Annotated in this window: 42 protein-coding genes (1 of these 42 running past the window's edge); 31 read left to right on the forward strand and 11 right to left on the reverse strand. The window is 50.3% G+C overall.

Translation table 11 applies throughout. From position 1 onward, the window contains the following. From F1593_RS12120 to F1593_RS12135, 4 genes are all read left to right on the forward strand, one after another. Positions 1–565: RHS repeat-associated core domain-containing protein (locus tag F1593_RS12120; RefSeq protein WP_149401827.1), on the forward strand; the 565-nt coding region annotated here is incomplete at its 5' end. A gap of 519 nt (positions 566–1,084) precedes the next feature. After that, positions 1,085–1,717 carry an RHS repeat-associated core domain-containing protein gene (locus tag F1593_RS12125; RefSeq protein WP_149401828.1) on the forward strand — a complete coding sequence of 211 codons (633 nt, stop codon included), beginning with the start codon at positions 1,085–1,087 and terminating at the stop codon, positions 1,715–1,717. 691 nt (positions 1,718–2,408) lie between these two features. Further along, a complete protein-coding gene (locus F1593_RS12130) occupies positions 2,409–3,071 on the forward strand; it encodes an RHS repeat-associated core domain-containing protein (RefSeq protein ID WP_149401829.1) in 663 nt (220 codons plus the stop codon). Positions 3,072–3,506: 435 nt separating this feature from the next. Then, the gene (locus F1593_RS12135) at positions 3,507–4,379 is read left to right on the forward strand and encodes an RHS repeat-associated core domain-containing protein (RefSeq protein WP_149401830.1); all 873 of its coding nucleotides are present in this window, start codon (positions 3,507–3,509) and stop codon (positions 4,377–4,379) included. Between the two features lie 198 nt (positions 4,380–4,577). Here the strand turns inward: F1593_RS12135 and mutL are convergent, their stop codons facing one another. Beyond that, positions 4,578–6,365, reverse strand: a complete 1,788-nt coding sequence (gene mutL, locus F1593_RS12140; protein ID WP_149401831.1) for a DNA mismatch repair endonuclease MutL — start codon at positions 6,363–6,365, stop codon at positions 4,578–4,580. After that, positions 6,365–9,079 carry a DNA mismatch repair protein MutS gene (mutS, locus tag F1593_RS12145; RefSeq protein ID WP_172632073.1) on the reverse strand — a complete coding sequence of 905 codons (2,715 nt, stop codon included), beginning with the start codon at positions 9,077–9,079 and terminating at the stop codon, positions 6,365–6,367. Before mutS ends, mutL begins: the two co-directional genes overlap by 1 nt. 363 nt (positions 9,080–9,442) lie before the next feature. Here mutS and F1593_RS12150 point away from each other — a divergent pair, with 363 nt between their 5' ends. From F1593_RS12150 to F1593_RS12160, 3 genes are all read left to right on the forward strand, one after another. Continuing rightward, on the forward strand, positions 9,443–11,092 hold the full coding sequence (locus F1593_RS12150) for a mucoidy inhibitor MuiA family protein (RefSeq protein ID WP_149401833.1): 1,650 nt from the start codon (positions 9,443–9,445) through the stop codon (positions 11,090–11,092). Between the two features lie 118 nt (positions 11,093–11,210). Then, positions 11,211–11,648 carry a YbjQ family protein gene (locus tag F1593_RS12155; RefSeq protein ID WP_149401834.1) on the forward strand — a complete coding sequence of 146 codons (438 nt, stop codon included), beginning with the start codon at positions 11,211–11,213 and terminating at the stop codon, positions 11,646–11,648. An 87-nt stretch (positions 11,649–11,735) separates the two neighbouring features. After that, positions 11,736–12,920, forward strand: a complete 1,185-nt coding sequence (locus F1593_RS12160) for an aminotransferase class V-fold PLP-dependent enzyme (RefSeq protein ID WP_149401835.1) — start codon at positions 11,736–11,738, stop codon at positions 12,918–12,920. Positions 12,921–13,149: 229 nt separating this feature from the next. Here the strand turns inward: F1593_RS12160 and F1593_RS12165 are convergent, their stop codons facing one another. Continuing rightward, positions 13,150–14,310 carry a carboxylate-amine ligase gene (locus tag F1593_RS12165; protein ID WP_149401836.1) on the reverse strand — a complete coding sequence of 387 codons (1,161 nt, stop codon included), beginning with the start codon at positions 14,308–14,310 and terminating at the stop codon, positions 13,150–13,152. Between the two features lie 242 nt (positions 14,311–14,552). Here F1593_RS12165 and F1593_RS12170 point away from each other — a divergent pair, with 242 nt between their 5' ends. The 9 genes from F1593_RS12170 to F1593_RS12210 all read left to right on the forward strand — a co-directional run bounded on the left by F1593_RS12170 (position 14,553) and on the right by F1593_RS12210 (position 28,062). Continuing rightward, positions 14,553–15,083, forward strand: a complete 531-nt coding sequence (locus tag F1593_RS12170; RefSeq protein WP_149401837.1) for a type 1 glutamine amidotransferase domain-containing protein — start codon at positions 14,553–14,555, stop codon at positions 15,081–15,083. 126 nt (positions 15,084–15,209) lie between these two features. Continuing rightward, positions 15,210–18,797, forward strand: coding sequence for a methionine synthase (gene metH, locus F1593_RS12175; protein ID WP_149401838.1), 3,588 nt, complete (start codon positions 15,210–15,212; stop codon positions 18,795–18,797). A 567-nt stretch (positions 18,798–19,364) separates the two neighbouring features. After that, on the forward strand, positions 19,365–20,789 hold the full coding sequence (gene cysS, locus F1593_RS12180; RefSeq protein WP_149401839.1) for a cysteine--tRNA ligase: 1,425 nt from the start codon (positions 19,365–19,367) through the stop codon (positions 20,787–20,789). Between the two features lie 171 nt (positions 20,790–20,960). Then, a complete protein-coding gene (locus tag F1593_RS12185; protein ID WP_149401840.1) occupies positions 20,961–23,447 on the forward strand; it encodes a penicillin acylase family protein in 2,487 nt (828 codons plus the stop codon). A gap of 332 nt (positions 23,448–23,779) precedes the next feature. Further along, complete coding sequence (locus F1593_RS12190; RefSeq protein ID WP_149401841.1) at positions 23,780–24,268, forward strand: transcriptional regulator; 489 nt, start codon at positions 23,780–23,782, stop codon at positions 24,266–24,268. Positions 24,269–24,460: 192 nt separating this feature from the next. Then, the gene (locus F1593_RS12195) at positions 24,461–24,796 is read left to right on the forward strand and encodes a hypothetical protein (protein ID WP_149401842.1); all 336 of its coding nucleotides are present in this window, start codon (positions 24,461–24,463) and stop codon (positions 24,794–24,796) included. After that, positions 24,786–25,553 carry an NfeD C-terminal domain-containing protein gene (locus F1593_RS12200; protein WP_149401843.1) on the forward strand — a complete coding sequence of 256 codons (768 nt, stop codon included), beginning with the start codon at positions 24,786–24,788 and terminating at the stop codon, positions 25,551–25,553. The genes F1593_RS12195 and F1593_RS12200 overlap by 11 nt, the downstream gene beginning before the upstream one ends. Next, the gene (locus F1593_RS12205) at positions 25,553–27,103 is read left to right on the forward strand and encodes an SPFH domain-containing protein (RefSeq protein ID WP_172632074.1); all 1,551 of its coding nucleotides are present in this window, start codon (positions 25,553–25,555) and stop codon (positions 27,101–27,103) included. The genes F1593_RS12200 and F1593_RS12205 overlap by 1 nt, the downstream gene beginning before the upstream one ends. Positions 27,104–27,189: 86 nt before the next feature. After that, positions 27,190–28,062: a PspA/IM30 family protein gene (locus tag F1593_RS12210; protein ID WP_149401845.1), complete on the forward strand. Its 873-nt coding sequence runs from the start codon at positions 27,190–27,192 to the stop codon at positions 28,060–28,062. 57 nt (positions 28,063–28,119) lie between these two features. Here F1593_RS12210 and F1593_RS29615 read toward each other — a convergent pair whose 3' ends face one another. Beyond that, on the reverse strand, positions 28,120–28,242 hold the full coding sequence (locus tag F1593_RS29615) for a hypothetical protein (RefSeq protein ID WP_268907045.1): 123 nt from the start codon (positions 28,240–28,242) through the stop codon (positions 28,120–28,122). Positions 28,243–28,295: 53 nt separating this feature from the next. Further along, positions 28,296–30,239, reverse strand: coding sequence for a response regulator (locus F1593_RS12215; protein ID WP_149401846.1), 1,944 nt, complete (start codon positions 30,237–30,239; stop codon positions 28,296–28,298). 419 nt (positions 30,240–30,658) lie between these two features. Between F1593_RS12215 and rpiA the strand changes: the two genes are divergently transcribed. The 13 genes from rpiA (at position 30,659) to F1593_RS12280 (ending at position 48,961) form a co-directional block, all read left to right on the forward strand. Next, positions 30,659–31,357, forward strand: coding sequence for a ribose-5-phosphate isomerase RpiA (gene rpiA, locus F1593_RS12220; protein WP_149401847.1), 699 nt, complete (start codon positions 30,659–30,661; stop codon positions 31,355–31,357). A 33-nt stretch (positions 31,358–31,390) separates the two neighbouring features. Beyond that, on the forward strand, positions 31,391–32,284 hold the full coding sequence (gene panC / locus F1593_RS12225) for a pantoate--beta-alanine ligase (RefSeq protein ID WP_149401848.1): 894 nt from the start codon (positions 31,391–31,393) through the stop codon (positions 32,282–32,284). A 124-nt stretch (positions 32,285–32,408) separates the two neighbouring features. Beyond that, complete coding sequence (panB, locus tag F1593_RS12230; protein ID WP_149401849.1) at positions 32,409–33,278, forward strand: 3-methyl-2-oxobutanoate hydroxymethyltransferase; 870 nt, start codon at positions 32,409–32,411, stop codon at positions 33,276–33,278. 56 nt (positions 33,279–33,334) lie between these two features. Continuing rightward, positions 33,335–34,309, forward strand: a complete 975-nt coding sequence (gene ilvC / locus F1593_RS12235) for a ketol-acid reductoisomerase (protein ID WP_149401850.1) — start codon at positions 33,335–33,337, stop codon at positions 34,307–34,309. Positions 34,310–34,846: 537 nt separating this feature from the next. Beyond that, positions 34,847–37,567 (forward strand): DUF8815 domain-containing protein, encoded by a 2,721-nt coding sequence (locus F1593_RS12240; protein WP_149401851.1) that lies wholly within the window; start codon positions 34,847–34,849, stop codon positions 37,565–37,567. Between the two features lie 11 nt (positions 37,568–37,578). After that, positions 37,579–38,571 (forward strand): ABC transporter ATP-binding protein, encoded by a 993-nt coding sequence (locus F1593_RS12245; RefSeq protein WP_216368854.1) that lies wholly within the window; start codon positions 37,579–37,581, stop codon positions 38,569–38,571. Next, positions 38,571–39,488 (forward strand): ABC transporter permease, encoded by a 918-nt coding sequence (locus F1593_RS12250; protein ID WP_149401852.1) that lies wholly within the window; start codon positions 38,571–38,573, stop codon positions 39,486–39,488. The genes F1593_RS12245 and F1593_RS12250 overlap by 1 nt, the downstream gene beginning before the upstream one ends. 91 nt (positions 39,489–39,579) lie before the next feature. Next, positions 39,580–41,448 (forward strand): DUF8809 domain-containing protein, encoded by a 1,869-nt coding sequence (locus F1593_RS12255; protein WP_216368855.1) that lies wholly within the window; start codon positions 39,580–39,582, stop codon positions 41,446–41,448. Positions 41,449–41,451: 3 nt separating this feature from the next. Continuing rightward, positions 41,452–42,660, forward strand: a complete 1,209-nt coding sequence (locus F1593_RS12260; RefSeq protein ID WP_149401853.1) for an AAA family ATPase — start codon at positions 41,452–41,454, stop codon at positions 42,658–42,660. Between the two features lie 17 nt (positions 42,661–42,677). Further along, entirely contained in the window at positions 42,678–43,574 is an 897-nt protein-coding gene (locus tag F1593_RS12265; RefSeq protein WP_149401854.1) for a DUF58 domain-containing protein, read from the forward strand. A gap of 29 nt (positions 43,575–43,603) precedes the next feature. After that, positions 43,604–45,670 (forward strand): vWA domain-containing protein, encoded by a 2,067-nt coding sequence (locus F1593_RS12270; protein WP_149401855.1) that lies wholly within the window; start codon positions 43,604–43,606, stop codon positions 45,668–45,670. Beyond that, on the forward strand, positions 45,657–48,602 hold the full coding sequence (locus tag F1593_RS12275; protein ID WP_149401856.1) for a VWA domain-containing protein: 2,946 nt from the start codon (positions 45,657–45,659) through the stop codon (positions 48,600–48,602). The genes F1593_RS12270 and F1593_RS12275 overlap by 14 nt, the downstream gene beginning before the upstream one ends. A 95-nt stretch (positions 48,603–48,697) precedes the next feature. Then, the gene (locus F1593_RS12280; RefSeq protein WP_149401857.1) at positions 48,698–48,961 is read left to right on the forward strand and encodes an HPr family phosphocarrier protein; all 264 of its coding nucleotides are present in this window, start codon (positions 48,698–48,700) and stop codon (positions 48,959–48,961) included. Between the two features lie 311 nt (positions 48,962–49,272). Here F1593_RS12280 and F1593_RS12285 read toward each other — a convergent pair whose 3' ends face one another. From F1593_RS12285 to F1593_RS12300, 4 genes are all read right to left on the reverse strand, one after another. After that, positions 49,273–50,055: a hypothetical protein gene (locus tag F1593_RS12285; protein ID WP_149401858.1), complete on the reverse strand. Its 783-nt coding sequence runs from the start codon at positions 50,053–50,055 to the stop codon at positions 49,273–49,275. A 646-nt stretch (positions 50,056–50,701) separates the two neighbouring features. Continuing rightward, the gene (gene ptsP / locus F1593_RS12290) at positions 50,702–52,462 is read right to left on the reverse strand and encodes a phosphoenolpyruvate--protein phosphotransferase (RefSeq protein ID WP_149401859.1); all 1,761 of its coding nucleotides are present in this window, start codon (positions 52,460–52,462) and stop codon (positions 50,702–50,704) included. 244 nt (positions 52,463–52,706) lie between these two features. Next, positions 52,707–53,744: a zinc-dependent alcohol dehydrogenase gene (locus tag F1593_RS12295; RefSeq protein ID WP_172632075.1), complete on the reverse strand. Its 1,038-nt coding sequence runs from the start codon at positions 53,742–53,744 to the stop codon at positions 52,707–52,709. Positions 53,745–53,854: 110 nt separating this feature from the next. Beyond that, entirely contained in the window at positions 53,855–54,667 is an 813-nt protein-coding gene (locus tag F1593_RS12300) for an RIO1 family regulatory kinase/ATPase domain-containing protein (RefSeq protein ID WP_149401861.1), read from the reverse strand. A 615-nt stretch (positions 54,668–55,282) separates the two neighbouring features. Here F1593_RS12300 and F1593_RS12305 point away from each other — a divergent pair. Beyond that, on the forward strand, positions 55,283–55,573 hold the full coding sequence (locus F1593_RS12305) for a DUF5808 domain-containing protein (protein ID WP_149401862.1): 291 nt from the start codon (positions 55,283–55,285) through the stop codon (positions 55,571–55,573). Positions 55,574–55,672: 99 nt separating this feature from the next. Here the strand turns inward: F1593_RS12305 and menA are convergent, their stop codons facing one another. Beyond that, positions 55,673–56,596 (reverse strand): 1,4-dihydroxy-2-naphthoate octaprenyltransferase, encoded by a 924-nt coding sequence (gene menA, locus F1593_RS12310; protein WP_149401863.1) that lies wholly within the window; start codon positions 56,594–56,596, stop codon positions 55,673–55,675. A gap of 498 nt (positions 56,597–57,094) precedes the next feature. Between menA and F1593_RS12315 the strand changes: the two genes are divergently transcribed. Further along, the gene (locus F1593_RS12315) at positions 57,095–57,322 is read left to right on the forward strand and encodes a hypothetical protein (protein ID WP_149401864.1); all 228 of its coding nucleotides are present in this window, start codon (positions 57,095–57,097) and stop codon (positions 57,320–57,322) included. Between the two features lie 105 nt (positions 57,323–57,427). On the opposite strand, the gene F1593_RS12320 is transcribed toward F1593_RS12315, so the two are convergent. Further along, positions 57,428–57,671: the end of a cytochrome d ubiquinol oxidase subunit II gene (locus tag F1593_RS12320; RefSeq protein ID WP_149401865.1), read on the reverse strand. 809 nt of this gene lie beyond the right edge of the window; only the last 244 of its 1,053 coding nucleotides appear in the window; its start codon lies beyond the right edge, outside the window; its stop codon occupies positions 57,428–57,430.

Below are 57,671 nucleotides of genomic sequence, written 5' to 3' on the forward strand. Positions count from 1 at the left end.
GCGAGGCTCCATTGTGGGCATGACCGATAGTGCTGGCAACCAGGTAGAGCACTATGACTATGATCCCTTTGGTGGCATCTCCTCGCAGAGTGGCACCGTCAGCAATCCCTGGCAATATGCTGGCGGCTACTATGACAGCACTACTGGACTCACCAAGTTCGGTATCCGTTACTACGATCCACAGTTCGGCCGTTGGACCCAGGCAACACCCATCGGCGGCAGCCTGCAGGAGGCGTTGAAGGCCAACCCGTATGTCTATGCGGATAATAGTCCGGTCAATGAGACTGATACGAGCGGAGCAGGCTTTTTTAATTGCCTTGGGGCGATTATAACTAACAGTATACAGTTTATCGGCACAGAAACATTTATTGTAGCTGGATACGTTTGGCTCATGGGAACCGATGTAGTTGTTGGAGCATTTCTTGGCGGTCCTGTAGGTGCAGCCATAGGTATTCTAGTCGCAATGCTTGGTTTAGGGGCATTCTGGGTTGGTACGGCTGCAAACTTTGTTTATAACTGGAATTCAGTTGCCTCTGGTTGTGGTTGGCAACAAATAAATTATTAGTACATATTCCTTAAATCGGGAAATGATTTCTTAGCTGATATTCAGTTGTGTAGTACTTACATATCACGAGCTTTATTAAAGGATTGAGATATGTAAGTACTAAGATGAAGTAAAATCGAGAAATGACTTTTAGATAAAAAATAGCTAAAGGAGAAATAAACGTGAGCTCACTTATTCCATTTTTTGTTACAGCATTTTGTTTGTATACTATTGTGGGTGTAGTTACTATAATCGGGATTCGTCGTTTTCATATTGTATTTCATTTTAACGAATACATAATAATACCATTTATTATGATAAGTGCATTTGTACTTACGGTGGTAATAGGGATTGTTAGCATTTATCATCTGCCATTTTTCTATTTAATGTTTTTGTTTTTATTTCTAATAGTCGTGAGCGTCCCTATATATTTTCTTTCTCATCGATAAAGAAAATATATAGGGACGCTCAGTTAATTGAGAACTGAGCACCGAAAAGGTTTCAGGAACCACCTATGAGTATGTCCGCTGTAGCTGTGGCATGCTCAATAGTGAACGCACCCCGGATGGCAAAGTCTCCTACTATCTCTTTGATGGGCGAGGCTCCATTGTGGGCATGACCGATAGTGCCGGTAACCAGGTCAAGCACATTGACTATGATCCCTTTGGTGGCATCTCCTCGCAGAGTGGCACCGTTGCCAATCCCTGGCAATATGCTGGCGGCTACTATGACAGCACCACCGGCCTCACCAAGTTTGGCATTCGTTACTATGATCCACAGTTCGGCCGCTGGACCCAGGCGACACCTATCGGCGGCAGCTTACAGGAAACGCTCAAGGCCAACCCGTATGTCTATGCCGATAATGATCCAGTCAATGAGATTGATTCCACAGGAAAATTTCCTAGTTTTTGTACTTGGACTGTTATTGGGTCAGCAATAGCAATTGTAGGTGGTATTATTAGTGCAATTGCAAGTTGGTTATCAGTAGCATCTGCCAGTGCTGCTGTGTCTGCAGCAGAAAATCCTTTAGTGGACTTTGATGCAGCAGCAAGTGCAGTATCAGCCCTTGGAACTGCCACCTTAAACGCTATTGGAGTAACGCTTGGGGTTGTAGGAGCTATTATTGTCATCCTTGCTGCAGCTGCATGGGCTTGTGGCGACCTACATTCTTAGAATATAGATGAGCATTGGGGTTATAAAACTATGTGTTTATAACTTCGATGCTCATGTTTTGGATTTAAGGCTTTAATGTTATATCTGCCTTAGCGGTTAAGCTATGGACCGAACGACACACAACAGTGGATAAGCACCTGACATTCCAGTTGCCTGTATAGCATTGTTCTACACTCAAACTGACGTATGTCTACTGAAAAATCGTTTCAATGCGTCTGCGCTCTGATGAGAAGCAAATTTTTTACGAATCATAGAAAATTATGCCATACTCGAAGAGTGCTATTTACTCATTAGGAAGAATAAATGTTTATGTTTCAAATGCTAGTAAGCCCTCCTTTTTCCTATGTTTTAGCATTGTTCATAGGCTTCATAATAGGAGCAGGTATACAGCTAACTTATGGTGCATCAATACTTTTTTCACTTTCAAAGAATAAAATTATTAAAAAGCGGCTATTTCTCTTTACTGGCATAATTTCCTTTTTATTAGGTATTTTATTTATTATAGCTGGAGCTATTTTCTTTATACGGTTATTAATAGATATTTACTTAACTAAATTCCAGTCCTTTTCCCTTGATATCAATTTATTGTTAGTTGTAATTTCATTGTTTTTAATGATGTTGCCTTTTTTCATAAAGAGATATAAAAAGCAGGTGGGACCCAAAATAATTGATAGGGAGTAAGCGTAAAAGAATGAATTGGCAATTGGGTAGGGAACATCCTCAGACACAACAAACCCTTAAGAACTATCTCTTTCTCTTAGCAAAGATGCATGTAGGTGCCCTCCTTTTACTTGCACAAAAGGAAAAGTTGCCCGCACCTGCATTTTTTGTTATTCTCTTGCTAATGTCTGAAGTGGCGTTTGCCGGTGAAGATCATGGCTATGACGTAGCGGTTGGCCATGCGAATGGCTTCTTCGTCGCGTTGGGAGTCGCCGGGTTGGATGATGGCGGTGATGCCAGCTTTGGCGGTAGCTTACAGGAAACGCTCAAGGCCAACCCGTATGTCTATGCTGATAATGATCCTGTGAATAATTATGACCCAGACGGGAGGGATTGTTTACCAGATGCATTAGGCTCTTTCTTTTCTGCTGTGGGTGTTATACGGGGATTTCAAACAACGCTTAGCTTTACAAGTAAAGCACTAGGTGGGCCATTGGGTGACGACCTTGCAAGTATGGTAGCTTCTGGCAGCGAAGTTGGACTTTCACAAGGTGTAACAGCTGATATGCTTGATGCTGCAGCTGTAGGTGCCACGGAAGCCTCTCCTGTAGGAATTGCTATTGATGGGGCTATCCTTGGAGGAAGTTTAGTACTCGGAATTTATTCTATTATACAGACAACTCAAGAGTGTTAACAATACGATACCGCTTTTGCTAGCACATTATTTCAGGGAGCAACGCATATGTGTTGCTTCCTGGACCTGTAGACAAGGATAAAATATCATGCACTTTTTTGGAAGCCTAAATGCACTTATTCTATTTGGAATAATAGCTGTGGTAAGTATTGTGGGTGCTTTGCTGACAGCTAAGCGTTACCCAAAAGTATCAGAATCTCTTATACTCTATGGACTCGGTGCGGTTTTTGGCACTTTTTTGTGCTTGAGACTTTCTACCATTTATTCACAATTGAGTCCTCTTTGGATTAGTTTGTGGGTTATAATGCTTATTGCTACTCCTTTTCTAAACTTAATGCACAATAACAGGAAGAGAAGCAAAAAATAAGGTGTTTAAGTAACTACTCAGATGCATACAGGACTTCTTGATCGAATAGTGGTAAATATAGACAATCAATGTATTTCGAATATGCGCCGTATCCATTGCAAAAAACTTCGCTTGAGCAAGGCAAAAATGCTACGGGAACGGCTCCTGGCTCATCTACCAGCTATAGCTATGGCTATAGCGGCACGGATCAGTCACAGCGCGTTACGAATACGGGGAACACAGCCGTCTATACCGGCCTGGGACTGAGCAGCGAGAATGTAGGAGGAACCACCTACGAGTATGTCCGCTGTAGCTGTGGCATGCTCAATAGTGAACGCACCCCGGATGGCAAAGTCTCCTACTATCTCTTTGATGGGCGAGGCTCCATCGTGGGCATGACTGATAGTGCCGGCAATCAAGTCAAGCACATTGACTATGATCCCTTTGGTGGCATCTCCTCGCAGAGTGGCACCGTTGCCAATCCCTGGCAATATGCTGGCGGCTACTATGATAGCACCACCGGGCTCACCAAGTTTGGCATTCGTTACTACGATCCACAGTTCGGTCGCTGGACACAGGCAACACCGATCGGTGGCAGCTTACAGGAGGCACTCAAGGCCAACCCATATGTCTATGCGGATAATAATCCGGTGAATAATGTCGATCCGAGTGGCGCTCTAACACCCCTTGACTTTCTTGCCGGGGTTGCTGTTGGAGCAATTGTTGGCGTCTGGTCAGGTTTACAGGCTGGAGACAGTGGAGGGGCTTTGCTTAAAGATGCTGGTTGTGGGGCTTTAGGAGGAGCCATCACAGGAGCACTTGTTACCACACTAGGGCCATTCCTCGCCCCCGCTGGAGATGCAATAGGAAATTTTGCCGGAGATGCTCTTGGGACAGCATTTAAAGGTTTTTTTCCATCAGCAAATGGAGGAATAGCAGGTTTCATTTGTGCCAAAGCATAAAATAATATGATTTAATACAGAATATGCGTGGATATATATTATATATCTTCACATATTCTGTATAATTGGTACAGCACGTAAAAATATTAGTATGTATTAATTGGGCATACCTTAGCAGTTTTTATTTTGGTGGCGATCTTCACAAAGGATCAGCTAAAACAAGGCGAGGTGCTATAACCAGCAGCCTGAGAAGAGAGGCTACCAGTCGAATTTGTTGACCAGGAAGTTGCGGCTGTAGTGCAGGAGGATGGGGCTACCATGTGGGCATACGGCGGGGGCGCTGGCGTTGGAGAGGGCTTTGAGCAAGGTGCGTTGCTCGCCAATGCTGAGTTCGCGCCCCCGCCGCAGGGCGGAGTGGCAGGCCAGGCCGATCAAGAGCTGATCTTCCCATTCGGTGCTGTCTTCTGCGGCGATTTCTGCCAGCTCTTGCAGATGGGCGACCAATTGCTCGCTCCCCTGACTGACAGGCACGGAGCGGACCAGGAAGCTGCGTCCTCCGAAACGCTCACAATCGATACCCAGGCTGCGCAGGTTGGGAAGGCGTTGCTCCAATAAATCGGCTTCGTAGCGCTTCATTTCGATCATCACTGGTTCGAGGAGCAGATGGGCATTGTTTTCAGCCTCTACGTCCGAGATGCCACTATAGGTGCTGCGCAGGTGTTCATAGATGGCGCGCTCATGGGCGCGGTGCTGATCGATCAGATAGAGGCTGCCATCCGGGGCTTCGGCGAGGATGACGGCCTGTTGCAGTTGTGCTAGCGGATGCAGGCTGGCAATCACGGCGGGGCTGGCGGGTGCCAGACTTTCAAGATACTGTCCTTCAGCGCTTTCAGCGACATGCAGGCCGTGCCGCCGGGGTCCCGGGAGACGGTGCTGGTTGCCAATAATCGGTCCAGGAAATGGGATACTGTCCGGGGCCAGGGCTGAAGCCGGTACGCGTTCCAATACGGCTTTGAGAGCGGCGGTGAGGGCCTCTTTGAGCAGTCCCTCGTGCAAGAAATGGATCTCTGTCTTGGCGGGATGGATGTTGACATCGATCTCTTCAGGTGGCACGTCGATAAACAAGCTCAGTAAAGGATGCTTGCCTTTGGGCAATAAGGGGCGATAGGCGCGCTCAAGGGCGTCCTGGATGGCTCTGGATTGGATGAGGCGTCCATTGACGAAGAGGGTGATGTATTGTCGACTATTCTGCGCGAGGACACGATTGCCGATGATGCCGTGGATGCGGTAGTGCTGCTCGTCAGTGGCAAGGATATCGTGCAATAGGCCGCTCAGGGAGAGATGATAGAGTTCGGTCAGGGCGGTGGCGAGATCCCCACTCCCACTGGTCTGAACGGCGTTGTGCTCGTCAATGCGCAGCGTAAAACGAATGCCGGGATATCCAATGGCATAGCGCCGGACCAGTTGGATGATATGTCCATTCTCGGTGCGAGCCGCTTTACTATATCCCAGGCGGACCGGTACGTTGTAGAAGAGGTCTGAGACGGTGATGGTGGTGCCATGGGGACGGGCACGGTGTCCACGCTGGATTTGTTCGCCGCCGCGCCATGTAATCCAGAGCGCGGGCTGCATCAGTTCATCCATTTCGGTCTCGCTGGCTCGACTCAAGATTGTCAGCTCGGAGATGGTGGCGATACTGGCTAAAGCCTCGCCACGAAAACCCAGCGTATGCAAATGCTCCAGATCTTCAAAATTCTGAATCTTACTGGTGGTATGGCGGATACAGACCTGCGCAAGTTCTGTTTCAGGAATGCCATGTCCATCATCGCTCACGCGGATCAGGCGTAATCCCCCACCGCGCACCTCAATACGAATCTCCTGTGCGACGGCGTCCAGGGCGTTCTCAAGCAACTCCTTCACAACGGAGGCTGGGCGCTCGATAACTTCACCGGCGGCAATGCGTTCAGCTACGGCCGGTGGTAAAAGATGCAATGGCACGCGCTCAAAAGCGGGATACGATCCTGAAGCATCCGACAATTGACTCATCAATAAGATCTCTTCTTTTTCTGACGTAAAAACAACAAATTCAAAGCATCGAGCGGTGTGATCGCATAGACATCGATCGTATCCAGTGCAGCCTCCTGGTCTTCCTGTTCGAGCAAGAGAGCGATGCTGCGCGCCTCAGCACTCTGCCAGGCAAACGTTGCGGCGGAAGGCGTAACTGGCTGTGCACCATTCTGCGCGTAATATGGTGCGGAGGTTTCAGCTATGCGCGCCGAGGAACGCTTCTCAGGCCGTTCGCTGGATATGACTGGATAAATATGCTTGCCTGTTTCCAATTGTTGCAGGACCTTTTCGGCCCGCTGGACAAGCGAGGGCGGCATACCGGCCAGTTTGGCGACATGTACCCCAAAACTCCTGGTAGCACAACCAGGAACCACACGATGCAGAAAGACAATCTCGCTCTGCTCATCCTCGCTGATCGCAACGGTATAGACGCGTAGATGTTCCAATTCATCGGTCAGCACCGCCAGTTCATGATAGTGGGTCGCGAACAGGGTGCGGGCCTTGACCTCATTGTGCAAATATTCAACCACCGCGCGCGCAATTGCCAGCCCATCATAGGTGCTGGTTCCACGGCCAATCTCATCCAGGATGATCAGGCTATGGCTGGTGGCGTGATGCAAAATTGTCGCCGTCTCTTCCATCTCCACCATAAAGGTGCTCTTGCCAGAGGCGATATCGTCTTCCGCACCAACACGGGTGAAGATGCGATCCACCAGACCAATACGTGCCTGACGTGCGGGCACAAAGCTTCCGATCTGCGCCAGTAAAGCGATCAAAGCTACCTGCCGCAGATAGGTTGACTTGCCCGCCATATTGGGTCCGGTCAACAGCAGGATACGCTCCCCCTGCTCGGCCTCCTGATGAGTATCGTTGGGAATAAAGACATCGCCATCCAGGGTATACTCGACGACAGGATGACGGCCTCCCAGGATATCTAAACGCTGGCCCTGTTCCAAAACTGGTCGTACATAGCCCTGATGGGCGGCGACTTCAGCAAAACTCAACAATACATCGAGACGAGCGATCAGGGCCGCGCTTGTCATCAGAGCTTGATAATGCATCGCCAGTTGGCGCAACACATCCGCATAGATGCCGCGTTCCATCTCTTCAATATGCTCAACGGCGCTGAGGATACGCGCCTCATGCTCTTTCAACTCAGGCGTAATATAGCGCTCGGCATTGACCAGCGTCTGTTTGCGCATATAATCATCGGGAACAAACTTGAGATTAGCATTGCTGACTTCGATATAGTAGCCAAAGACCTTATTAAATCCCACTTTGAGCGCACGAATACCTGTTCGTTGCCGCTCACGCAACTCAAGCGAGATCATCCAGCGGCGCGAGTCCCGAATCGCATCATACAAGGCATCCAGTTCCGCATGATAGCCGGGACGGATCAAACGTCCCTCATCGCCCTCTTCACCTTCCTCATCGCGTCCCAGCAACGCCTGACCGATCAAAGCGCTGACCTGGGGACAGGGATCGAGTTCCTCGGCCATCTCCAGCAAGAGCGGAGCTTCACAGCTCTGCAAAAGATCGCGTACCGTAGGCAAGACTGCCAGATATTCACGCAGGCCCAACACCTCATTGCGCACCGCTGTCCCCTGCCGGATACGCCCGGAGACGCGTTCCAGATCCCCCAGTTCCTGCAAGCAGGATGAGAAACGGCTGCGAATAGCAGGGTTCTCATAAAGCTCTTCAACGCTGCGTAGACGCGCCTGTAATTCCTGAAGATCCAATAGCGGCTGTGTAATTGTCCGCCGCATCTGACGGGCACCCATCGGTGTAATAGTGCGATCCAGCACACCCAGCAGACTTCCCTGCAACGAACCGCTACGCGCACCCTGTAACAATTCCAGATTGCGTTGCGTATGCGCATCCAACACCATATAGTTATCTGTACGATAGGAATACAAAGCCGTCAGCAGAGAAAGTAAGGAAGGATTCATTTTATCGAGATAAGCCACGATAGCACCCGCCGCCGCAATTGCCTGCGGCTCCCGCGCACAGCCATACGCCTCCAGGGATTGCACCCCAAACAGACGGCATAAACGCTGTTGCGCGGCCTCCTGCTGATAAAAATAGGGCGGACAATAAGTTACAGTAAGGTTGTGGCTGGGAAACTGATAGGATGAGGCATCGCTATTCTCGACCAGCAGGCACTCGACTGGCGCGAGGCGCTGCAATTCAGCATCCAATGCCAGCGGCAATTCGTCAGGTCTGAACCAGGTTACCATAAACTCGCCGGTACTGACATCGACGGCAGCCAGTCCCGTTTGCTGGCGGCCAGGCGCAATGGATACCAGATAATTATTCTGGCGTACTGGCAAGAGATCAGGTTCTGAGAGCGTCCCGGCGGTCAAAATACGTGTCACCGCCCGCTCGACTACATCCCTCCCCTTCGCTTCGCCTTGCTGCTCACAGATCACTACTTTATAGCCACGCTGAATCAGCTTCCCCACATAATTATCCAGAGCATGCACCGGAATACCCGCCAGGGGCACACGCTCCTTCCCTTTGCTATAGCTGCGTGTGGTACGCACAATCTGCAATTCACGCGCAGTAATATACGCATCCTCATCAAAGGTCTCAAAGAAATCGCCCACCTGATACATGAGGATCGCGTCGGGGAATTGTTTTTTGAACTCCAGATATTGTTTGCGAGCAGGACTCAGACTCGACAGAGCAGACATGGCAACACACCTCAACATAGCACAAAGGACATATTGGTTCTAACAGCGAACATCTGTACATTACCGTATTCTGTGCCCATTGTCAAAAGGCGGAACTTGCTGAAGCGACGAAGAAAGCAGACCTACAGCAAGAACAGAAAAAAGGGCTAGTTAGAGCGCGAAAAAAAGAGAAGACAAAACTTTTTTAAGCGTATCGCGTATTGCATAATAGGGACTATGAGCATAAACAAGACCTCCGTGGAACCGGCAGAGACAGGCAGTCAGAGACACTGCTATTGCTACGAGCATTGCTCATCTCACTAAAGCGCAAGTTGGATCACACAGGTTGAATGCCAGAAACCAGAAGAAGGATTTTGATCTAAGATGACAGATATCGCTGCACCAATTACAGCCGTCACAGTATATTCAGATCGAGCTTTAATCACACGACGGGGGAAAATCACGCTTGAAGCAGGCGAACATGAGCTACGTATCAATAATCTCCCCCCCTTTTTGCGCGACTCGCTGCGCGCCTCCGGCCGTGGTCCACAAGGCACACGCATCCTGAATGTGGATGTCACCACAGCCTTTAATCCTCGCCCGCCCGAGAAGGATTTCGAACAGCTTCAAACAGATCTGGAGGATCTCCAACAGCAGCGCCAGATCTTACAGGCCAAACAGGATGCCTTGCATGATCGCCGCCAATGGCTCCGTGCACTGGGTGAACAATCCAAAGACTTCGCCCGCGGTCTGGCACAGGGACAGATGACCCCCAAAGATTGCGCGGACTTTTTCCAGTATATGTCATCCCAGGCCGCGCTGGATGCCGAGTCTGCCCTGGATCTGGAAGTGGATATGCAGCGGATTCAGCAGCAGGTAGAGGCCAAGAAGCGCGCCTTTAATCAGCGTCAGGGAGATCTCATCCTGGCGGATCGCCAGGCAGCGATTGTCGCTGTCGAACTGGCCAGCGCAGGTGATCTCGAACTTGAAATCTCCTATCTGGTGCGCAACGCCTCCTGGTATCCTCAATACGATATCCGTGTCCAGCGAGATGAGACACAAAATCGCGGGAGCGTCGAGCTCACCTATATCGGTATGGTACAACAATCGACCGGAGAGAACTGGGAGAATGCCGAACTATCGCTCTCAACAGCCCGTCCCAGTCTGGCCGCCATCTTACCAGAATTACAACCCTGGTATTTGAGAGAATATAATCCCCCCCCACGCCCCATGGCAGTGCCAGCCGCCGCGCCCATGTCGTCCTATGGACGAGGTTCTACCGTCCCCCATGCTAAGAAGAACGCCCTTCTTTCGAGTACAGCAGATTCTGAGAGTCTCGAACTCGATCAGATGGAGCCACCAACCCCTGAACTGGTGGAAGCCGAAGTTGCCATTGCCACGATCGAAAAAAGTGGCACCGCCCTCGTCTTTCACATCAGCCGCTCCATCGACATTCCATCAGACAACTCGCCGCATAAAACAACCATTGCACGCGACGATCTCCCCTGTGAATTCGATTATGTCAGTGCCCCCGCCCTGGAGACCAATGCCCACCTGCGAGCCACGATTATCAATTCAACGGAACGCACCCTGCTCGAAGGTCAGGCCAGCATCTTCCTGGGCGCGGAATATGTCGGCACCACCGCCCTGGCCTTCACCGCCTCCCGTGAAGAATTCAAAGTCTTCCTGGGCATCGATGACAGCCTTAAAATCAAACGTGAACCAACCGAGCGTGCCGTCGATAAAGGAAATCTCTTGCAGGGAGATATTCGCCGCAGCACCTATGCCTATCGCATCAATATCTACAATTATGCGGCCGCGCCGCGCAAGGTTATCGTGCGCGACCACATCCCGGTTCCACAACATGAACGCATCAAAGTCAGAGTGCAGAGCATCACGCCCCAGCCAATTGAACGTAGCAAGCTTGAACTGCTCACCTGGGAATTCACACTACCCGCCAATGGAGAGCAAATTATCGAGTATCGCTTTACCGTTGAACATCCCCAGAGCCTGCGCGTCGTTGGCCTGCCATAGCCTATCATAACCGTTTGAAAAAAGCCCTGCAGTTTCGTTTATAGTAACACATGATTCTTTTAATCAAATTGATCACTATACGCGGGATAATCACCGCAACAAAGGAGCGAGCAAACCTATGGCTGGACCACGCAACGCAATGGAAGTGCGACCAGGTTATCGCGGCAGGGCTTTTACCTCTGACCTCAGTGGTCAGGAATTCTGGCTGGTGGTGGATAAAGGCTTTCAACCTATGGGCCTGGTAGTAGGCAACTGTATTTATTCAATGGGCGCGGTACGCAACTGGCTGGTTGGCATTAAAGGCAACTTCCAGGGCGAGCTAAAAGAATATTCCGAGCTGATGTATCAGGCACGCGAACTGGCGATCAGCCGCATGCAATTTGAGGCGGATCAATTGGGTGCCGATGGCGTGATCGGCGTCGATATTAAAGTCGAATTCATGCACAACAATGAGTGGATGGAAGTCACAGCTATTGGTACCGCTGTACGCTACGTCGGCGCAGGGCCTAATCTGCCTCCCACCAATCAGGGCAAAGTGGTAATTCCTACCAACTAACCAGCTATTTTCAGGATAGAAAAGGCCTTCAATAAGCGAGGCATGATCTGCTACAATACAAACAAGATTAAAACCGAGGAGTGGATCATGCCTTCTTTTGATATCGACCGTGCCCGCAGCGCAACGCCAGCTAGCGCCAATATCCTGCATTTCAATAACGCTGGCTCTTCATTGATGCCACAACCCGTACTCGACGCAACGATTGAACATCTGCAACTGGAAGCGCAAATCGGCGGCTACGAAGCATTCGATCAGCAACAAGACCTTCTGGAGCATGGCTATGCCGCCGCCGCCCAACTGATCAATGCCTCATCCGATGAGATCGCCTTTCTGGAGAGCGCCACCGCCGCCTGGAATGCCGCCTTTTACTCGATTCCCTTCAAGCCGGGTGATCGTATTTTGACTTCAATGGCTGAATATGCCAGTAACTATATCGCTTATTTACAGGTCACCCGGCGCACCGGAGCCGTCGTCGAAGCTATTCCCGATGACGAATATGGACAACTTTCGATAGAGGCATTGCGCAACACCATTGATGAACACGTCAAACTGATTGCCGTCACGCATGTTCCCACCAGCGGCGGGCTGGTAAATCCAATTGAAGCTATCGGCAACGTGGCACGCGAGGCCGGTATCCTCTATCTGGTCGACGCCTGCCAATCCGTGGGACAGATGCCAATCGATGTACAGAAAATCGGCTGCGATATGCTCTCCACCACGGGTCGTAAATACTTACGCGCACCACGCGGCACCGGCTTTTTATATGTACGCCAGGGCTTGATTGAACAGATAGAACCAGCAACATTGGATATGCATGCCGCTACCTGGGTAGCGCGGGATCGCTATGAAATGGTCTCTAATGCGCGCCGCTTCGAAGCTTTTGAAGCCAATTATGCCAGCAGGATTGGTCTGGTCACTGCCATCGATTATGCCCTGGATTGGGGTATGGATACGATCTGGAGACGGATCAAAGAGCTGGCATATCGACTGCGCACCCGGCTCACAGCCATTCCAGGGGTCATCGTCCATGATCGCGGCATTACTCAGTGTGGAATTGTCACCTTCACCATTGATGGCGTCGATCCAGTAGACATCCAAAAACAGCTCAACGCGCAACGCATCAACGTCTCCATCGCCCAGCGCAGTTCAACTCGCCTGGATCTGGAGGCCAGAGGACTGACCACTATGATCCGCGCCTCGGTCCATTACTACAACACAGACGAAGAGATCACCCGCTTCTGTCAGGCCATCGACAAGCTCGCAGCCATCTAATGAGTTAAACTACCCATTAGATAAAAAAGAACAAAAACATAGGTGCGGCACGAACGCATGTGAGTCCCGCTTTCCCGTTCATCGTAGGATATGCTCACCCCAACGCGTTGTGATGCCTCCGGGTAAGACGGATGAGCCTACGGGCAAGCATATCCTACGATGAACGGGAAAGCGCACCTCGGCTGCGGCCTTGGCACGCACCTACGTTTTTTGTCTTGATTTTCGTTCACTAAACGGTTTTACCTATGAAGCGGAGGAATTTGTCGTTGAGCATGGCGTCATCCAATTGAACTCCTTGCATGGTTTGTTCGATCAGGAATTGGCTGACTTTGTTGGCATCATGGGTATCCTCAAAGATAGCTATCTGCCGATCAGCTCCGGTGCCACGTGGATCGTCGAGGAGCTTGTGGAGATACTCGATTTCACGGCGACTGCCCAGTTCATCCACAACATCATCAATAAAGGCTAGCATTTCGCGAATCGCATCGCGCATCGAGAGATGGCTACGTTTTACAAAATCAATCACCTCGGCATCCAGGCCGTAACGCATCGCCCGCCACTTGTTCTCGTCAATATAGTCACGAGACAGCACTGGTACTTCCTTACCGCGCTCATCCAGTTGAACAAGTTTCGCGATCAGGCTCTGGCAGAGAGCGGCCAGGGCCAGTGTATCCTCAATGGTAGCTGGCATATCACAGATGCGGAACTCGATAGTATCGAAGAAGGGATGCGGACGAATATCCCACCAGATCTTTTTACCATTGTCGATACATTCCATTTCAACCAGATCATCCACAAAGTGATCAAAATGGGCGCGGTCCTTAAAAATGTCAGGCGTTCCACTGCGCGGGAAACGTTTCCAGACCACCGAACGATAGGATTTAATGCCCGTCATGCGTCCACCCCAGAAAGGCGCGTTGGTTGAAAGGGCCAGGATATGGGGTAACCAGGTACGCACCTGATTCATGATCTTGATTGACTGTTCCTTTGGCAAAGAGACATGGATATGCAGGCCAAAGATTAAAAGTGAGCGCGCGATATCCTGATATTCTTCTTCCAGTTCCTGATAACGCTCTTTGGGTGTAGGCTTCTGCTCATGCCAGGATGAGCTGGGATGCGTGCCTGCACTGATCAATGCCAGCTGTTCTTTTTGTAAGAGTTGGGCCATCAATGCCCGTGAGGTATACAATTCCATACGTGCAGCACTGATATCCGGCAAGATCGGCGAGACAAACTCTAAGACGGATTGCAACATTTCGGGCTTAATCTGCTCTTCAAAAATAGGCGCGCCCTTATCCAGAATTCCCTGCGCACGCGAAGCCAGTTTTCCTGTCTGAGCATCCACAAGTTGAAATTCTTCCTCAATACCAAGCATAAAACGTTTTTCCATCGCCAACACCTCTCCTCAAAGCTAGTGCGTCGCTGTTCAATTACACATGTACTCTTACCCTTTCTCACGATTCAAACGATAGTTGGGTTTCCAGATTATCCTCCAGTGCTGAAAATGATAGATGGGATAAGCGAAACATTTTCCTGGCACTTCAGCTCTAATCTAGTACATAGCTTATCAGTAAGGCATGGAGCGCATGGTATAATGCACCATACGATAGATACACCAAAGAGAGGTTCACTATGCGCCTACAAGGAAAAACCATCGGATATTTTGTAGCCCAGGAGGTTGAGGATCTGGAGTTCTGGGTGCCGGTTATGCGCCTGCGCGAAGAGGGTGCTCGGGTGATCGTGATTGGTCTCGATAAGCAGACGGTGCATGGCAAACATGGACTTGAGATGACGCCGGATGTGAGTATTGATGAGGCCCCAGGTGCCGCCGATCTGGATGGACTTGTGATCCCTGGTGGCTGGGCTCCTGATAAGTTGCGTAGAAACCAGCGCGTACTGCAACTGGTACGCGAGATGCATACCCAACACAAGATTATTGGTACGATCTGCCACGGTGGATGGGTCCCCATCTCCGCCGGTATTCTACATGGACAGAAAGCAACCGGCTCAAAAGGCATTAAGGATGATATTACCAACGCCGGTGGGATCTGGGTGGATGTGCCCGCCTTCCGCGAGGGGCATTTTGTCTGGGGCCGCGTTGTCGAAGATATACCAGCCTTCTGCCATGAACTGGTAGATGCTCTGGCTACAGCACAAAATTAATTCTGGCTAGTTAATCCTGCCGGTTGTGTCACCGTGGCATGACCGGCGGTAAAAATACTACAGCAATACATAGTTACAATGCTCTAATTACTTATAAGATCGCAATCCCAAGTGTCCGGAGGGAACATGAGCCAATTTCTCGCTGCCCTGGCCCAACATATTTTAATCTATGATGGAGCGATGGGAACCAATATTCAACGCTATGAACTGACCGCCGAGGATTATGGCGGTGCTAAGACTGAGGGGTGCAATGAGTACCTCGTTTTGACGAAGCCATCGGTTATCGAGGAGATCCATGCAGGCTTTTTGGAGGCTGGGTGCGATGTTATCGAGTCCGATTCGTTCACGGCCAGCCGCCTGAAACTGGATGAGTATGGCCTGGGACATCTGACACATGAGATTAATTTTGCGGCGGCACAACTCGCTCGTAAGGTGGCGGATCGCTATAGCACGCCAGAACAACCTCGCTTTGTGGCTGGCTCGGTCGGCCCTACCGGTATGTTGCCCTCCTCGGATGATCCTCTGCTGAGCAATATTACCTATCAGCAGTTGCTTGAGCTGTTCCGCGAGCAGGGCCGTAGCCTGCTTCAGGGTGGCGTGGATGTCTTTATCATTGAGACCAGCCAGGATATCCTTGAGGTGCGCGCTGCAATCACAGGTCTGCGTAAGGCGATGGAGGATGAGGGTCGCGAGGTGCCGATCCAGGCTCAGGTGTCACTGGATACCAGTGGACGTATGTTGCTGGGTACCGATATCGCGGCGGTGATGACAACGCTGGTCGCCCTGCGGGTGGATATCGTGGGCCTGAACTGTTCCACGGGTCCAGAGCATATGCGCGAACCAGTGCGCTTTCTGGCCGAGAACTGTCCACTCCCCATTTCGACCATCCCCAATGCGGGTATCCCTCTGAATGTGAATGGGCAGGCAGTCTATCCTATGGAGCCAGAGCCAATGGCGCAGGCGTTGTTGGACTTTGTGACGGAGTTTGGAGTCAATATTATTGGAGGTTGTTGTGGCAGCAGCCATGAGCATTTACGTGCTATTGTGCAAGCCTGTCGCAATGCCCCCCGTCAGGCCCGTCCCATCGCCGACCAGAACATCCTCAACAAACGCTTCCAGGACATCATTCTCCCCGCCGTCTCCAGCGGTATCCGCGCCACCGATATGCAGCAGAGTCCTGCTCCTTTGATTGTGGGTGAGCGCGTTAACGCCACAGGCAGCCGTAAGGCGAAACAGGCCCTGCTCGCCGATGATTATGATACCCTGCTGGCAATTGGACGTGAGCAGGTCGAGGGCGGTGCCCATGTGCTAGATGTCCAGGTAGCTCTGACTGAGCGCACCGATGAGGATGTGCAAATGGCAACATTGGTCAAGAAACTCTCGATGGGCCTGGAAGCCCCCCTGGTGATCGATAGTACCGAAGCCAATGTGATCAAGGCCGCCCTGGAGATCGCTCCCGGTCGCGTGATCATTAACTCGATCAATATGGAGACTGGCCGCCAGCGTATCGACAGTGTAGTGCCGCTGGCGATCGAACACGGCGCAGCGGTGATCGCGCTCACCATCGATGAGATCGGCATGGGCAAGACGACGGCGCGTAAAGTCGAGATTGCCCATAAGATCTATGATATCTGTGTCAACGAATATGGCCTGGCCCCGAACTCGCTGATCTTTGATGCTCTGACCTTCCCGATCACGACTGGACAGGAAGATCTACAGACGGCGGCGATTGAGACCCTGGATGCCATTAAACAGATCAAGGCTGAACTGCCCGGTGTTATGACGATCCTGGGTGTCAGCAATGGCTCCTTCGGCTTGAAGCAGCATGCCCGCGCCGTCCTGAATAGCGTCTTCCTCTATCACGCCATCCGAGCGGGTCTGGATATGGCGATTGTTAATCCCACCCATATCAAACCCTATGCGGAAATCGACCAGGAACAACGCCAGCTTGCCGATGATCTGATCTTCAATCGGCCAGATGCCTTGCCCCGCTATATCGCCTACTTTGAAGCGCATGGACCACAGAAAAGTGAGGGCGACGAAAAGGTTGATCCAACCGAAGGCATGAATGTGGCCGAGAAAATTCACTGGCAAATCCTGCATCGGCGCAAAGAAGGCATCGAGCCACTCATCGATCAGGTTATCGTGGAACGCAGCGAGAGCCTGAGCATGCCAACCAATGACGCCGCCGTCAATGTGCTAAATACGGTCCTGCTTCCCGCCATGAAAGATGTCGGTGATCGCTTTGGCGCTGGCGAATTGATCCTGCCCTTTGTACTGCAATCCGCTGAAGTGATGAAGCGCTCGGTCGCCCATCTGGAACGCTATCTGGAGAAGCAGGAAGGCTATACCAAGGGTAAAGTTGTCCTGGCAACCGTCTTCGGAGATGTCCACGATATCGGCAAAAACCTCGTCAATACCATCCTGAGCAACAACGGCTATACCGTCTATGACCTCGGCAAACAGGTACCGCTCAACACCATTCTCGAAAAAGCTATCGAGGTGAATGCGGATGTGATTGGACTCTCGGCCCTGCTGGTCAGTACCTCCAAACAGATGCCACTCTGCGTTAAAGAATTGGATAAGCGCCATCTCAACTTCCCGGTGATTATTGGCGGAGCGGCCATCAACCGTTCCTATGGCCGACGTATCCTCTTTGTCGACGATCAGGCAGCCCAGACCGAACCACGTCCCTATGAGGCCGGTGTCTTCTATGCCCGTGACGCCTTCGAAGGACTGGATATCGTGGATAAGCTGACTAACTCACCTGAAGAGCGCGCAGCGTTTGTAGGTAAAAACCAGCTTGAGGCCCTCAATGAGCGCCTGAAGAAACAGAACAAACCAACGGTTGCCAGTCCAACGGCCGGTGTGGATATGACCACACCATCCAGCAGCATCAAGCCCGCATTGTCCATTCCTAAAGCACCCTTCTGGGGACCACGTGTCCTGGAGCGTATTGGATTGGAAGATGTGGCCGCGTGTATGGACTTCAAGACGCTGTATCGCCTGCACTGGGGCGGCAAATCACATGGGGCGGAGTTTGAGAAACTCATCAAGCAGGACTTTGAACCTCGGCTGGAAAGGATGTTGCGCGAAGTTCGTCAACAGCGCAGCCTGCATCCTGCCGTCATTTACGGCTACTATCCCTGCCAATCAAACGGCAATGAAGTGATTATCTATGATCCAGTCGCCTATCAGCAAAATGGAGCACGCAACGAAATATCCCGTTTTAGCTTCCCCCGGCAGGCCGAACGTGACCGTCTCTGTCTCGCAGACTACTTCGCCTCTGTGCAGAGTGGACAGGTCGACGTCGTGCCCTTGCAGGTCGTCACGATGGGGCAATCCGCCAGCGATGCCATTCAGGCCCTACAGGATCAAGGGAACTATTCAGAGGCCTACTTCCTGCATGGTCTGGCGGTAGAAATGGCCGAAGGATTAGCGGAATACACCAACCGCCTGATCCGCCGCGAACTGAGGATTGAACAGGATGAGGCCCGTGGCCGCCGCTATAGCTGGGGCTATGCCGCCATCCCCGAACTCGCCGATCATGAGAAACTCTTCAAGCTCATGCCGGTCAAGCAAAGCATCGGAGTCAATCTCACCGAAGCCTACCAGTTTGATCCCGAGCAAACCACAGCCGCCATCGTCGTCCATCATCAGCAAGCCGTCTACTTCGCCGTCCGCGCCGAAGCCAGCGAAGCCGTTGGTGTGTAGTGGTGTACAATTACAATAAAAACGGGCGTATGATGTTTTTTCTTATCCTATAATTACTGTGATGCACCAAAGACTCCTAGGAGTCTTTGATGCATCACAGTAATTATAGATCCTGAGCACCGCAGGTTCGAAAAATCATGAAAAACAGACAGAAGTATCATCCCACTTTGAGGCGAAGTGGGATGATACTCATCAGACCCCCTATACCTGATGCGACTTTTATGCTATACTGAACGAGAAATAATTCAGCCAGATCCTTTTTCGTTGGAGTTAGATGTGAACGTTAACCTATACCGACACACCTGTACCTGTCGCTACGTTTACAGAGGCAGCATCCAGCAGTAGCTCAGCCCTCTGTAAACGTATTGGCGTGTTCTCCAACCAGTTTATCCCTTCCCCACACGTCTTCTGCCTGAGCTACCACTCCAGATGGTTTTATCCTGTACACGAACAAGCATACAGACATACATAAAAGCCAGCCTTGCGCTTGCTAACGTACTAAACACACCAGACATACCAGGCACACCATAACGCAAGCAATAGCATAAAGATAGAGGAGATCAGCTCATGACGAACCTTCCAGACAAACCAGTCTATCTATATAACACCCTGACACGAACCAAAGATCTGTTTCAACCCCTGAATGCCCCCAATGTAGGCATTTATAACTGCGGCCCTACCGTCTATAAAGATATCCACATTGGCAATCTGCGCTCATTTACGACCACAGACTGGCTGCGGCGCGTCCTTGAGTATAATGGCTACAATGTAACGCTGGTGCGCAATATCACGGATGTCGGGCATTTACATGATAACGACGATACACGCGGTGGAGAGGATAAGCTGGAACATGAGGCACGTGAGACAGGACGTTCGGCCCAGGAAATCGCGGCCTTCTATACCAGACAGTATCTGGAAGATAGCGATGAGATGAATATCCTGCCACCCCACCAGGTGCCGCGCGCGACCGATCATATCCAGGAGATGATTGCGATTACAGAGCGCTTGATTGAAAATGGCCTGGCCTATGAGAGTGATGGAAATGTCTATTACGCGGTTAGTAAATTCGCTAATTATGGCGCGCTCTCTGGTAATACGGTAGAGAATCTGCGCTTGGGTGGACATGGGCGCGTGCAGATGGAGGTAGCCGAGGATAAACAGAACGCTGAGGATTTCGCGCTCTGGAAACATGGTGATGCAACCCGGCAGATGAATTGGGAGAGTCCCTGGGGAACTGGCTTCCCTGGCTGGCATATAGAGTGCTCCGCGATGGCGACCAAATACCTGGGCGAGCAGTTCGATATCCATACGGGCGGTATCGATCTGGTCTTCCCGCATCATGAGGACGAAATCGCGCAGAGCCAGGGTGCAACGGGTAAGCAACCGGTACGATACTGGGTGCATAACGAGTTTCTGGACTTCGGGAATAGCAAAATGTCCCGCTCGGTCGGCAATGTCTTGCTCCTCAAGAACCTGAAAGAGCGTGGAATTGAGCCGATGGCCTATCGCTATCTCTTGCTGACCGCTCACTATCGCTCGAAGCTCAATTTTACGGATGACTCGATCAATGCCGCTCAGAATGCCTTGAATAATCTGCGCTCTGATCTGGCCGAACTCCCGATCACCGAGGCACCTACCGCCTGGTCCACGGAAGCCCAGAAGTTCCATGCCGCCTTCCATGATGCAATCAATAACGATCTGGATTTCCCGACCGCGCTCAGTATCACCCGCGAGGCGGCCCGTACCAATAAGATCGAGCCTGCCGAACGCCGACATCTTGTGCTGGACTTTGATCGCGTGTTGGGACTGAAGCTCGATACGGTTGTTCCTAAAGCTCCAGTGACAATTGGCGAGGATGCGCAAGAGTTGGTACGTCAACGCGACGACGCCCGCGCTGCCCGCAACTGGAAAGAGTCTGATCGCCTGCGCGATGCCTTGAAGGATCTGGGCTTCGAAGTACGCGATACCCCACAGGGTACGCAACTGGTGTAGATACGTTGCCTGACAGACCAAATACCCATATAACGCAACTGGCATGTGGAATCGGATTGGGCTACAATACAAGACATGGATAGTTTGCGCTATCAAGCCGCTATCCATGCCTTGTAAGATAGTAGTGCCACTATTATCCTGGTGGTCTTTCTTCCAGTAAAGGAGAAGCGGATGGCATCCTGGTGGCAAAAGACACGCACCCAGACAGCCAATGTTACGGCGTTTGTGAATAGCAGTTTTGAGCTGGCCCGGCGGCGTGCTCCTGCCAGTAGCGGCACACAGCAACTGACTGGATTACATGCGACGGTCGAAGTGCTAACTGATCGCTTCGGTGTTCCCCATATTTATGCCCAGAATGATGACGATCTCTATTATGCGCAGGGCTATATCCACGCACAACAGCGCCTCTGGCAAATGGATCTCAATCGTCGCATTGGGAGCGGGCGCCTCTCAGAAATCTTCGGTGACGTGACGCTGAAAACCGATCGTTTCTGCCGCCGTCTTGGCATGCATCGCATCGCAGCTGCAGAAGTTTCCAAACTTAATCCCGAAGATCTGCGTATCGTAGAAGCTTATGTACGCGGTATCAACAGCTTTATTGAGCAGAACAGCAAGCAACTGCCGATTGAATTTACGCTACTGCGCTACCAGCCTGAAGCATGGAAGATCGCGGATGTGATCCAATGGGGGAAACTCCAGGCCTGGAGCCTGAGCGGCAATTGGGAATCCGAGTTGATCCGTGCGCGTCTGGTGGCGAAGCTGGGGGTAGAACGCACCGCGCAACTGGAAGCGGGCTACGATCCCCAACATCCATTGATTATCCCTTCGGGGGTTGCCTATCAGGGCACCAATCTGGGACTGCTCGAACAATATGAGCAGATCCGCAATCTGAGCGGTCTGGGTTCGCAGGGCGGCAGTAATAACTGGGTAGTGGATGGCAGTATGACACAGAGCGGCTCCCCTATCCTCTGTAATGATCCTCATCTGGAACAGACGACGCCCTCAATCTGGTTTGAGTGCCATCTGATTAGCGCTGATATGGATGTAAGTGGAGCCAGTTTTCCAGGTGCACCCGGTATCATTATTGGCCGTAATAAACATATCTCATGGGGCGTCACCAACGCCGTCTCAGATATTCAAGATCTGTATATTGAGAAATTCGATCCTGAACAACCGGGCCGCTACGAGTTCGCCGGACAATGGGAAGAAGCCCAGATCTTTCGCGAAGAGATCATCGTCAAAGGACAGGATACTCCCTGTATTGAAGAGGTGCGCGTCACCCGGCATGGTCCTATCATCACCTACATGCCATCCCTGGCACAATCCTTAGCAAACGCATTTGAAGCAGGTACAGTAGAACAGCCACTGGCGTTACGCTGGACAGCCTTTGATTCCAATACGATGTTAACCGCCATCCGCCAGTTGAATCGCGCCAGCAATTGGGATGAATTTCGGACTGCTTTGCACGATTGGGATGCGCCACCACAAAATATTGTCTACGCTGATACCACTGGCAATATCGGCTACATCATGGCAGGAGCCATCCCTATCCGTGAACAGGGGCAGGCCCTGCTTCCTGTCCCTGGCTGGACCGGCGCATATGAATGGACTGGACTGATCCCTTTCAATGAATTGCCCCAGAGCTATAATCCTGCCGAGCATTTTATTGTCACGGCCAACAATCGCGTTATCGACGATACGTATCCTTACTATATCAGCCACGAATGGGTGAATGGCTATCGTGCTCAACGCATCAAGGATCTGCTGGTCAGTAAGGAAAAGCTCACAGTGGATGACATGGGTGCTATTCAAAACGATCAATATGCGTTACCGGCGCAAGAAATCGTTCCAATGATCCTCAAGCTTGAGGCCACGACAGGCATCAAACGGGCCACCCATGAGATCTTGCAAGCCTGGGATTATCAGATCAAGACGGATAGCATCGGAGCCAGCCTCTATACCACCTTCTTGCGCACCCTGGAACGTATCGTCCTGGATGCTATCATCGGCGACGACGAAGAACTGCTTCAATATTATCAGGGAAAGAGCCAGGGTGCATTGGGTGATGCCAATGGCTATCGCAATCGAGATATTCCCTTGCTGATTCGCCTCCTGCGGAGACAGGATGATGCATGGTTTAGCCATTCAGCCCTTCCCAATGGACCTACCAGTTGGAAGATGGCACTTGAGCGCGCTTTTGATGCCACCATTGAGGGGCTCAGAGCCAAACTTGGCAACAATATCTTACGCTGGCAATATGGCCTGATCCATACCATGATCTACAGACATCCACTTGGAAATAACAAAGCTTTGGCAGCACGCTTCAACCGCGGTCCCTTCCAGGTTGGTGGCAATGGGGATACCGTCAATGTCAGCCATGCCACGCTCAATGATCCCACCAATGTTGTGGTCGTCGCCTCTTATCGCCAGATCATCGACATGCAGCCAAATGGTACCTCATGCGCGATCCATGCACCAGGCCAATCGGGACATCCAGCCAGTAAGCACTATGACGACTTCATCCCACTCTGGCTAGAAGGCACATCTCATCCCATGTATCGGGACCGAAAGGATATCATTACCAATAGTGAAGGGAAACTCATCTTAAATCCCAAGATTTTCTCAAGTTTTCCAGATCAAAAATTTACAAATCCATGATAGTTTATTGATGAATCATAAGTATACTGTGCATATGTAAGAAGCAAGAGTAAGTCACAGGCTCTGCTTCGCTTGAAAAGAGGCTTGTACATGCGAACGAGCCTCCTTCTTTTTGTCCATTTCTCACCAAATAGCATCAATGACATACTTGATGGCCTCTGATTTCTCGAGTCTTTCTCTATATTTTCGCGCCTTCAGCACCTGCTGATATCTCTACTATTGAAGCAAATATTCTTCTCAGTCCTATCAAATACAAAATCACCGCTGTTTGCTCTTGACAAGGAAATAACAGAAAGCTATACTGCTTATAGCAAATAGTTATGAGGATTATTATGAATCTAGCGGAGAAGATTAAACATTTACGTGAAGTCGAAGGGGAATTACGAGGGTTTAATCGCCCAATGACACAAATGGAAGTCGTCAAAACGATGCAGCAGGAACTGGGGGTGAGTATCAGTCAGGCATATCTTTCACAGCTTGAAAGCTCAAAGAGGGTTCATCTGACCGCCTCCAGCCGTGATCTGCTCTCGCGTTTCTTTAAAGTACATCCTGGTTATCTCGTGAGTGATCCACCCGATTTCAGTACGGATCTACAAACCGAAATGGGTCAGGATACTGATCGTCTGAGCACCTGGCTGATGGCAAGTGCATCCGAATGGCGCGCCGAACCAGTGTTACATGATCTGTTACAAATTCTCTCAGAAGTAGAAGAACCACGGCGCTATCTCGCCGCCTTTCGCACCTTTATGGAACTGTCAATTGAAGAACTCGATGCGATTATCGATGCACTAGATATGCAAGAAGAATACGAAGAAGACTAAAGAGACACAAAAATACCAGTACCTTTTTATCAATTGTATTTTCAGCCCGATGCGTCGTCTATACCATGTAGGAGATGCATAGAAAAGAAACTATCGCGCAGATAGTTGTTCTAGCCTCGGTTCTGAGGCTCGTTTATACCAGGCGCAGTTTCCTGGATCTGTATCTCTATTCAGTAACAAAGAAGGAAGGAAATGACTCAGAGACAGGGTAATGTCCACAGTCAACAAAGGTATACCCATCACTGGCACCGACGCCATCCGCTTCTCCAACATCATCCCGTGTTGGTTTCATTGACGCTGATTAGTGTTGCCATCCTCCTTGCTATCGTCAGTTATTCTGCTGATAGCTTATTTCCCGTTCTCGCTTTTATTGGAGCATCTCCCACCGTCCCAGGCTTGTTATTGGCCTGTGTGTTGGGGACCTGCGGCATCCTCACCAGTATCATCAACATCATTGAACATGTTGAGCATGGACGAGCATATGCTGTATTATCTCCAGAGGCAAAGGAGCAACGCTATGATCTTTGATCAACTCTCTTTACTGTTTATTACCTGTTTTCTCATCGGCCTTCTCTACCTGATTGTCACGGCCCTCTTTGGATCGATTGGTCATAGCCATAGCCTCGGTGGAGATCACCATGGCATCGCCCATCATATCCATGTGGATGGACCGGGACATCATGGCACCCATGCTGGCGCGCAGCACAGTGGCGGCAGTGGAAGACTCCATCTCCCGCTCTTGGCGTTTCTCAATCCAACCAGTATTGTGTTCTTCCTGATTGGATTTGGTTTCTTTGGTTATGCCATTCATATTACTACATCCTTTACCATACCAATTATATTAGCGCTATCTTGTGTGAGCGGCATTGTAGTCGCGTTTCTCCTCTTGATGCTGTTTGCTCGTATATTTGGGAATAGTGAAGCCGCCACGGTTCAAGACATCTCTGACCGTACCGGATTAATCGGCAAGGTCAGTATTACAATCCAGCCCGACGGCATTGGGGAAATCCTCTATCTCTCGCCGGGTGGTATGCGTAAGAGCATTCCCGCCCGTAGCATTGATGGTCGTCGACTTGAGCGTGAACAAGAAGTCGTGGTAGTCAACTATCAAAATGGCATCGCGGACGTTGACACCTGGGAGCATATCGTCAATCAGGAAAACGCGCTCTCATCGCTGTCATCCGAATCCGATGATCTCAGCACGCTACGAGCACTTCTCGAAGAGCCATCTAAAAATGATTCTGCATATGTTATGCCTAATGATACTCAAAAGGAGCATCTATAATGAGTTTGCTAGTTCTCATAGGAATCGGAGTGGTCGCCTTCTTACTGATTGTGACCATCATCGTCCGGGTCTATTCAAACCTCTTACGCAAGGTCGGACCTAACCAGGCCTTGATCGTCTATGGCAATGGTGGGACCGAGGTTGTGACCGGGGGTGCCAAACTGGTCATCCCAATGTTCAGCCGTGCCCAGGAGTTCTCGCTGGAATTAATGTCCTTTGATGTTGCTCCCCCACAGGCCCTCTATACAACCCAGGGCGTGGCAATGAACGTCGAAGCCGTGACACAGATCAAAGTACGTTCCGATGACGAGAGTATCCGTACCGCTGCCGAGCAGTTTTTGAGTAAAACGCAAGAGGACCGCGAGAATTTGATCCGTCTGGTGATGGAAGGTCATTTGCGCGGTATCGTCGGTCAGTTGACCGTCGAAGATCTGGTAAAAGATCCTGAGAGCGTCGGCGGCAAGATGCTGCGTACCGTGACACCAGATATGCAAAAGATGGGCCTGGAAGTCATCTCCTTCACCATCAAAGATGTCCGGGACGAGAATGACTATATCGTCAGCATGGGTCGTCCACAGATCGCGCAGATCCGTAAAGAGGCCGATATCGCCTCTGCTCTGGCCCAACGCGACACGCAAATTCAGCAGGCCAATGCCTCGCGTGAGTCTGCGGTAGCCCGCGCCAAAGCTGACCAAGAGCGTGTAAAAGCGGAAGCCGAGTCGATGGCCTTGCAGGCTGAGTCACAACGTAACCTGGCCTTGAAAAAAGCCACCTTCGATGGTGAAATCAAGAAGCAGCAAGCAACCGCCGACAAAGCCTATGATATCCAATCCAATATCACGCAACAGCAGGTGATCGAAGAAGCCATTCGTGTCACTGAGGTCGAGAAGAACGCTCAGATCAAAGTACAACAGGCTGAAATTCATCGCCGCGAATTAGAATTGGAAGCGACGATCCAGAAAGCCGCTGAAGCCGAGCGCCGCCGGATCGAAACGGTTGCCGGAGCCGAACGCCAGCGCTTAATCCTGGAAGCCCAGGGTCAAGCAGACGCTGCCAAAACACGTGGTACTGGTGAAGCAGATGCCAACCGTGCTCGTGGTCTTGCCGATGCCGATATCATTCGTGCGCGTGGTCTGGCGGAAGCAGAAGTTATTCGTGCCAAAGGTGAAGCAGAAGCGGATGCCATGAAAGTCAAGGCCGCTGCGTTCCACGAATACAACCAGGCTGCGGTATTGGATAAGTTGCTGACAGGTATGCCTGAAATGGTTCGTGCTATTGCTGAGCCACTCAGTAAAGTGGACAAAGTCACTATCGTCTCTACTGGCGGTGATGGCAACCACAATGGTGTTGGAGCCAGTCGTCTCACTGGTGATGTCATGAACATGGTCGCACAGGTACCAGCGCTGTTCGAACTACTCAGCGGCGCTAATATCGGTGAGCTCATGAACAATGTCCCTGCCTTGAAGAAAAATGAGCAGGAGAAAGCCAGTCAGAACGGTGCCACCGTCAATGGAACTGGAACCGTTGAGCCCCCCACTCAAAAAATGTAGTATCATAAAAGAGTAGGATCATACTGCTGGTCCTACTCTCCACTCATAACCATCAAAACTAGCACAGAACTTACGGAGTAAAGCCCATGAATTTGTTGGAACGCGTACTCACACTGCTACGAGCCAACCTCAATAGCGTTGCCGAAAAATCCGATAATCCTGAAAAGGCGTTACGGCAACTCCAGCTTGATATGCGTAACCAACTGGTACAGGTGAAGACAGAGGTTGCTAAGGCCATCGCTGAAAACCATGTGCTACAAAAACGTGGGCAGGCCAAGAAAGTGGAAGCAGATACGTGGCTCAAAAAAGCTGAACAGGCAGTGCATGAACAAAACGACAATAGTGCACGGCAGGCGCTTGCCCAATATAATGCCCTCAATAAGATCTATCGCCGCTATCAACAGCAGAGAAAAGAACAAGAACAGCTGATCATGACATTGCGTGCAGCCCTACAACGGCTCGAAGCTAAGATAGATGAGGCTGAGACAACGATTGAATTATTGGAAACACGCAAACGCAACGCATTGATTCAACAACGTGTCTATGAAGCCCTCCAAAAAACGGATAGCCAGAAGCAGGATTTCACAACCCAGACCATGGAGACATCCCAGACAGCCGAAGCACAGACACTCGCCAATCTCCAACCGTATAACAAGAACAGCACCGTAAAGCCACTACAGAGTGATCATGCCATTGAAAAACAACTCCGCTCGATGAAACGCCAGCAAAATGGGGCATCAGAACCACTCAACCAGCAGCAGGAAAACTATCGACCACACACGGGACCACTCGCTCCACAGACACAGATACCGACAAACAACGAGTTAACCACAACTCGCAGGCGTCTCCGCCCCCAGAGCAGAAATATGCAGCAGCCAGTCGAGCCATCGACTGACGCAGATCTGGATCTTGAATATCTGAAAAAACTGCTGGATACGCGACAACCTCAGGATTCATAGGCAAACTGAACACCAACGCTGTATACAGTGCAAACTGCTACTATCAGTCAATGCCGACTAGTGTGAGAAATAGAGTGCCAGCAGGACCACTACGACTATCGCGATGATGCCACCCACGATAATCGAAAACATCTTATTTGGGCTCTCTTCTTCTGTGGACTCAATCTGATCATGATTCATAGTATGCTCCAGCCTTTCAACTCTCAAATCTTGCTAAGACACACGATTACACGCTAACGCAAAGCAGCACTAATTGATTCATCAACATTTGCCATTACTTCCAGGCATTCGGTTGGATTGGCTTCACGGGTTGTAATCAGGACCTGAAAAGCTTTGTTTTCATTGCCAACCATACGCAGCAATAGATGACGTTTCGCACTGGTAATTACAATCGTCTCCTGCTCCCCCCACTCAGCTTGATCAAGAGCAGCGGCAGAGACACTTCTTTGAATGGTACTAAAAGAACGACAGATTTTAGACACATCGATATCATCGATAGCTACCTGCGCAATCGGCTGACCATCCACAGTAACGACAGCGGCGGCAACAAAACCGGATATCGAATAACCCAATGTTTGCAATGCAGAAACGAGAGAAGCATAGTTCCGTCGTGCGGCCTGCTGGGCCCGCAAAATGCCAGAGGATAACTGTGCATTGCTCTCCTGTAAATCGCTCTCCGGCGCTTTAGGCTGAGCTTGCTCTAGACGTGTCTGATGTACAGGCGGCATTTGACTGCTATTTTGATTGGCATAGAGTGAAGGCAATGGACCAGAAACACCAGGTTGCTTGCTCTGGCTCATCTCTTTTGGAAACTTGATATGAGGAGATGAGCCCCATTCGGCAGAGGAGGGCCGCAACAGATTTGTCTCTGGAAATGCGCTCTCAGGATATTGATTCGTCTGGACAAATTGATTCTCTTGCGACTCTGGTAGCTGTCCCTTTGAAGCAGCCCAATCGCCCCTGTTTGACTCAATTTTTGGCGTGCTGGGTAGCGCATGCATGGCGCTCGATGATATTCCCGCTATAGGAGCAGGTGCAGGTGCAGGTGCAGAGGGAGATGGTGGTACAATGGCACGCTGCGATGAGGTGGGTTGATCTGTTAACCAGCCCGGCAATGCGGGTGCAGGAGCAGAGTTCTGCGCAGAAACCTCTCCCATACGCTGCAACAACTCATTCAAGGCATTTCCATCCATCGCCATAGTTGGGGCGGCAGAAGCATCCTCGAATCCGCTCTGGCCGGGATGGCTGGCCGATCCATTGCCATTCACCTGTGCGAAGTGGCTGGTACTCTCCCACCATTCTTTTTCGCGCCCGGGATGAGAGATGTCGATATTGGGTAGTGCGTTGTTCATTCCCATATCCATATTTGGAGCCGGTGACAGATCAGGCTGATATTCGGTCAGGACCGCAAAAGGGGTATCATCGATCTCGCCCGGCGAAAAAGGAACTGGTGCGCTACGGATAGTTTCCATTTCGCCACTGTATTGCGGCTGATTGGCATATTTTGTACGATATTGTAGGGCCTGAAAGATCAAGCGTGAGAGCGGTTGCGTCACATTCGCCACGCCCTGTTGCTCATTCCACGGTTGCTGAATCACGGTTCCATTTTTATGGGCGGCCAGTGCAAAAAATGCCTCTTCCCCACGGAGAACCCCATATTCAGCCCAGGTTAATTCTCCATTCTGGAAACAGAGAACGCCACGCTCCTCTAGACCAGTATTGATCAGCAAGGTAATACTTTTGCGACTCATGGTAATAATCTGGATTACATCCAGCAAATCGAATGAATCCAGGCTAGCGGAAAAGCCAGTTTGCTGTAACAGGCGTCGTAGTTCTTCTTTCAGCAAACGAACATCTAATGGCTTCTCAAAATAGCTGACGGCCCCACTTTCTAGAGCCTGCATACGTAGCGCAACGGCATCGCCCTCACCCAGCATAATCATACGGGTCGTGGGGCGATATGCGCGCAACCATTGAAGCAGTTCAAAGCCATCAGAGCCAGGTGTCTTCAAGTCGCAAATCACCACATCATACTCTTCAGACCAGAGGGCACGCACAGCATCCGCCCCACTCAACGCCCCTTGTACAACGTAGCCATCTTTGCGAAGAGCGTTGACTAAATTCTGGTTGAGAGCATCCTCACCCGCAACCACAACAATGCGCCAGACATCAGACATTATTACTACCACCTGAAACAGATTTTGATCCTGGATCACTCTTGTATAGCGAAAGATTTATTGTGACGGCCATCGACTATACCGCCCAGATATATTGCCTTAGATATGATTATAATCAATACACAGTTGTTTAATAAATAATCAAAATGAGCGCACTTCACCACTGTTTCCCGCGCTAAAAATGAGAACGATTCTGGTTAAATTCGGCAATGCTTCGAAGAAGTGTATCACGCTACCGTAGGTATGGCAAGATAGATAGGGATCAGGTACCAGGCAACGTGAGAAGCACATTTGTAGCACCCCGATGGAACGTGCTATACTCCACACAGCAAGCGGTACCCTGCCGCACAAAAGTCGTAGTACTTCTGTTCGCGCAACCACGGGCACCTACTCATAATAGAGAAGGAGCATTCTTAATAATGACTTCACCAATAAATCCACAAGATATTGGAAAACAAAAAGCTGGCGCGGCCGCCGCAGAACTCATCAAAGAGGGTATGGTGATTGGCCTGGGTACAGGTTCAACTGCTAAACGCCTGATTGAAGCGCTAGGCGAACGCGTGAAAAATGGACTGCATATTGTCGGAGCCGTTCCCAGTTCAGATGAGACCGCTGCCTATGCCGCTCAATATAATATTCCAATCACAAATCTGGATGAACATCCTGAGTTGGATATCTATATCGATGGTGCCGATGAGATTGATCCACAATTGCGCCTGATCAAGGGCGCGGGTGGGGCCTTGCTACGGGAAAAGATTGTAGCTACCGCTGCGAAACGCTTTGTCGTGATTGCCGACCCATCCAAAAAAGTTGAGCAATTGGGACATAAATATCCATTGCCCGTCGAGGTTGTGCCGCTGGCCGTGACTCCGGTCAAAAATCGGCTCGCCAGGCTGGGAGCACAGGTAGCGATCAGAGAACGCAACGGGCAAAAATTTTATACCGATAGTCACAATCTGGTTATTGACTGTACCTTTCCCGAAGGTATCACTGATCCCACCGCACTCGATGCCACCATCCATAGCATCCCCGGTGTCATCGAGACAGGACTCTTTATCAATCTGGCCAAACAGATCATCATTGGAAAACCAGACGGGGTTGAGATCTATCCCCAATAGCTGCTAGCAAAAGAAAGAGAGAGTTATTCAGCTATGCACATAGTTCGCACTGTTCAAGCAATGAAGCATGAACGCGCACAATGGACCGGTTCTGTTGGTTTGATACCGACAATGGGCTATCTGCATGAGGGCCATCTCTCCCTGGTGCGTCAGGCCCGGGCGGAACAGGAACATATCGCCGTCAGTATTTTTGTCAATCCAACCCAATTTGGTCCACATGAGGATCTCTCCAGCTATCCCAGGGATGTTGAACACGATCTGCAACTGCTCGAAACTCTGGGGGTAGATAGCGTCTTTCTTCCTACTGCCGCTGAAATGTATCCCTCTGGATTTTCTACTTTTGTTAATCCAGAGGGGACTGTGGCGGAAGAGATTGAAGGGGCGGCGCGTACAGGACATTTTCGTGGTGTCGCAACCATTGTATTGAAACTATTTCATATTATTCAGCCGCAGCAGGCGTACTTCGGACAGAAGGATGCACAACAGGTCGCCATTATCCAGCGTATGATTGCTGATCTGAATGTACCCGTCGAATTACGTGTACAGCCTACAATCCGTGAGCAGGATGGACTTGCGATGAGCAGTCGCAACAGCTATCTTGATCCCATTGCCAGGAAACAGGCAACAATTGTGTATCGAGCCCTACAAGCCGCGCAAGCCGTGTTTAATCCCCAATCACCACCGAGCGCGCAAGCTGCCATCCAGGCCGCCCGGCAAGTCATTGCCAGCGAGCCAGCAGCTCAACTGGACTACATAGAAATCCGTAATCCTGACAACTTCCAGCCTCTTGAGATCTTACGCGCCCCGGCCCTCCTCTTGATCGCTGTACGCCTGGGCAACACACGCTTGATTGATAATTTTGTGTTACACCCCGATGGCACATGGGATAGCGGCCAGATCCAATCCCATTCATCAACACAGCAATAAAATCAGGCACCAACATATACATAATATAGATTGTTTACTCACTATTTACTATCCAGTGTGTGTATATCCAGATTACCCCAAGCGCTAAATGATATACCAAGTACAAAGAGAGAAGAAAAAAACAATGCGCGATAAAGTAACAATTCCAGCTATTAAAGCTCGCAAACATGGTCCAAAGCTCACAATGGTCACAGCCTATGATGCTCCAATGGCCCGCATCGTTGATCAGGCAGACATCGATATGATACTCGTTGGTGACTCGCTGGCAACGACAGTACTGGGACAGACAGATACGCTTGCCGCGACCGTTGATATCATGATTCATCATAGTGCGTCGGTCGCTCGGGCCAATCCTCGCGCTCTGATTGTCACCGATATGCCGTGGCTGAGCTACCATGTCTCGCGTGAAGAAACGATCCGCAATGCCGGACGCCTGATACGTGAGGGCAAGGCGGAAGCGCTCAAGTTGGAGGGTGGACGTAAACGCCTCCCGATGATCGAGGCGATCCTGGCAGCTGAGATTCCGGTCATGGGACATCTGGGACTCACTCCTCAATCGTTTCATGCTATGGGTGGCTATCGTGTCCAGGGAAAAGATCTGGAGGCGGCGCGCGAATTGATTGCGGATGCGAAGGCGCTAGCACAAGCAGGTGCCTTTGCCCTGGTCCTAGAGGGCATCCCTGATGTGCTAGCAGAGATCATAACGCAAGAAATCGCTATTCCAACCATTGGCATTGGCGCGGGCGTACACTGCGATGGGCAGGTGCTTGTCTTCCATGATGTGCTGAGCTTTAATCCCGATCCCACTGGCAAGCAGGCAAAATTTGTACGCCAGTACGCCCAATTAGCGGAACTGGCAACCACAGCGCTTCAACAATATAGTGCCGATGTACAGGCTGGAACCTTTCCTGCCGACAATGAAACGTATCATACCAATGCTGAAGTGGCTCGCACATTGCGTGTAGCGATTAACAATCCACAACACGAGCAGTAAGACATCCAGAATGAATTTTAGCGGAGTAGCAAACAAGAGGAAAGGCGAGTACAAGCATGGCAACGATTATTTATGACGCGGATGTGAACGCCGAACTAATCCGCCAGAAGCGGATTGCGATTATTGGCTATGGCAGCCAGGGACACGCCCATGCACTCAATCTGCGCGATAGTGGCTGTGATGTGCTGATAGGCTTGCCAGAGACCAGTAAGAGTCGTATAAGGGCAAGTAAAGATGGCTGGACACCAGTTTTACCAGCCGAAGCGGCAGTTCAGGCGGATGTTATCATGCTCCTGGTGCCGGATCAATATCAGGGACAGGTCTATCAGGAGAGTATCAAAGAACATCTTACGGCGGGCAAATTGCTGCTGGTAGCGCATGGCTTCAGTCTTCAATATCATCAGATCGAGCCACCTGATACGGTCGATGTTGCCATGGTTGCGCCCAATGGCCCGGGCGCGCAGCTACGGTATATGTATAGCCTTGGAAAAGGCATTCCCGCGCTCTGGACTATCTGTCAGGATGTCACCGGGCAGGCCAGAACATTGACACTGTCCTATGCTCACGCTTTGGGCTGTACCCGCGTTGGCGTCATCCAGACCACGCTCTCCGAAGAGACCGAGACGGATCTGTTTGCCGAACAGGTAGTTCTCTGTGGTGGCCTCACCTCGCTGATCCGCACGGCCTTTGAGACACTGGTCGAAGCTGGTTATCAACCAGAGGTAGCCTATACCTGCTGCTTACAGGAAGTCAAACTTATTGCGGACCTCCTCTATCAAGGAGGTATTCATTTTATGCACAACTCGATCAGTGATACCGCCGAATATGGAGACTATATGACAGGGCCGCGTATTATCGATGAGCATACACGAGAAAATATGCGCACAGCACTCCATGCTATTCAGAACGGTAGCTTTGCGCGCCAATGGATCACGGAAAATCAGGCTGGTCGTCCAGCCCTTGAGGCGATGCGACGACAAGATGCCAACCATGCAATTGAAGAGATAGGCAAACGAATGCGTCAGATGTAATTGTAGCATTTGCTGTAAGGATCTGTTATGGGTCTCTGTCTTTTAGGATGAAAGCGAGGACGGAGCGCGAGGTGTCCTCGCAATGATTCCCTTCCCCCATCACCCGGAAGGATAAAGAGCCTCTATTATTCTATAGTCAGTTTGGCCGAAAAAGCACAATTACCATTATATGTAATAACGCCAGGTCAGGTAGTTTCCTGTGTCGTACAAAAAATGAACCGGGCTCATTTTTTGTACGACACAGGAAACTTTTTTGGGTTTCACAAGTGTGGAAAGTCATAGTGGACGATTACAAGAAGGAAACACAGCCAATTTATTTAAAGTGCAACAAAGTAACAGCATAAAACGTCTAATCTACTAGCAACAGCAAACCAATAAACTCATACATACTCTTGAATATTTATACTTAAAAGCTCTCTCCAAAGATTATCGCTGTGACAGAGCTAAAAAATCAGGCATTATGATATGTCTGGATACATAGAGAGGCTCAGGGATATGCTGATAAAAAAGAGGCGGCCTTGGCGCACGTTATCACTCATGCTATACATTGGCGTCTTTGTGATTGTATTTCTACCTGGCTTATTTTTACCCGCATCCGTCGCGGCAAAATCATCTCACAATACCAGTAAGGGCCCCAGTATTCTCAAAGTCAGTATGGGCTTTGATGGTACATATGAAGATGGCAACTGGGTACCTATTCAAATTGCGCTCGCCAATAGCGGGAGTGATTTCACTGGGAAAATAGCGGTCAGCGTGCCAAATACCCCCCTCAATGGCATCAATAATATGACGATGACCGATACCTATCAAGAGAATATTAATCTTCCCCCTGGATCGCAAAAACAAGTTTCGCTCTCAGTCCCATTGAATCTTAGCTTGCAAGGTGCAACAGCCCAGATCTCTGTAGATCTACTGGATAGCGCTGGTCATAACGTGGTCCATAAAACGCTCAGTCCCATGTTCATCAATACTAATCTCACACTGGTCGGGGTCTTATCTGATACACCGAATAACTTCAACCAGCTTAATCTGGCGCTCTCCTCCCTTTTCAGCACGCAGGCACAGACAAAGAATCTGACAGCCGCTACGATGCCGACACAGGCCGCCGTACTGAATAACTTTAATCTAATCGTCATCGATAATTACACGACCGCCAATCTAAGCCAGAGTCAGCTAAATGCTCTGCAAAGCTGGGTCAATCAGGGAGGAAACCTGATCGTCACGGGTGGGCCCGAATGGAAACGGACTCTGAGCAAGCTGCCGTCCAGTCTCTTGCCAGTCAGTATCAATGGCACTGGCAACCTATCTGCGGGTACCCATCTGCTTCCAGTTAATGCCTATAGCAATGCGAACCAGGCTCCGCAGGACACGCTGTCAGCAACACTAGCGGTCAGTCAGGGAAAGACAGCGGCGAATAGTACGACCCTGCTGGCAGCGGGACAAACACCCCTGATAACCCAAAAGATCCTGGGACAGGGGACCACCTACTATCTCGCCTACGATCCTACCCTTGAACCACTGGCAAGTTGGTCAAAGACCAGTCAGATCTGGTCCAGCATCCTCTATCGAGCGTTGGGAGATCGCTCTATCGCTAATACCGCAAATTCCAATGCTGGACCGGTCACACAATGGCAAACAAGCAGCTATGATAGCTCATCACTCATTACCTTGTTGCAAAGTTTCTTTCCTAACGCCTATCCTTCCGTCTGGTTAGTGTTAGTACTCTTACTCAGCTATGTCCTGATATTGGGGCCAATTCGTTTACTGATCATTCGCGTCTTGAAACGAAAAAACTGGAGTTGGCGCATCGCCCTGACGACGATCGCCGCCTTTACTCTCCTGAGCTATGGCCTGGCCCTGCAACAAAAAGGATCAGCCATTATCAATAGCAGTATTACCGTCGTGCAACTGAATACACCTGATCAAAAAGGAAACACGGTCGGACAGGTGACAACATTCGTGGGGGTTTTTGTACCCAGTCAGGGAGACTTTCAAGTCCATGTGCCCGGTTCGGAACTGGTCCAATCCGCGCAACAGAATAACTACAACTATAGCTATAATCCGTCGCGGACCAATACCAATCAGCAATCCACCTTTACGCAAGGAAACAATAGCACAGATGTCGATCTACAGGGGGTGGATATCTGGACGACACGTACACTGGTCGCGCAACATGATTATCAAACAACTGGTGGCATTACCTCACAACTACAACTACACCAGAACAGCGTGAGTGGCACCGTTACCAATACATTGCCCTATGCCCTGACCGATACCTTTGTCATCCTGGGCAATAATTATGTAGCCCTGGGCGATTTACCTGCCAATGCCACCAAACAGGTCTCGCTCAAGCTCACCAGTAACAGCAGCACTAATAATACCAGGATGTCGGGAAGCAGTCTGACAATTGCGGATCAGATCGCTAATAGTCGAGGTCTCTCCGCCAGCGGCAATATGGGGCCTTATTATTCTAATGCTCCTGGCAGTCAGTTGCAAGATATGCAACATCGCCACGCGTTGATGCTTGAAGCAATGAGCGGGGGAACGTGTGATAACAATAATAATTGCTATCATCAAAATATGCCCAATGTGCCAATCATGAATAAGAATGGCATAATTGTCAAACGCATGGTTGGTGCCACCACTTCCAGTAACCGCGATCCACTCCTGCTGCCAGGCACAACAGCAACAATTATCGGCTGGGCGCAAAACACTGGCAGGCATGATGAAGCAGTCACCGTAAATGGTCAGATTACCAATGGGTCACAGGAAACGCTCGTACAAGCCCCATTGAACGTGAACTATATTGGTGCAGTACAAATCCCTTCCAGCGCTATCAATAGTCAGGTTGTGCACCTGGAACAAGGCAGTTCTGGTAGTATTCAAGAACCCGCTCCTGGCTATTATATGCTGAGCAATGGCAGTATGACGATTGAATATAGCATGTCAGGCACCACAAAACTACAAAATAGTAGCCTGGCATTTAGCTCATCAAATAATGCCATCAATATGATCACGAGTTCCAATGGCATCAATGCGGGTGCGACGACCAATATTAATCGCGTGCAAACGTATCTCTACAACTGGCGCACAAAAACCTGGGACCCGATTTCGTTCAGTGAGTATGCCTGTACCGTTTCATCGGCCCAGGACTATATAGGACCAGATGGCCGTGTACTATTACACCTCAGCAATCACGATGGCAACGCGATTTTTGACAAGCCAGCCTTAGAAATACAAGGGACTGTCACCCACTAGAGAGGGGCCTTATGCAATCGAGTGCACTATCAGCTACTCCGGCGGAAACGATAGAACCGCTGATAAAAATTCAAAATGTTTCCAAACGATATCATACAACCAACGCCCTTAATGATATTAATCTGGACATACCTCGTGGCTCCATTTATGGCTTGATTGGTCCTAATGGCGCGGGTAAAACTACCTTGATGCGGATTCTGGCGGCGCTTCTCACGCCCTCGTCTGGACAGGTCTGGTTTGATCAGCAAGAGGTTAGCACAATGCCCGGCATCATTCAACGCAAGGTTGGCTATATGCCAGACTTCTTTGGTGTGTATCCTGACCTGACCTCGGCAGAATATCTGGAATTCTACGCGGGCATTCATGGCATCCCACGTCAGAAACGAGCGGGCATCATCAACGATCTCTTGGAATTGGTTGAGCTAACATCCAAACGCGATGCACTGGTCGAAACGCTCTCGCGTGGTATGAAGCAGCGTCTCTGTCTGGCACGTGCCCTGGTCCATGATCCAGAGATTCTCCTGTTGGACGAACCGGCATCAGGGCTGGACCCACGCGCCCGTGTGGAACTGCGCGAATTAGTACGTACTCTCCAGGAACTGGGAAAAACCATCATCATTAGCTCACATATCCTGCTTGAACTGGCGGAGATGTGCAGTGATATCGCGATTTTGCAGAACGGTCAACTCATCATCGCGGGCAATGTCGAACAGGTGACACGCCAGTTAGGAGGCGAACGTCAGGTAGAAATTCGCCTGCTGGATAACACACGCGTTACAGAGACAATTGAATATCTTAAACAGCGCACTGAGGTTCATGCGGTGACGAACAACGAAGATACCCTCATTCAAGCGGATATCGAAGGGGATGATCAGGCATTGCATCAGGTGTTAATCGATCTGATCACGCAAGGTTTTCCAGTCGTCTCCTTCGCGCCCCGCTCAGGTGGCGGACGACTTGAAGAGGTCTTTTTACATATTACGGAAAGGGGCAATCAGGAATAATGTTTATAGCGCTCCTGATTAAAGAGATGCGCCTGCGGATGAGGCGTGAGCGTACTATCTGGCTGATTGTGGCTTATATCCTGCTCTTAGGTCTCCTGGGCTGGATGTATATCAGTCTGATCAATACAAATTCAAACAATGGTGCTAGCTGGGGTAGCATTGGTAGCGGCCTCTATACCATACTCTTAATTGTACAACTCTTTCTAATTCTCTTTATCACCCCTGCCTTTACGGCTACCGCAATCAATGGAGAGAAAGAACGCCAGACCTTTGATTTACTGCTCTGCTCGCGCCTCTCATCAACCTCACTGATTATTGGAAAATTGCTGGCAGGGCTGATCAATGCCCTGTTGCTGATCGCAGCCTCCATACCGATTTTCAGTCTGGTCTTTTTCTTTGGTGGTGTCTCACCATTACAGGCTGCTGGAGCGCTCCTACTCTCTGTCCTGACGGCAATCTTCATTGCCAGTCTGGGCATTTGCTGCTCAACCCTGGTTGCCCGCCCGGCGCTTTCAACTGCCATCACCTATATGCTCATTCTGCTCTGGCTGGGGCTACCGCTACTACTCGCGATTATCGCGCCCAGCACGCTCAATAGAACCGTCACTATATCTGGAAACACACCAACGCTTCAACCTCCTATCTATTTTATCTGGCATCCGATTATTGCTATTTTAAATACCTATAATCCGGTGACGCTTACACAATCTTCACAATACACCTGGGGAGCAATTTCTTTGAGCTATTGGGAAACATATAGCATTCTGACGGTTATCACGACGGCTGTATTCTTGCTGATCAGCATCTGGCGCGTGAAACCACGCTCCTCTCGACTGTACAGAAGACTCCGTTCTCAACCAAAAAGCAAGCTATCAGGTTCCAATAGTCAAGAAACGCCGGCTTCGGCTACAGCGTAATGACACAAGAGAGTAACAAATGGAGCGAACCATCTGTATCATAAGCAATGCATCAACAGTGAGATGGTTGTGTTACAAGAAAGGCTGATAAATGGCAACAGTATTACCATCACACACAGCGCCCGGTGCCCGGGAATCCCGTGCAGGTGGAAAACTTGCCACAGCGCTTTATCCCTGGCGGCGGCGTATCTGGTTACAGCAAATCGTGTCCTGGGGAACTGCGGGACTCCTGATAGGAATTTTCGTAGCCTGCCTGCTATTGGTAATCTCACGTTTTATCCCCTGGGCAACTGCATATTACTGGGCAGGTGCCAGTGGATTGGGATGTCTGCTACTGGCCCTGGCCCTGGCTATCTGGCTACGCCCATCTCTGGATGCGACTGCTCGCAACGTGGATGAACGCCTCGCCTTGCACAATCGCATGGGAACAGCCTGGGAGTTACGCGAGCAACGTTCAGTACTGGCAGGCTTGCAACGCAAGGACGCTTTAAAACATCTCAGCGCCAGTCAACCAGCCCACATCATCTCACTTCGTCTCAGTCGCTTTACCACAGGCATCCTGATCATATTGCTGCTGGTACTGGCGGCGCTCATCTATGCGCCCAATCCTATGACTGGCATTTTAAAACAGCAAGCAGCCATTCAGGCACAGGTCGCCAAACAGATCAGTGTTATCGATAAACTAAAGCAAACAATAGATCAGCAACCCTCTCTAACTCAGGATCAAAAACAAAAGATTGATCAGGTCTTACAAAATCTTAAATCACAACTCCAACAGGCAAAAAATCCGACTGAAGCACAGCAAGCTCTCTCAGAGGCACAGGCCAAACTGAACCAACTGCAAAATCCGCAGGCCAGCAATCGCAATCAAGCGCGCAACGCAGCCGGACAGGCCCTGCAAAGTAGTAATAATGCCGCTGTCAAAGCAACTGGACAGGCCCTGAGCAATGGAGATAGCAAAAGTTTAGCCCAGGCGCTTCAAAATCTGCAAAAACAAGCCAGTAGTATGTCGCCTGAGCAACGTAAACAGCTCTCACAAGAGATAGAAAACGCCGCCAATCAGGCCAGCAAAGACACTAGCCAGAGCTCAGCACTGCATCAACTGGCAAAATCGCTCGCCAGTGGTAATGCCAGCGAAACTGCCGATGCATCCAAAGCGGTCAGTAATGCTAACAGTCAGGCTGCCAGCGATCAAGCGGGAGCAAACGCCATCAATCAATCCACACAGAGCCTGCAAAACGCCGCCAATAACCTGGCCGCTTCCACCGACAATAGCACCGGTCAAAATCAGGCCAATCAAGGTCAGCAAGGTCAGCAAGGCCAACAAGGTCAGCAAGGTCAGCAAGGTCAGCAAGGCCAACAAGGTCAACAAGGTCAACAAGGTCAACAAGGTCAACAAGGTCAGCAAGATCAGCAAGGTCAGCAAGGTCAGCAAGGTCAGCAAGGTCAACAAGGTCAGCAAGGTCAACAAGGTCAACAAGGTCAGCAAGGTCAACAAGGTCAGCAAGGTCAACAAGGTCAGCAAGGTCAACAAGGTCAGCAAGGTCAACAAGGTCAGCAAGGTCAACAAGGTCAGCAAGGTCAGCAAGGTCAGCAAGGTCAGCAAGGTCAACAGGGGGGACAAGGGCAAGGCAAAGGGCAGGGTCAGCAGGGTGGTCAGGGGCAAGGTCAGGGTCAGGGTCAGGGGCAAGGTGGGAGCGGTGGTACAAGTGGGAGCAATGGCTCTGGCAATCACAAAGATGATCCGGTTTATGTCCAGGGGCAAACTGGACAGGGTTCCAGTACCCAGAGCGCAGATAATAATACTGGTACCGTACAACCGGGTTCGGATGTGCCCTATTCACAGGTCATTGAGCAATACAATCAGAAAGCACATGATGCCATCGATAACAGTAACGTGGCACCCAATGTTAAAGATTTAGTGCATGACTATTTTAATTCACTAGAAGGACAAAAGTAAGACATGGCACATGCAAGTGATAACACGGTCAATCCATACGATGATTCGCAAATCGATCTCCATCTACCAGCCTATGAATACCCTCAGCAAACAATACAGGATCAGGTGACGCCTGTACAAAAGAGTGCCACACCGACAAAAGCCAAAACGAATACGGTTCCGGCACAGGCATCTGTAGCCTCACCTGTTCAATCCACGCCAGATACCACAACAGAGCCCGGCGAGGAAGATGTGACACAGTTTATCGAAGTGACACAACAGCTTGAACAGGAACTGTGTAGAATTGTCGTCGGGCAGGATCGGGTGATCCGAGAGCTACTTCTGGCGATGCTGGCAGGCGGACATGCTCTGCTGGAAGGTGTACCGGGATTAGGGAAGACGCTCCTGGTACGTACCCTCTCGGATGCTCTGGCCCTCAAATTTGCCCGTATCCAGTTTACGCCCGATCTGATGCCTGCCGATATTGTGGGCACCAATATCGTCACGGAACAAAATGAAGTCGGGACATCGGGTAGCAAACGTGGCTTTAGCTTTCAGCCCGGCCCAATCTTTGCGAATATCGTGCTGGCAGACGAGATCAATCGCGCTACACCTAAAACGCAATCCGCGCTACTTGAAGGGATGCAGGAGCGTACCGTTAGTGTGGGTGATCGCACGCGGCCCTTACCACAACCTTTCTTTGTACTGGCAACTCAGAATCCTCTGGAAATGGAAGGCACTTATACGCTCCCAGAAGCTCAGCTTGATCGCTTCCTACTAAAAATCATGGTCACATTCCCAAAGGCCGAGGATCTGATGCGCATTATTGATACAACGGTCGGGACACAGGTATTGCGAGCCCACGAAGTGACCAACGGTGAACAACTGGCACATATGATCAATGTTGCCCGCGCAGTACCCATTGCCACATCCGTTAAAGAATACGCCGTGCGCTTGCTCCTGGCGACGCATCCTGATCAGGAGGATGCCCCTGAAAAGGTCCGGCAGTATGTTCGCTATGGAGGAAGCCCACGCGGCCTGCAAGCCTTGATCAGTACCGCAAAAGTACGTGCGCTCCTGGAAGGTCGCTACAATGTCTCGCGTGAAGATATTAAAGCAGTTGCCTATCCCGCCCTGCGCCATCGTATGGTACTGAACTTTGATGGCCTGGCGGATAACATTAGTACGGAGCATTTGATCGAGACGATTATCAATGAGTTGGATGCCGACTAGCACGAGAAAGAGAAATCATGCCAGATACTGAAAAAGCACGTTTTCCTTTAGATGCCCGGGTTCTTCAACGTCTTGATAATATCGCCCTGCTCACACGTCATCCCATGGCGACAGGACGACAGGGACGCCGCCGCTCACCACAGGCAGGATCATCTATGGAATTCGCCGATTATCGACGCTATGCGGCGGGCGATGACTTCCGGCGTATCGATTGGCGAGCCTTCGCCCGCCTGGAACGCCTCTTCCTGCGTGTCTTTGAGGCAGAAGAGAATATCACAGTCACGATTCTTATCGATTGCTCGGCATCGATGCAACAGGGAACGCCCGAGAAGGCCCAACTGGCAATGGCAGTCGCGGCAGCCCTCTCCTATATCGCGCTGAAGTGTGAGGATAGCGTGATGGTGGGTGCACTGACGGATCGTCTCAGTGCCTATCGTAAGATCAGTGGTGGTAAAAATGCCATCTGGAACGTCGGTGAATTTCTCACCCATCTACCACGTTCTGGTACAACCGATCTCAACCGGGCCCTCTATGATGTAGGACGTGTTGTGAGCACACCCGGCCTGACGATTATCATCTCAGATTTTTTGACGGCGCAGGGCTATCAAACAGGCGTGCGAGCGATCCGACAGCTACGGCAGGAAATAGCGCTCCTCCAGATACTTGCACCGGATGAGCTTGATCCACAGATCCAGGGTGACTGGCGTTTAAAAGATAGCGAGGGAAATAACAGTGTTGAGGTTAGCGCATCCTCAAACATACTGCAAAGCTATCGCGACCGTCTGGGGCGCTTCACCACAGAACTGGCCGCCTTTGCCCATACCAATATGGGCACCTATACCCTGATTGCCAGTGACATGGATATCATTGACGTTGTACAGCGCCTATTGCGACAGGTCGAACTGGTTCGCTAACAGGATAAGGATAGAGAGTAAAAGAGCCTATGAGTATACTGGTTCCAGCAGCCCTCGCCTTCGCGGCAATCATACCTATTATCCTGCTGCTCTATTTTATGCGACCCAAACGTCAGGAGCGTATCGTCGGCAGTACCTTCTTATGGCAACAGGCCATGCAAGATCTCCAGGCGAGCCGTCCCTGGCAGCGCCTGCGCATCACTCCCCTGCTGCTCTTACAACTGCTAGCCGCCATTGTCATTATCCTGATACTTATACGCCCGGCGATCTTCATGAGCAGTCCGGTCAGCGGCAACACCATTGTTATTCTGCAATCTTCTGCCAGTATGCAGGCGACCGACGTTGCGCCCAGCCGCTTCGAGAAGGCCAAAGATACCATTAATGACTATATCGGTGCGCTTGGTCCTGGCGATCATCTCTCCCTTATTTCGATGGCGCGCACACCGCAGGTCCTGATAGCCAACTCACAGGATAAAGGGCAACTGACAAACGCGCTCCAACGCGCCACAATCACCAATCAAGATGCAGACCTGCAACAGGCGCTCTCCCTGGCGGGTTCACTGGCCGTGGGGCAGGAAAACGCCCAGGTCATCGTCATAGGTGATGGACATGTCCTCAATGGCAATCAGCCAATCGACACGCCTTTCCCGGTACGCTATCTTGCGATTGGGACCGATGCGCCCAATGTGGCGCTGACGACACTCTCCTCGCGTTCTGAACAGGGAAAACTGATCGCCTTTGCCCAGGTAAGTAATTACAGTCATGCGCAACGCTCGATACCCGTTGAGCTCTATACTGATGGCAGGCTCTTTGGTATTAAAACGGTCACGCTCAACGCCGAAGCCAGTGGTAGCATCGAATGGGGAGCATTGCCCGCCCAAACCAGTCTCTTGCATGCCCGCCTGGTCTCACAGGACGCCATGACCAGTGATCACGATGCCTGGTCGCTGGTGGGTAGTTCCATTCATGGACGAGTCCTGCTGGTGACAAATGGCAATATGTATCTGGAAACGGCGCTGCGCCTGCAAAGCAATGTAACCCTCTACACCATCCAGCCATCTCAATATCCAAAGAATGTCGGCACCTACGATCTCACAATTTTTGATGGCTATGCACCATCCACCATGCCTGCAGGCAACCTGCTCTTTATCAATCCGCCCAAACAGAATTATCCTTTTGGCTCATCGGGACCGCTGATCGCCGTCAGCCATATCAACGCTGGCAACGATCCCTTAAATCTGCTCAACAATGTAGATTTAAGTAGTATTCATACCATGCACGACAGCCATCAACTCAAGCCAGCACTCTGGGCTCAGAGCATCATCGGGGCCCCCGAAACACCCCTGTTGATCGCAGGCGAAAACGAGAACCGGCGTATCGCAGTCTTTGGCTTTGATCTCCATGAGACGGATCTACCGCTACAGCCCGCCTTTCCGATCCTTATCCTCAACATTATGAACTGGTTCCTACCAGCACCCGTCGCAGGGAGTGGACAGGTTATCGCAGGCGCGCCGGTGACCGTGCAGAGTTGGCCGGGCGCCGATCAAATCACTATCACTGGACCGGATCAACAAACGGTAAAAGTTGGCCCCCCCTTTCCAGTGACACCTTACGCCCATACCAATAATGTGGGTGTCTATCAAGTCAGCCAGCGTGTGCATGGACAAATATTGAACGGCGCCTTCACCGTCAATCTCTTCAATGCCAATCAATCCAACTTACCACCAGCGCATGCGTTACCGGTAAACAACAGCACCAACATTACAGGCAATAAAAACGTCATCTCACGGCAATTGCGTGAGATCTGGCCCTGGATCGCCGCCATCTTGCTGCTGGTACTCTGTGTTGAATGGTGGCTATTCAGTCATAATTATCGTCCCCAGCAGGCTACGGGGGGACAGAGCAACGCACCACATACCACGCTTCGTGGTAGCCGACGCAAAGGTGTATTCGACAGCTATCCACGACTGGTCATGTGGCAAGATCAGTTCAATACGCGAATCAAGAGGATTCAACGCCAGAGTAAAAAAATCCAGAAACGTCTCCGTGCAATCGTAAAAAAACAGACGAAAGGGGAGCGCCGTGTTAAATTTTGAGCAACCGCTGTTACTCTTGCTCTTATTACCCATCGGGATACTGATCTATCTGACATGGAAACGCATGTCGCTTCCCTATCCCAAAACACAGCGCAGGCTGATACTGGGTAGCCGTCTCCTCCTCTTTAGCTGTATTATCATGGCGCTGGCGGGTACGGCCTGGGTGATGCCTGTCTCACGTCAGGCGACCATCTTTGTAGGGGATATCTCAGCCAGTACGGGACCCCAGAGAAGCTTTATCGAGCAATGGATTGGCTCTGCTGTCAAGCATAAAGGGGTTGATGATCAGGTAGGGATCGTAGCGGTTGGGCGCAATGCACTGGTAGAACAATCCATTCAATCCCAGTCCGTCGATTTCTCCCATTTTGAATCAACACCTGATACCAACTATACCGATCTGGCGGCGGGCTTACGGCTGGCCTCAGCCATCCTTCCCTCCGATAGCCAACGTCACGTGGTCCTCCTGACCGATGGACAGCAAAATCTTGAGGATGCCTTACAGGAAGCACAATTGCTACAACAACAGGGAATTCGACTGGATATCGTGCCACTCCCAACAGTGAATACCGACGATGCGCGCATCGATAGTTTTAATGCACCCAGTAGCCTGCATACTGGCGAACGTTTTACCCTGCGCACCAGGATAAATAGTACCGTGGCGCAACCAGCTACGGTGCGCATCTATCTCGACTCGGCAATTATCTCACAACAGAAAGTTTCACTTCCCAGGGGCGAGCAAGAATTTAGCTTTAATATGGCCGCTCCTACCGTTGGCTTTCATACCTTTCGCATCACGCTTGAGGCTCCCAAAGATGCCATTACACAGAATGATGAGGCGGCGGCCTTTGTAAATGTACAGGGGGCACCACGCATCCTGGTGGTGGAGGGCGAGCCCGGCAATGGACATAATATTGTCTCCGCGCTCCAGGCTTCACATATCAATGTGAGCGTGGTGACACCCAATGATGTTCCCAGCAGCCTGGATGGTCTGGTGCCTTACAGTAGCGTCATTCTGGCTGATGTACCGGCTATCGCGCTGGGCAATACACGTATGCAGGTATTGCAATCATTTGTACGCGATCTTGGACACGGTCTGGTGGTGAGTGGTGGACAAAACAGCTATGGCGTGGGTGGCTATACAGGGACGCCGCTGGAGCAGACGCTACCGGTAAATATGGATATTCCTCAACATAAAGAAACGCCCAGTATCGCGGTCGTCCTGATTGTTGAGAGTCTCGAAGAACAGGTCCAGATTAATATCTCGAAAGAGGCCGCCAAAGGAGTTGTAGGATTATTAACACCACGCGATCAGGTGGGAATTTCAGCTGGTTATGGCACACTGAGTATCAAAATGCAGCATGTCAGCGACAAAAAAACCATCGACAAGGCTATCGATAATATGAATCCGGTTGATCCACCGAGCTATAATCCAGATCTCAGTAATGCGGAACAAGAATTGCTGCATACGGATGCCAAAATCAAACATATCATCTTACTTGGTGACGGAGACGCGTATGACAATTACGCTCCGGTCGTAACCAAACTGGCAAGTGAGAATATCACTGTCTCAACCGTGGAAACCAATGCCTTAAGCTCTGAAGATCTGCTCACCATGCAGAATATCGCCCAATGGGGCAAGGGCCGTTTCTATCGTGCGGACAATCCATCGATCATCCCTCAAATCCTGCTTAAAGAGACTGAGCGGGCCTCGCGACGCTCACTGATCAACGAGAGGTTTAATCCCGCTGTGGTGGGAAATAACACTATTCTCACCGGTCTTACCAGTTTTCCCACGCTCGATGGCTATGTCGCGACGACACCCAAACCTGCCGCCCAGATGGTCCTTGTCAGCCATCTGGATGATCCAGTGCTGGCGGTCTGGCAATATGGCCTGGGACGTGTGGCAGCCTGGACCAGTGATGCACTAGGATTATGGACGAAGAGCTGGCTGACCTGGAATGATGCGTCGCGCTGGTGGGCAAATCTTACCACCTGGACCCTGCCTGCCAGCAACGATGGTGGGATGAATATCAATGGCAGTGTCGTCAATGGTACCGGCCAACTCAGCGTGGATCTGCCTTCCGGCACAACCTCTGAAGGAGGACAACAGCAGGTTCAGGTCCATATCATTGCGCCGGACCTATCGCAACAAAATATTAATCTTCAACCCTCGGCACCCGAACGCTGGCAGGGCACATTCCCTGCGGATCAGGTGGGGGCATATCTCTTGCAGGTCACCTGGCAAGGAGCCAATAAGAAACAGGGCATGCTAACTGCAACAACTGGCCTGGTGGTACCCTATTCACCCGAATATCAAAATCAAGGCACCGATAGTCGCTTCCTGCAGCTACTGGCACAGGCAGGTGGCGGCATCCTGCTTGATCCCAATAAAGTCGAAGCGGCCTTCACACAAAGTTTACTGCCCACCAACGCTTCAATTCCACTGGCCTTCTGGCTTTTAATACTGGCAGCCATCTTACTACCACTGGATATTGCAGCCCGCCGCCTGGCGAACCTGGACTTTATCGTCGTAGGCTATCGCTGGCTGCTCAAACACTTCCAGCCGCGCAATGCTCCGACACCGGCAACTGCCAGTACAACAGAAGAAGTGCCAGGTATAGCGCCACTCAGCACAATCCGTGCCAGCCGTGAAAAGCTACGCAACCAACTGGCAGGTGCAATACCGAACCTATCCAAACCACCTGCCACAGAAGTACCGAGAAAAGCGCCTCAACAGAACAAGACGGTGCGCACCAGAACAGTCACTCAGGCAAAAACAACGCCCGCGCCACAGATACGGCAGACGCCACCAACACCTGCGAAAACTGAGCAGACAGTGGTCAAAGCTAATCAACCACCCGTCGAAACCGGAGCATCAACCTCCTCACGCCTGGTAGATGCCAAGCGCAAACGTGCACAGGAGAGAAACTGACAGGTTCGCGTCATACAACTTATTGGAATAGCTAATCCATGCTATGATAGGTATATAGACATGCAATATCGATACTAACGAGGGGAAGTTATCCTATGCAACAAGCCAGGATACAGATTCAGAATGAGGTTGGCCTCCATGCCCGGCCCGCTGCTCAATTTGTCAAATGTGCCAAACAATTTAGCAGTAAAATCACCGTTACCTATGGCGGCAAAACGGTCGATGCGAAAAGCCTGATACGCGTGCTCAGCCTCAGCATCTCCAGAGATGGAGAAATCGAAATCACAGTTGAGGGAAGCGATGAAAAAGAGTCTATCGCCTCTCTGCTTGAACTGATACAGGGTAACTTCTCCCTTTAAGGATATGCCAGACTCCCGTGGTCTCCATGGTCTCTGTGCATGCGTTTTCGCACCTACGGTGCTCAAACATCTTTTTAGTGTGTGGTATAGAAAAAGTTCTTCGAACTTTTTCTATACCACACACTAAGAGAGATCACTAGATTCTGGTGATCTCTGCGAAGGTTTTCTCCTCCAAATGGTGAGGGAAAAATCATTGTAAAACGCAAATATTACCGTTACTGCCCATTCCCCTATCTCCTGGTTTTACATGTATCTCGGTCCTGGGTCAACACAGCTCGAAGCTGAGTACCAATGGTGTCCTTCATGCGTATTTACTCCTTATGCATAGCTTTTGATATGGCCAGGCCCAGATAAGTAATGCCAAGAGTTGCCCCCTGACCGACTGCGGTTTGACCTATTTTGTCCCACGGTTTGGATAACTTATCTAGTGTTTTGTTCGCAGCGATTGTACCAATAAAACTTCCGACTGCGGTTACTGGGATTATTTTCCCAGCTTGAAGCCAGGTGTTAGCATTATTAGCAGTTGCTATAGCTGCATTAATACCTACATCAGCAAGCGGGGTCAAAAGCGCTCGTCGTGCATCTATCTCCTTGGATTCTAAATAGGACTTCCAGCCTGTACCAGGAACAAATTCAATCCTCTCAGGCACACTATTACCTTGCGGGGTCACCAAGTATGTACCAAAATCCCCCGCCTTTCTCTGCGTGTATGTACCAAAATCCCCCGCCTTTCTCTGCGTGTATGTACCAAAATCCCCCGCCTTTCTCTGCATGAAAGCACTCCAGCTTTCAGAAACATCACCTGAGCGATCGTTACCCATCTCTTCATCATTCCTGAGAAGCGCAGGCTGATACGCTGTTTGGTCAGGAGCATCATCTAAGCGATCTGTCTGGTTTCTTTGGAACTCTTCTCTGATCTGGGAGAGCCTTGGGATGTTAACAAGAAAATCATTCTCGCTTCTTGTCCGGCGGAGAGCGCCTTCCTCCCGGTATTGGACCTCTCCAACAGAACGCAGAAAGCCTGGTGCGGTAGAGAACCCCTCACTCCGGGGATTGTGTCCGATATTGGACATCTCAATCTCAGGATTCATCATAGAACTGTTTCCTTGTCCGGCATCGGACCTCTCCAACCCACGCGGGCGGAGAAAGTTTGGTGCGGTAGCGAACCCCTCACTCTGGGGATTGTGTCCGGCTTCGTATCCGGTATCGAGTCCGTCATTGGACATCTCATGATTCATCATGGAACTGTTTCCTCTTAATCCGTTAAATTTTTTTCTGGCCCTTTTGACCAGGGGTTTGCAACAGGAGCATGCTCTCTCTGGTTTTCCATAAGGCTTGACCAATTGCGTGGGAATCGTTTTTCCTCCAGCAGACTTCCGGCTCACGAGGAAAACACTGCTTGCCAAAGAACGGAGGATTGACTCTCCCCCGGTCGCTTCGCATTCCCATGGTAAACATGCATCCATGTTGTATTCTCTAGTATAGCTAGAGAAACAGGAGGTTGCAAGGGGAAAAAGAGACATTCTTATAGAGAAATAGAAAGAGTAACCCGTGACATATCTTTCAGACTTTTGCAACACATACTAAAACATTTTTGAGCACCTCGGGTGTGAAAACTCATCAGCAAGATCGCGAAGACTCTAAAGAAGTTGGCAGAGGAGACAGATCAATTCATGAATAGCTTGATCTGTCTCCTCTGCTATACATCTATACCAGTTGTTGAACTAAAAAACACACGGGTTACGAGAGGATATCTTCAATGGCTGCTGAGCTATCGGCTGCCAGGACGCGCTCAACAATTTCCAGTGCCTGAGGGATGGTGGTACCGCGTATCGCTTGCTTGACTGCGTTTAGCGAACCAGCTTCCATACTTAGCTCATCGATGCCCAGACCGAGCAAAAAAGCGCTGGCACGTGGATTACCTGCCATCTCACCACACATACCAACCCAGCGCTGGTATTGATGAGCGATACGCACAATATGGGCAATCGTTCTCATAACAGCAGGATGGAAGGGACGTTGTAGCTCATTCAGACAGGCATTCATGCGATCACTCGCCAGTGTATATTGGGCCAGATCATTGGTTCCGATACTGAAGAAATCAGCTTCCTGCGCTAACTGATCCAATACCCAGACCGAAGCGGGCGTCTCGATCATAATACCCAGACGTAACAGCGATAATACGGGAGCGGCTAACTTCCCTTCTTGCAACAGTTGAGCCTCGGTTTCAGCCACAAAGGCCCGTGCTTGCCGTAACTCGCGTAGATCACAAATCATTGGGAACATAATCCACAACGACGTCACCTGTGTTTGAGCCGCTAACAACAAAGCTCGTATCTGCGTCCGAAACAGATGCTGATGCTCAGGTTCCAGGCAGAGGCGAATGCCACGTACGCCCAGAAAAGGATTATCCTCATGTGGGAGATCCAGATAAGGGACACTTTTATCGCCACCGATATCCAGCGTACGCACGATCACAGTCTTAGCGGCGAAGGTGTTGAGCACGGTCGTATATGCTTCTACCTGCTCCTCTTCAGAGGGTGGGGTAGCGCGATCCAGGAAAAGGAACTCTGTGCGGAAGAGACCAACACCACCTGCGCCAGCCTCCAATGCAGGCTGAGCATCTCGTGGACGGCCAATATTAGCGGCAACTTCAATAGTTTTTCCATCGAGTGTTGTCGCGGATAGTGTACGCAAACTCTGCAATTGCTGCTGCTGCTGGCGATAGCGCTCCAAAGTCTGCTGATAGCGCGCTACAGTCTCAATATCTGGATGCAGAACGATCTCGCCACTGCTCCCATCCAGCAGCAACTGACTGCTGGCTGCATGCTCTGCCGTTGCAGCCGCAATCTGTTCAAACAATCCATTGACACCCACAACAGCAGGAATTCCCATCTGACGCGCCAGGATAGCGGTATGCGAAGTCGCGCCGCCCTGCTCGGTCACCAGTCCCAAAACCAGTGCGGGATCAAGGCCAGCGGTATCGGAGGGCAACAAGTCGCGTGCCACTACGATCACTGGCTCTTTGAGAGAGCGCAACTGGGCCGTAGGTCGTCCCAAGAGATGATTGACAATTCGAGCACGGATATCATAGACATCGGCGGCACGGGCGCGGAAATACTCATTCTCCATCCCCGCAAACATCTGAGCAATCTCATCCGCAGCATCCCAGACGGCCCAGACCGCATTCTGATGCTCCTGCTCGATACGCTGATGGGTACTTTCCAGCAACGAATCATCCTCAAACATCAGCAAATGGGCATCGAAAATCTCAGCCTCTTCAGGCCCAACTTTTGCCAGCACATGATCGCGCAAAGCTGTAACCTCAGCAATTGACGCCTGGATAGCCTGCTGTAACCGTTCCTTCTCAGAGGCAAGCGCATCGGCATCGATGGTCGTATGAGGAATAGCAGGAGGGAAAGGATCATACACGATCCAGGAACCAATTGCCACGCCACCTGTAACTGGAATACCGTGTAACGTTTGTAACGTTGAAGACATAGACAGACTCCTCCTTTTGTGGTCTGCTTCTCTGAAGGTGCTAGCAACGTAGTAACGACCACAAATCAGAAGTTTCAATGCAATGCCTATTTTGTATGTTTGCACATGGTAGCATCCCTAATACGCATTGCTATTGAAATATTCACAAAATTCATTTCCAACCATGATTGTAGAAGCTGTCTCATAGTTTGTCAATGCACAGTAGAGCATCAGCTAAAAAGATGCCAGCCGCCGTTTACTCGAGCTATTTATGTACTATGACCACTTTGGTAGCGCGATTCTTGCGCAGAGTGATCGTATCCAGAGCGTCTTGAAAATCGTCCAGGGAGAAGCGGTGTGAGATGAGCGGGGCCAGTTGTAGCGAGCCGTTACTGAACAATTGGACCGCCTCGCTCCAGGCTGCCGAGTTGGCACCAAACACAGCCTGAAGCGCTAATTGCTTTAGAATAAAAATGTCATTGGAGACGCTTAAAGGCGCACCCGAGGCTTCAAGGCTGCTTAAGAGGACGGTGCCACCACGTTTGACAGAGAAGCAGGCCTCTTCAACGGCCTGTACATGGCCTGTACCTTCAAAAACGAGGTCTGCTCCGTGTCTACTTGTCAGTTCGTTAATGATTGTCTGTGAGTCCTCACGGCTCATATTGATGGCATGGTTGGCCCCAAATTGACGGGCCAGTTCCAGGCGCTCTTCCCGAAAACCCAGGACAATCATTACTTTGGGACTATACAAGCGCGCCATCTGGACAGCAATCAGGCTGATTGGTCCATCACCAACGATGACAATAATATCGCCAGGTTGGGGCGCTGTATGCTGAAAAGCATGGGCGACGACAGCCGTTAGCTCTAACAGTGCCGCTTCCTCAAAAGAAGCATTTTCAGGCAAGATATGTACCTGTCGAGCAGGAACGGCTACATACTCAGCCAGGCCGCCGGGACGCGTAAAACCGATCTCATCATAGCCAACCTCACAGAGATTGGTACGTCCGGCACGACAATTGCGACATACGCCACAACTCACCAGACTCTCCACCACCACTCTGGCTCCCGGTGTAATCTGCTGTACGAGATCACCAACAACCACGACCTCACCAGACCATTCATGTCCCGGAGTCACAGGATAGCGCACATATTCAGCGGCACGCTTCCCCTGATAGAGGGCGACATCGCTTTCACACAGACCGACGACTCGCGCGCGTACCAATACTTCATCAGGACGGATCGTTGGCCGTTCCAACTCGGTCACTTCAGCCCAATTTGGCTTCGTAATTATCACGGACTTCATACAGTAGCAAACCTTTCCATGGTAGCGATTGAGGACGCTGCGATGGTTATATCCCATCGCAGCGATTGAAACATTGAGATATTATACACTGTAGAAAGCGTACGCTCGCTTTATAATCTGGCATTGCGAAACTGTTGCCAGAGACGTCGCGCCAGTTGCGTCGCATCGCGCTGTAAGCCATAGCGCGCGACATATTTACAGATATTGTCGATATCGCGTTCTAACAGGGTATAAGCGTGCGAGTTAAAACGTGGATCAACCGCCTGCGGGAAATCAATCACGGTGATTTGACCCTGCCAGTAGAGAATGTTGTAAGGTGAAAGGTCACCATGGATGATGTTTTTGGACAACCATAACTCAATATTATCCATTAAAAGTTCGAACACGGGATAAACCTCGTGCGGTGCCAGGGTGACATGCTGTAAGGCTGCCGCTGGCTCCTGTTCCGCACCCAGATACTCCATCAGGATCGCATGGCTGCTCTGAGCAATCGGTCTGGGGGTGGTTGCGCCAGCGGCATGCAGGACGGTCAGGGTGGCAAATTCATGCCCGACCCACATGGCAAACTGTCCGTCACGGCCTACACGCGACTTATTTTTGATCGCCCGACGCAGATGTTGATCCGTTACAACACGCCCGTCTTGATAGACGGAATCGTTCTTAAAGCCACGATTATTGCGCGAACGATAGACTTTGGCCGCCAGATAGGGTACACCCTGCGACGGATGAGCCCGACAACAATAGACCGTCGCCTCTTTTCCGCTCTTCACGACATGGATAATTTCAGTAATCAAGCCATCAGCAAAGAAGCTATCCAGTGTCTCCTCCAGAGGATCACGCTGCTGCTCCTGTTCCTCTAATGCCAGCAAAGCCTCAAATTCTTCCTGCTCGTCCGATAAACGGAATTGTTTTCGCTTAGACAAAAATCATTACTCCTTTGATAATTGAATTGATGACAAACGTTAATGCAGCTAAAAGCAAAAGCACGGACATAAGAATTGTTGTGCATGTGGCACCTCCTATAGATGAATAGATGCAGCATCTAGACAATAAAAAAAAGGTCACGAGCATCACGCTCATGGCCTTTTGACACAAAAAAAGCCATCTCTCCAGGAGATGACCAGTTGTCAGGATTAGCAGGTTATTTCCTACTTATACTCTACCCGTGTAGAATACTCCCATACTTGCTACTGTGGCCTTCCCGGAGACGTGATGCAAAAGAAAATGTTTTCATGATGTCACTCTCCTTCGTGATAAGTATCAATAAACTGCAAATTCAAAGCCAAACAGTAACTTGAGGTTCTAAAGAGATTATGACAGATCGGGCACACTCTTGTCAATAACCAATGGATGCAATTCAGGGCCCGCCGTCCCTCGCACCACTGCTTAAGCATGGTTATATGGTTTGAATAGTGAATAGGACTTTTGCGGCTGATCTATGAGAGTTACAACGCTGAACTGATAAGGTGCGTATTTCTAACAGTAGAGTCTTTAGCATGTGGATGCTTTATCAACAGGAAGTGAAAGAGAGAATCAATATGGGCAAGAAGAAACGGGCTAAGAAAAGCCTGCTTAATGGTTTAGTGGGAACTGCGGTAGTGGTTTTAGCGGGGATGGCAATCTCAGAGCAGTTGCGCCGTCCGGCAGCCGAGCGTACCTGGCAGGGAAATATCTTTGGTATCCCCTATAATTTCCGTTTGCCGAATAAAGAACAGCTACAGAACACATTCTGGAATAGCGAAACTTCGCAGGTTCTGGTACCGCAGAGCTTCGGCATAGGTTGGACAATCAACTTCTATCCCCTTGTCCATCCTAAAACAGTCGCGTAATATGGATGGTAGGAAAAAGAGGGAGGATGGATCTCCTGCATTCGCTTGCCATGGAGATCCATCCTCCCTCTTTTTTAAAGGATCATTCTTGATCTGCTACTAGAAGAGGATCGCCAATAACAGGGATAGGGCAAATACAAGGCCAAAGATAAGCAGGAGTTTAGATGTTTTCTTGATGCCTACCATATAAGCCTGCCGCCGGGTTGCATGGAGGACTGCACGCAGATTGGTAAATGCCAGCGGGAAGGTGATCCAGACCAGGAGCGCCAGCCAGGGGAGTAAACCCAGAACGACAAAGAGAGTGACTGCTATATAGCTGCCAAGCAACAGAGAGGCATGGAAGCGCTGTCCAAACAGGACACCAAAGCGTACCGGCAAAGTTTTCTTGTTCACAGCCAGATCGTCCTCGTAGTCGCGTGTGTTATTCATATTGAGGATGGCAACTTCCAGGAAGCCTATTGGTATGCTGGCAGCAATGGCGCTCCATGACCAGTGATGGATGTGCACATAATATGAACCCCAGGTCATTAAGAGACCCATGGCGAGAAAGACCATCACGTCACCCAGGCCGCGATTAGAGAATTTGAAAGGTCTGGCACTGTAGAAGTAGGCAATTAAAATGCCTGCAACCCCGAAAAGGATAATTTCTGGTCCAACCCAGAACATTAAAATAATACCAAGCAAGGCTGCAATGATAAAACAGCCTATCGCCCCACCTAATACCTGTCCGGGTGTCATCTCTTTCTTAAAGATCACCGTCGATGCACCGAGCGAACCCGCATGATCCAGACCATAACGATAGTCAAAATATTCATTGAAGTAGTTGGTGCCTATTTGCAGGAACAGGCACGATAGAAAGGTAGCCAGAAAGATCCAGATATGAAAGGTTCCCTGATAAGCGGCCAATGCGGTTCCAACAAAAACCGGGGCGACCGTGGCCGTTAAAGTAAATGGGCGGCTCGTTTTGAGCCATGCTCTCCACACAAAGGGCTGCGATGGGGTTGGGGATGCTGCGTCTCTCATGTTTTCTTCTCTCGTATGTACACCAATGGCGGATGGACAACGTCATTTATATGCTTTGTAGTTGATTTATTACCTAATCAAGGATACCAAAAAAATCCGGCTAACACAAATTGGCTGGCGCAGAAACAAAGCTTTCCAATTCTCATGCGTGGGGCAGGATGCCAGATCCAATGCCTAATCCTACCTTTCCAGCGCAACAGGTTACGCGCTATGGACAAAATGTACTGGTTATCCCTGACTCCGTGGCGTTAGAACTCGTGAAATAATCGATGCCGACCACTGTAATGGAATACATTCCCTGTATTCCCACTAGACAGCCAATCCTGCTATACTGTACTGATTGACTGTACATTGTCTTCACAAACACAATCTAATTTCATAGATATACTACAAAGACAGTACCCATTTTCTCAAGATGATGCATCCTGTACTAAGATAGTTCATCGCGCAAGTCTACTTAAAAGCCTGATATGATACAGAAAGAAAGGGTTTCGATACATGGCTGATCCAAAAGATACGACGCAAAATGTGCAGGAGCAATACTTCCGCATAACCGATGAAGTGCCAGAAGAGATCTGGTATTGGGCGGCCCTGGCCTCCATCGTCACCTCGGCGCTCCTGTTTGTATCCAACAAACGAGACTGGAGCATCTTTGTCGGTCAATGGCCTCCTACCTTTTTACTTTTCGGTGTCTTCCATAAAGTACTCCGACCACATACTCACTAAAACAGAAAGAGAAGAGTTTAGCGTAGATATGCTAAACTCTTCTCTGTTTTTGCTCTCCATTCCCCACCAGAAGCATGTAAGCTAAGATTGTAACGTTTTCCCTTCCTACCTGTGCTGGTCCTGCCTCTCCTGCTCCAACTTGCGCAATCCTGGCACCGGATAGGGCAGTTTAAAGACCGAGAAGAGATAGTAGAGCGACGGCAACAGGATAATCAATCCAATCACAATCCCTACCAGCAGAATCGTAATCACAGCCGGATCATTGGCAGAATTCGCGATGGTATAGTTGGGTGGAATAATGTAGGGATACTGAGAGAGTCCCCACGATCCCAATAAGAAAGCCGTTTCA

The organism is Dictyobacter arantiisoli (genome assembly GCF_008326305.1).
Classification (GTDB): domain Bacteria; phylum Chloroflexota; class Ktedonobacteria; order Ktedonobacterales; family Ktedonobacteraceae; genus Dictyobacter; species Dictyobacter arantiisoli.

Bases quoted from the DNA above. Each gene is read 5' to 3' on its own strand.
- F1593_RS12125 (WP_149401828.1), top strand. From the start codon at position 1,085: ATGCTCAATAGTGAACGCACCCCGGATGGCAAAGTCTCCTACTATCTC.
- F1593_RS12130 (WP_149401829.1), top strand. From the start codon at position 2,409: ATGAATTGGCAATTGGGTAGGGAACATCCTCAGACACAACAAACCCTT.
- F1593_RS12135 (WP_149401830.1), top strand. From the start codon at position 3,507: ATGTATTTCGAATATGCGCCGTATCCATTGCAAAAAACTTCGCTTGAG.
- mutL (WP_149401831.1), bottom strand. From the start codon at position 6,365: ATGAGTCAATTGTCGGATGCTTCAGGATCGTATCCCGCTTTTGAGCGC.
- mutS (WP_172632073.1), bottom strand. From the start codon at position 9,079: ATGTCTGCTCTGTCGAGTCTGAGTCCTGCTCGCAAACAATATCTGGAG.
- F1593_RS12150 (WP_149401833.1), top strand. From the start codon at position 9,443: ATGACAGATATCGCTGCACCAATTACAGCCGTCACAGTATATTCAGAT.
- F1593_RS12155 (WP_149401834.1), top strand. From the start codon at position 11,211: ATGGCTGGACCACGCAACGCAATGGAAGTGCGACCAGGTTATCGCGGC.
- F1593_RS12160 (WP_149401835.1), top strand. From the start codon at position 11,736: ATGCCTTCTTTTGATATCGACCGTGCCCGCAGCGCAACGCCAGCTAGC.
- F1593_RS12165 (WP_149401836.1), bottom strand. From the start codon at position 14,310: ATGGAAAAACGTTTTATGCTTGGTATTGAGGAAGAATTTCAACTTGTG.
- F1593_RS12170 (WP_149401837.1), top strand. From the start codon at position 14,553: ATGCGCCTACAAGGAAAAACCATCGGATATTTTGTAGCCCAGGAGGTT.
- metH (WP_149401838.1), top strand. From the start codon at position 15,210: ATGAGCCAATTTCTCGCTGCCCTGGCCCAACATATTTTAATCTATGAT.
- cysS (WP_149401839.1), top strand. From the start codon at position 19,365: ATGACGAACCTTCCAGACAAACCAGTCTATCTATATAACACCCTGACA.
- F1593_RS12185 (WP_149401840.1), top strand. From the start codon at position 20,961: ATGGCATCCTGGTGGCAAAAGACACGCACCCAGACAGCCAATGTTACG.
- F1593_RS12190 (WP_149401841.1), top strand. From the start codon at position 23,780: ATGAATCTAGCGGAGAAGATTAAACATTTACGTGAAGTCGAAGGGGAA.
- F1593_RS12195 (WP_149401842.1), top strand. From the start codon at position 24,461: ATGACTCAGAGACAGGGTAATGTCCACAGTCAACAAAGGTATACCCAT.
- F1593_RS12200 (WP_149401843.1), top strand. From the start codon at position 24,786: ATGATCTTTGATCAACTCTCTTTACTGTTTATTACCTGTTTTCTCATC.
- F1593_RS12205 (WP_172632074.1), top strand. From the start codon at position 25,553: ATGAGTTTGCTAGTTCTCATAGGAATCGGAGTGGTCGCCTTCTTACTG.
- F1593_RS12210 (WP_149401845.1), top strand. From the start codon at position 27,190: ATGAATTTGTTGGAACGCGTACTCACACTGCTACGAGCCAACCTCAAT.
- F1593_RS29615 (WP_268907045.1), bottom strand. From the start codon at position 28,242: ATGAATCATGATCAGATTGAGTCCACAGAAGAAGAGAGCCCAAATAAG.
- F1593_RS12215 (WP_149401846.1), bottom strand. From the start codon at position 30,239: ATGTCTGATGTCTGGCGCATTGTTGTGGTTGCGGGTGAGGATGCTCTC.
- rpiA (WP_149401847.1), top strand. From the start codon at position 30,659: ATGACTTCACCAATAAATCCACAAGATATTGGAAAACAAAAAGCTGGC.
- panC (WP_149401848.1), top strand. From the start codon at position 31,391: ATGCACATAGTTCGCACTGTTCAAGCAATGAAGCATGAACGCGCACAA.
- panB (WP_149401849.1), top strand. From the start codon at position 32,409: ATGCGCGATAAAGTAACAATTCCAGCTATTAAAGCTCGCAAACATGGT.
- ilvC (WP_149401850.1), top strand. From the start codon at position 33,335: ATGGCAACGATTATTTATGACGCGGATGTGAACGCCGAACTAATCCGC.
- F1593_RS12240 (WP_149401851.1), top strand. From the start codon at position 34,847: ATGCTATACATTGGCGTCTTTGTGATTGTATTTCTACCTGGCTTATTT.
- F1593_RS12245 (WP_216368854.1), top strand. From the start codon at position 37,579: ATGCAATCGAGTGCACTATCAGCTACTCCGGCGGAAACGATAGAACCG.
- F1593_RS12250 (WP_149401852.1), top strand. From the start codon at position 38,571: ATGTTTATAGCGCTCCTGATTAAAGAGATGCGCCTGCGGATGAGGCGT.
- F1593_RS12255 (WP_216368855.1), top strand. From the start codon at position 39,580: ATGGCAACAGTATTACCATCACACACAGCGCCCGGTGCCCGGGAATCC.
- F1593_RS12260 (WP_149401853.1), top strand. From the start codon at position 41,452: ATGGCACATGCAAGTGATAACACGGTCAATCCATACGATGATTCGCAA.
- F1593_RS12265 (WP_149401854.1), top strand. From the start codon at position 42,678: ATGCCAGATACTGAAAAAGCACGTTTTCCTTTAGATGCCCGGGTTCTT.
- F1593_RS12270 (WP_149401855.1), top strand. From the start codon at position 43,604: ATGAGTATACTGGTTCCAGCAGCCCTCGCCTTCGCGGCAATCATACCT.
- F1593_RS12280 (WP_149401857.1), top strand. From the start codon at position 48,698: ATGCAACAAGCCAGGATACAGATTCAGAATGAGGTTGGCCTCCATGCC.
- F1593_RS12285 (WP_149401858.1), bottom strand. From the start codon at position 50,055: ATGATGAATCCTGAGATTGAGATGTCCAATATCGGACACAATCCCCGG.
- ptsP (WP_149401859.1), bottom strand. From the start codon at position 52,462: ATGTCTTCAACGTTACAAACGTTACACGGTATTCCAGTTACAGGTGGC.
- F1593_RS12295 (WP_172632075.1), bottom strand. From the start codon at position 53,744: ATGAAGTCCGTGATAATTACGAAGCCAAATTGGGCTGAAGTGACCGAG.
- F1593_RS12305 (WP_149401862.1), top strand. From the start codon at position 55,283: ATGGGCAAGAAGAAACGGGCTAAGAAAAGCCTGCTTAATGGTTTAGTG.
- menA (WP_149401863.1), bottom strand. From the start codon at position 56,596: ATGAGAGACGCAGCATCCCCAACCCCATCGCAGCCCTTTGTGTGGAGA.
- F1593_RS12315 (WP_149401864.1), top strand. From the start codon at position 57,095: ATGGCTGATCCAAAAGATACGACGCAAAATGTGCAGGAGCAATACTTC.